This window comes from Geobacillus sp. LEMMY01, assembly GCF_002042905.1.
In the GTDB taxonomy this organism is placed as follows: domain Bacteria; phylum Bacillota; class Bacilli; order Bacillales; family Anoxybacillaceae; genus Geobacillus; species Geobacillus proteiniphilus.
This window is the reverse complement of sequence record NZ_MVKA01000021.1, coordinates 1-56798: the sequence shown is the minus strand read 5'-3', so window position 1 is coordinate 56798 and position 56798 is coordinate 1. Positions and strand designations below refer to the sequence as shown.

The window sequence follows — 56798 nt, the reverse complement described above, 5'->3', positions numbered from 1 at the left end:
TGGATAATCAACACGCCTGATAGTATAACATAAAATTAGTGAAAATTAAATTTTATGTGGAAAGGAGAGAAGGCGATTCCTCTCCAACTTTCGCTAACGCTTAGAAGTTGGAGTCTCCTCGCCAAGTTGTGATGAAAATATGTTCTGAAAAAAATCGAACTTAAGCCCTTCAAAGCATAAAATAAGGCCGACTCTTCAGCCACCTTTTTGACTGTCAGAGCCAGCCTTGATCAACTAAAGTCCGGCCAATGGGTTTGCTGCTTGTCGCCGTCGATTTTGCTCAGCGTCCGGTAGCGAAACGGAACGATTTCCTGCTCTGGCTTGCCAAGAAACTCTTTCGCCCATTCGAACGGAATCAAATCGAACTGTTCCTTGTTTTCAGCGATAAAATAGACGCCGACGACTCTTCCTTGTTGATTGAGGTCAATCGTTAAAAAAGCCGGGTAATACGTGCCGTCTTGCGCCCGCAGCACCGCTTTGGCCGTCACCCGGCCGTCTCCTTCGTCTTCCACATCCGGATTGGCGATTCGCTCCAACACTTTGATCGCCCATCCTTGTTTTTTATATCCTCCGACCAGCTTCGGCGGATTTTTCCGCAACTGCTCCAACAACGTTTGCTCGTCCATTGTCAAGCTTTTGCCTCCCTTGCGGTTTGCCTATCCACTCGTTTTATAATATATACAATACTTTTCAGAGAAATGCAAATGCCTAGAAGAGCAGCATGCAAGGACTTTCTCGATTTAGGAACCCCTATCGATGAGCAACATCCCTTGTTCATTCACCATCCTTCTAGGCAAGCAGGGGAGGCGAGCGCATCAGCGGAAGATGGCGCGAAGGCCGTCGATGTAAATCGCTCCGGCGTTTTTCCGCCCCGCTTCCGTTTCCATATAACGCACCGGCATCTCCAGCATGAGCGGAAGCGCGACATCGCTAGGCACAGCGGCCTGCACATATTTCCAACCGGTCCAATCGACATGGCGGGCAAAATCGATCCAGATGCGGCGCCCGCTTCCATCCCGCAGCTGGGCGCGCAGCCAATGGCCGCTTCCGTCTCCATACACCCACATGCCAATCGCTTGCGGCCGTTTCGAAATCCAAATCGCTTCCTCCCGACTAGCATAGACGCCGGATGTCCCTGGCATCCCGCGGAAATCGTATGAAATTTTCAGCGCCTGCTTTCCTTCTCTCACCTTCTCCATCGTCCGCTCGACCGCCGCCCCCACATAGTTGACGCCCGATGCATTCCACTTCGACTCCGTTTCAAAATCATCAAGCACTTCTTCGCTTTCCCCGTTCTCTTGCGTCTCTTTGTACACAACAAGAAGCGCATTCGCCACCGGCCGTGCGATTCCATCAGACGGTTTGTTTTCGACTTTGAGCTGCCCGTTTGGCTGGCGGACGACAAATGTCGAAGAACCGCCGCCATCGAGCGTCATCGCATCGACTGCGCCAAGCTCATGCATCAGCTTGGCCAGCTCGTTCAATGTCATTCCTTGGCTATGAGCTGGTTGACGGCCATCGACAACGACGAGCATGACGTTGCCGTTGCGGTCAATGCCGACGGCTGTACGCGGATGGACCCCTTCAATCGAAAACGACTGCACTTGGCCATCCGCCACCAACCGGTATCGGCCGCCGAGCGCTTCTTTCACCCCACTCCATTCGGGCTGGTCATACTGAAGGGAAATTTCCACCGCATCCCCTTCTTTCGCCTGCCGCAAATAGTCGCTAGCCCGGCCATGGCCCGATAGCACGAGCTCTCCAGGCTGGAGCGGTTCATCGCCTTGACCGACTACAACTTTCTTCACCGTTCCGGTGACCGTTCCATTCCCGTTCAACACCCCTTGTACATTCGTCAGCACGACTTCCGTACCAAGGGCATTCGTTTGGGTGGAAGCAGCGAAATATGGAGTGTACAAAATTAGCTGATGAGCGCGCCGCGGCTTGTTGATGCCATCGATGGGGTATGGGCTTCCTTGTCCAATTCGAACGCCAATTTGAACATCTGGGTTTCCAATCATCGGCTTCCCATCAGCGCTGATACCAAAAATCGTCCGTTCCGCCGCCGGCGTCGTATTCGTCATCACGATTTCCCCGCGGTGCACCATCAAATCGGTCGGCGAACCATCCTCTTTGAAATAATCGCCGTTCACCGCCGCCAACACCGTCCCGTCGCGGCCATCGTACCGTTTTGCCTGCTCAAGCACCGGTTCGATGCCAAGCACTTGATCATTGGACAGCGCCGTCTCAATAGCCAGCCTCTCATTCGACGTATCGATGTCAAGCTTGTACACGTGTTGCTTGCCGCGCGCGCCGACAATTTCCATTTCTTCTTTTTCTACCCCAGGCGCCACGCGCGCCGACGCCTCCTTCACCACCGTGCCGACCGCCAGCTGCCTTGCCCCATACTTCCCCGGATTGACAAGCTTCAGCTTCTCCCTCGACGGCGTTTTATACACAACATGCCCTTTGATATTGGTGACGTAATATCCACCGCCAACCCCGTATTGGCCGCCAAACGCCTCGTCATACGAATACACCCGGTACTGTTCTCCAGGCTGCAGCACGCGGACAAACGTCAGCGTCCCGTTTTCCCGTTTCCATAGATTAATAGGTTTCACGATCTGCAATTTTCCAATTTGCCCCTGCACAAGGCGCATGCCTTCCCAGTAGACGACGTTCGCCCCGGCATCCGCTTCTGTCGCTTGCAGCGCCGTCCATGCGGCCAACACCGCCCCGACCCCAATGCGGATGATGTTCTTCGCTTTTCCCACTGGTCCCCTTTTCCTCTCTTTCTATCATTTTGTTGCAATCGATTCTATTATACGACAAACTTCTACAAAAAGGGGGATCTTTTTCCATTTATCTTGTCAAAAAAATGTCCCAGCACTGCTGGGACGCTCTTGAGAAGCGAAAGGATCATCCGCGGTCACGGAGTATAAAACTCTTGAGAGTAGTAGGGTTGATTGAATGAATTGAACGCCACCCCAACGCCGAGGCGGGTAAAGTCCGGGTATAAAAGATTTTGCCGATGCCCGAGCGAGTGCATCCACGCTTCATGGACGAAAATCGCATCGTACTGGCCGTAGGCAATGTTTTCCCCTGCGACATGATAAGTGATGCCATGGCGCTTCAGGCGGTCAAACGGCGACAATCCTTGCAAGTTCGTATGAGAGAAGTAGTGATGGACCGCCATATCTTCGCTATGTTCACGGGCGGCCGCCGCCGCTTTCGCATCCCAGACAAGCGCCGGAAGCCCGTGCAAACGGCGCGCAGCATTCACCAGATCAAAAATTTGATATTCATAGGCAGCGCGCAACTCCTCCGTCGCCGTTCCGTAAAACCCGGGCTTTTCATCCTCGAGCGCCCGATTGACGACAAGCACGCCATCCACCCGGTTGTTGTTGTACCGGTCATAAAAGAAGGTGATGTAGCGGCCGTTGACAAGATAGATCCCGTATTCGTCATTTTGAATGTTGTAGACGGCATCCTTTTTTTGGATGAAGGCGAGCGGCCGGCCGTAGCGCGCTTCCACCACCGTTTTCGCCGTTCCGATGCCCGTTCCTTTTTTCGTTTGGACGATCGGTTGGTTCGTGTACATCGCCGCCACCCGATCACGGTCATAGCTCACCATCAAAAAGTTTTTGTAACCGCCCTGATCATACGCCTCCCAATATAGGCCGTAGGCGTTTTTTGTCTTCCGCTTCGCCTTGCCGTACATCGCTTCGACCTTGGCGCGCGAGTCGCCGATCGCCACCCCGTTCATCGTGACATCGGCCATGTTTGCCTTCGCCCGCTGCACGCATAAAGCAGCGGCCAACTTCTCTCTTGACGGCGTTTCATAGCGGACGCGGGCATCGTTCTTGATCCCATATCCTCGGCCGACATCAAAATAGCCGCCGCGCAACGCGTACACGCGATACACCGCACCGTTTGGCAGCGTCTTCACTGCTTTGTTCGACAACCATAGCTCTGTCCGCGCCACCACCGTCAACCGGCCGATTTGTCCGGGCTTCAGTTCAGCCCCGTCCCACCACACTTTCTCCGTTCCGACAAGCTCCCCGCAATCCTCCGCCTTGACCATTGATGAACTCGGCATCCAAAGCCATCCGGCCGCAGCCAACAGCATTCCGATTGCCACCGTCTGCACCCATTTCCTCACTTCCGCCCGCTCCTTCCTTTCTCTTTTTCTTTCATCATAGATATCTTTCCATCAAAAGAAAAGAGAAAAAAGAATGATTTCAAAGAAAAAGAGGACGCTTTGGTTGTGCAAATTTCGAAATTTCGTCAAACAAGCTTCGCGCCCACTTGGCTAAGGGCGAAATATAGGGTAAAATGGATCATATTATTCTTCCATTTTCGTGAGAGAGGAGCATACTTTATGAAGATCATGAAAAAATTTCTAACAGTCTCAGCGCTAAGCGCCGGAATCCTTCTGTCGCCATTTCACGTCCACGATGCGCAAGCAAAAGTTTGGTGGAACGGCATGGAATTGGTGCAGGGACAGATCGGCAAGTTGACCGTTTTAAAAGATACCGAGCTTTATAAGTTACAAGGAGAGAAGAAAGTTTACATAAAAACGTTAAAAGCCGGTGGAGTCTATCGCATTTACACGTTTAAACCTGGCATGTTAGGTTTAGGCGGCGGATATTATGTCGATCGCGATGCCCGGGTAAAATACGAAACGCCGTCCAAAGCAAAACTCAATCAAGTCAAAATGGAGCAACTGTTCCGTGGAGTAAAACTCGGCATGTCCACTTCCCAAGTCAAGAAGTTGGAAACCGCAAAATTTATCCTACAAGAAAATATAGACGGCGGCCAAGCCTGGGTCTATTCGACTTCTCTTTTCGGATATCATACGCTGCTCGTCTATGGATTTGAGAACGGAAAGCTTGCCTTCTACGGCTACTCGTTCGATGCCGGCCAGGAGTATACAAACGATCAGCTCACAGCGATTTACAACAATCTGAAACAACAGCTCATCACCCTATTTGGAAACCAGTATGAACAGTCCGATTCTGGCCAAGGCTACCCGCCTGCACTCGCATTTCACAAAGACGGCCTTGTGATTGCCCTTTCCTATGATGCGGACGGGTTGGCGGTTACGGTCACGAGTGAACAATAACGTGCAAAAAGCGAGGCTGTCCCATTCATTCGGACAGCCTCGCTTTCTTGCTTACTCCCCATTCACCAACTTCAACTTTTCCTTCGACGGCGTTTCGTAGCGGATGTGCGTGTCGATGTCTGTTACTTGACACTCCACACGCCTAAAGGGCGTGGGATTCTTGGGTCGTTCGCGTCCTCATCCATTTCTGGTTCGGACAACGCCCAAGTTCGGGGCTGTGTCATCAGCCCATCCCATCGGGTTAGGATGTACCCCGATGGGCGGCGCACCTGTGACCAGTGCGCTAGGTTAGGCGCTCAAACCCGAAATCGCTTTGGCGATGTTGATGGCGCCATTCAGATCGACATGAATCGTATATCCGCATTTTTGGCATTGGAAGTGGATGCCGTTTCTGTTTCCTTTATCTCGATAGCCACAACGACAAGTTTGGCTTGTGTAGGTCGGATTCACCCACTCGACCCGAATGCCCGACATTTCGGCTTTGTAAGCAATCATCGTTTGCAGCTGATGAAACGCCCATGAATGAAGATTCCGCCCCGCTTCTTTCATGGATGTTGCCCGTTTCCGAATCCCTGTCAACTCTTCCATCCGAATCACGCCAACACCGTTGGCGAGGGCAAAACGGACGATTTGACGGCTGATTTTATGGTTTCGATCCTTCATCCAGCGGGACTCTTTACGGCCGATTTTGCGAACCATATGGAGCTTCTTCGCTTGGCCCAACGTTCGCCGCAAAGCCGCATATCGTCGGCGAATGAAAGCGCATTGGCTGCCCTTGAAAAACAACGATTTCGTTCCCACGCTGGCAACGGCGATATAGCGAAGCCCAAGGTCAACCCCCATCACCTTTGTTTCGTGTCGCGGCTCCACTTCAAATGTGATCGCAACAGCCAAGTACCATTTCTTTCTCTTTTTGTAGAGCTTGGCTGCCCCTTGTTTGGCTGTTCCGTCCAACAATCGATTCAGCCATGCTTCTTGATAGGGACGCGTGACCACCGGCACACCGACTCGCTTCTCTAATGTTGGGAATGAAACGGTGTAGAACTCTCCTTTCTTTTCAACCTTTACGTTTTGATTGTTAAAGCAACACCATAATGTTCGAAACTTCTTTGTTTTCTGGTTTTTCTTTTGGGACTTCACTTCTCGAATCGTTTGATTCACGACAGCAGAAGGAAACCGTTGCGACGAAAACTCTTTAAATAGTTTGCTCGTCGCTTGATTCAGCTCGGGATGATTCAACAGCCAATTCGCAAACGCTGTATTCACTTCTGTCATCCGTTCGTACATGTCTTGTTTGACTTTCGTTGGTTTGTGCAGCTCCAGCTTTAGTGTGATGGTCGGCATGGATTCACCTCCTTATGGCGATGACAGGATACCATTTTTTTCAGAATCATTCAATATGAAGAAAACGGCTCGCTTTCATCCCACCCCTCAAGGAGAGGGCTTTCTCGCTCACGGGTCTGTAAACGAATCTCTGAATATCCATCCTGTTTAAGATGTTCGATGCCGGTTTCTATTAATTTCCTTGCAATTCCCTTTCCCCTAAATTCTTCTAACACAAACAATTCGTAGATAAATCCATATATTTTCTCAGTGAGCGGGTCTTGGCTTGCTCCGATTAAAATCCAACCCATGAGATGATTGCCTTCCGTTGCGATCAAATAATAGCTCCCTTTCTGCAATAATGGCTCAATCAGTTGTTTGACTTTTTCATCTGACGGTTTTGCCTCGCCTAATGTGCCATCGAATAATGCTTGTGGTGTGAGTGATAAAATCTTTTTGTATTCCAAATCGTTTGGTTTTCTAATTTCCATGGAGTTCTCCTCTCCCAACTATCGCACCAACATGCGCAAAAACTCTTTTTTCAACTCGACTTTCTCACTCTCAGTATACCTCATTTTGCTGAGGAGGGCAGCTGCCATCGGATTGTCATGCCGAATATAATCCCGCCAATGTTTCTTGCGCAGCTCTACGGGGAAAAAGCGAAACTGCATAGAGCCTAAGTTTTGAACGCTGTCCCGCCTACGCCTGCGGTTGGAGATAGGAAGCATCGATTCATCTCATGCTTACGCTTGCGTAGAAGCTTTCTTGATGCGGGATGATCTTTTTAGCCTATGAGAAAGGGGCAAACCATGTCTAAGACGGATAGGAAAAACAACGCTTGACAACCGCCCTGTCTTTCATATACGATGGAGATGTAATCGATTACATAACTGAGAGGACTATAACGAATGGCAAGCATAAAAGACGTGGCGAAACGGGCGAACGTATCGACGGCGACCGTATCGCGCGTGCTGCGCAACGCGGGCAACGTCACCGAAGAGACAAGGCAGCGCGTGCTCGAAGCCATTGAAGCGCTGAACTACCAGCCGAACGTGCTCGGCCGGTATTTGCGGCGGATGGAGACCGAGACGGTGCTCGTCGTCGTGCCCGATATTACGAATCCGTTTTTCTCGAAGGTGCTGCGCGGCATTGAAGCGGTCGCCCTCGAGCACGGCTATCAAGTGCTGCTTGGCGATACGCAAAACGATGTCCGGCTTGAGGAGCAGTATTTGAATTTGCTGCCGCAGCGGCAAGTCGACGGGATGATTTTTTTGACCGCCCGCATCCGCAAAGAGCTGGTGGAAGAGATGGCGCGGCAGTTTCCGATCGTCTTGGCGTGTGAGTATTTGGAAGGGGCGGACATCCCGACCGTTTCGATCGACAACATCAGCAGCGCCCGCAAGGCGACCGAACATTTGATCCGCCTCGGCCATCGCCGCATTGCCCACCTGTCCGGGCCAATGAACATCATTTTAAGCCGCGACCGGCTGCGCGGCTACCAACAGGCGCTGGCCCAGCATGAGCTTGAGGCGGACGCCGCGCTCGTGCAGGAAGGCGATTTTACCTATGAGTCCGGATATAATTTAACGTTGAAGCTGCTCGCTCTTGAGAAGCCGCCAACCGCGATTTTCGCCGCCAACGATGAGATGGCGATTGGGGCGATCAAGGCGGTTCGCCATCGAGGCGGACGCGTTCCCGACGATGTGGCTGTTGTCGGATTTGACGACATTCAAATGGCCTCGATTTTTGAACCGAGCCTCACGACGATCGCCCAGCCGATGTTTGAGATCGGGCAAAAAGCGATGGAGTTGTTGCTTGGGCTCATTGAAGGAATCGATGTCGAGCGACGTCAGCTCGTTCTTCCCGACCGGCTTGTCATCCGCGATTCGTGTGGAGGAGGGCGCTCTGCCTGAAGGGGCGGGCAGCGCTCTCCCGTCCAATGCGGGGAACGGGCGGATTTTTTTAGCATGGTGATGTAATCGATTACATCACTGCTTGGCCGTTGTTTTAGAAAACGGACGGCGAATCGGTGCAGCATATGGAACAGAGAAAACAAATGAGCGCAAGGGGGAAAAGGACATGGGAAACACGCTTCCAATCCGCCTCGGCTTGATCGGAGCCGGAGGGATTTCCAATGAACACATCAAGGCGGCGCTAAAACTTTCGGAGCGCGCTGTCTTGCAGGCGATTTGCGACGTCAATGAACAAGCGGCCGCGGAAAAAGCGAAAACGTACGGCATCCGCAACGTGTACCGCGACTACAAAGAACTGCTCGCTTCGCCTGATGTCGATGCCGTCATCATCACGGTGCCGAACTTTTTGCACGCCCAAGTGTCGGTCGACAGCTTGCGGGCCGGAAAACACGTTCTTTGCGAAAAACCGATGGTGACGAAAGCGGAAGAGGCAGACGCCATCATCCGCGCCCGCGATGAGTCGGGCAAGCAGTTTATGGTCGCGCTGAACAACCGCTTCCGCCAAGCGGCGCAGTGGCTGCATGAGCGAATCCAATCCGGTGCGTTCGGTGAGGTTTATTATGCGAAAACGGGCTGGGTGCGCCGCCGCGGCATTCCCGCATGGGGGGCATGGTTTTTTGACCGCGAGCGCTCCGGCGGCGGCCCGCTCATTGACCTGGGCGTCCATATGCTCGATGTGACGCTTTGGCTGCTCGGGAACCCGAACCCGGTCGCGGTGACCGGGAAAACGTACGCGAAGTTCGGCCCGCGCCATCAAGGGGAGTGGCCTGGGACATCGTTTGCGCCTGATGCCGCCTATACGGTCGAAGATTTCGCCTCGGCATTCATCCAGCTGGAAAACGATGCGACGGTGCTGCTTGAGACGAGCTGGGCGTCGCACATTGAAGAAGAGCGGGCATATGTCGAGTTCCTTGGCACGGAAGGCGGCGTGCGCTGGGAGTGGAATATCGCCGGCAACCGCCAAGAAGTGAAATGGTTCCGCAACGAACACGGCGTTCCGGCCGATGTCACGCTCCATTTTGATGATCAAAGCGAACGGGTGGCGCTCCTTGACCATTTCTTGACGAGCATCGCCGAGAACACGCCGCCGCTTTGCACCGCTGAACAAGGGCTTACGATCGCCAAAGTGTTAGAAGCGATTTACGCATCGTCCGACCAAGGGCGGCAAGTCCGCATCGAATGGTGAGAAACGCTCCATGAATCGCACTGGCGTCCCAACGAGTCGCGAACATGGGAAAACATTCCAAAAAACACTCCGCCTAGCCGCATACAGGCAGGCCGAAAGAACCAAGGGGGATCAACGAATGACCACACCGATCCGCGTTGTCGTCTGGAACGAATTTCGCCATGAAAAGAAAGACGAACAGGTAAGAGCGATTTATCCGGAAGGAATGCATACCGTCATCGCGAGCTACCTAGCCGAAGCTGGGTTTGACGCCGCGACCGCTGTCTTGGACGAACCGGAGCACGGCTTGACCGACGAGGTGCTCGACCGGTGCGACGTCCTCGTCTGGTGGGGGCATATCGCCCATGATGAAGTGAAAGATGAGGTTGTCGAACGCGTCCACCGCCGCGTGCTGGAAGGAATGGGGCTCATTGTCCTTCATTCCGGCCATTTCTCGAAAATTTTCAAAAAGCTGATGGGGACGACATGCAATTTGAAATGGCGCGAAGCCGATGAAAAAGAGCGTCTCTGGGTCGTCGCCCCGGGCCATCCGATCGTGGAAGGAATCGGACCGTACATCGAGCTTGAGCAGGAAGAAATGTACGGCGAGTTTTTCGACATCCCAGAGCCGGACGAAACGATTTTCATCAGCTGGTTTGAAGGCGGTGAAGTGTTCCGCAGCGGCTGCACGTTCACGCGCGGAAAAGGGAAAATTTTCTACTTCCGCCCCGGCCATGAAACGTATCCGACGTATCATCACCCGGATGTGCTGAAAGTGATCGCCAACGCCGTCCGCTGGGCCGCGCCGGTCAACCGTGGGGAAATCGTCTTTGGCAACGTCAAGCCGCTTGAGCCGATCAAAGCGAAACAAGGAGGAGTGACGCAGTGAAACCGATCAACGTCGGCATTATCGGCACGGGCTTTTCCGCTTCTTCCCATATTGAGGCGCTCCGCCGCCTGCCGTTTGTGAACATTGTCGCCATTGCCTCAAGCAGCCAAGAAAAAGCGGAGGAAGCCGCGCGCCGGTTCGGGATTCCGAAAGCATACGGCGACTACCGCGCCTTAATTGACGACCCGGACGTCGAAGCCGTTCACAACTGCACGCGCAACGTTTCGCATTTTCCCATCAACAAGGAGGTGCTTGAGGCGGGAAAACATTTATTGTCGGAAAAGCCGCTCGCCATGGACAGCGAACAGTCGGCGGAATTGAAGCGGCTCGCTGAACAAAGCGAAAGCCTTAGCGCGGTCTGCTTCAACTACCGCCACTACCCGCTCGTTGTCGAGGCGAAAGAGCGGCTTGCCCGTGAGGCGAAGCGCGTCCATTTCGTGTACGGCGGCTATGTGCAAGACTGGCTCTTGTATGACACCGACTACAACTGGCGGCTTGAGCCGGCGCAAAACGGCCCGTCGCGCGCCATCGCCGACATCGGTTCGCACTGGTGCGACACGGTTCAGTATGTGCTCGGCAAAAACATTGTGGAAGTGTTCGCCGACTTGCGCACCGTCCATCCGGTTCGCTACAAGCCGAAACAGGAAGGGAGCACGTTTACATCCGGCAGCAACCAAGACGCCGAGCCCGTCCACATTGACACGGAAGACGGCGGCAGCGTGCTCGTCCATTTTGACGACGGCACCCATGGGGCGTTTACGATTTCCCAAGTGAGCGCTGGCCGGAAAAACCGGCTCTATTTTGAAATCGCCGCCGATGAGATGACGCTCGCCTGGGACCAAGAGCACCCGAACCGCCTCTGGGTCGGGCGCCGCAACGGCCCGAACGAAGAAATCGTCCGCGACCCAGCGCTCTTGTCGCCGCAAGCCGCCGCTTACGCCCATTATCCGGGCGGCCATGAGGAAGGCTGGCCGGACGGGCTGAAAAACCTGTTCCGTGATTTTTACAGCGCCATCATCCGGAAACAACGCGGCGAGGCGCTCGGGGAACTGCCGTTTGCGACGATCGCCGACGGCCACCATACGATGAGGATCGTCGACGCCATTTTGGAAAGCCATCGCACCAAACGGTGGGTGCGGGTGGCGGAATAAGCGGCGGGATGCCGAACGTGCAGGCGTTCGTTCGATCAACTCGTCCGACGAGAAACAAAAACAGAGCGGCACGGCGGCCGTCTGGCCGTTGCGCGCCGCCAAAAGGGGGAGAATGACAAAATGAAAGTAGGCGTATTTACCGTTTTGTATCAACAGCTGCCGTTTGAGGAAATGCTTGACAAAGTCGCCGCCATGGGCATTGAGGCCGTTGAGCTTGGCACCGGCAATTACCCGGGCAACGCCCATTGCGATCCCGACGCGCTTTTGGACCAGCCGGAAAAAATCAAAGCTCTGAAAAAAGCCGTCGCCGACCGCGGCCTTGTGATCAGCGCCTTAAGCTGCCATGGCAACCCGCTTCATCCGGACAAAGCGTTCGCGAAACAGTCGCATGATACATGGCGGAAAACGGTCAGGCTCGCTGAGCAGCTTGAAGTCCCGGTCATCAACGCCTTCTCCGGCTGCCCGGGCGACCATCCCGGCGCCAAATACCCGAACTGGGTCACGTGCTCTTGGCCGCCGGATTACTTGGAAATTTTAAAATGGCAATGGGAAGAAGTCGTCATCCCGTACTGGCGCGAAGAAGCAGCGTTCGCCAAGGAGCACGGCATCACGCAAATCGCCTTTGAAATGCATCCGGGCTTCGTCGTCTACAACCCGGAAACGCTCCTCAAACTGCGCGAACACGTCGGTGAAGCGATCGGCGCCAACTTTGACCCGAGCCACCTGCTTTGGCAAGGCATCGACCCGGTTGAGGCGATCAAACTGCTCGGCCGCGAAAAAGCGATTTTCCACGTCCATGCGAAAGACACGTACTTAGACGAAGCGAACATCCGCAAAAACGGTGTGCTCGATACGAAACATTACAGCCAAATCCTTGACCGCTCGTGGGTGTTCCGCACCGTCGGCTACGGGCAAAGCGAAAAAATGTGGCGCGACATCGTCAGCGCCCTGCGCGCCGTCGGCTACGACTACGTGCTGTCAATCGAACACGAAGATATGCTCGCTTCGATCGATGAAGGGCTGTCAAAGGCCGTCGCCCTCTTGAAAAAGGTGTTGTTCAAAGAAGAACTGCCGGAGATGTGGTGGGCTTAAAAAAGAAGGCGGCAAGGAGACCGAGGCGCTCTTTGCCGCCTGTATGCTTGCTTTGACATCTGCCGCCAAGAGGATCTCACGTTTTCGCCATAGGGGCTTCATGCGGACATTCGTCCGACCGCAAACAGTTTCTTTTGGAAAGCCAACGTTGTCTCTTGTCCGTTCGGGCGCTTCCGTGACGAAGCGGTCATGAACGCCAGCGGACGGACTCTTCCCAGCGGTTGATCAGCTTCATCAGCATCCGAATGGAAAACGACAGAAGAAAGATCGTGACAAACGAATGCATCCATGTCCACGTATGGTACGTGATCAAATTTGTATACTTTTCATAAAGAACTTCTATGAACGTCAAAGCGGCTGTATACAAGGCGCATTGTCCGACAATGCCGAAAAAGCTCGAATGGTACGACGTTCGATAAAAATACACGCACATGATCGGATACAGAAAGTATTCAAACAAGATGCTCGTGTCGAAGTATTGCCCCAAAAACCTCACGGGATAGTCGAGCAAATGCTTTTCGACCACAATGACACCGAAAAAGGTGGAAAAATAAGCTTTCAATAAAAACACGAGAATCACGTCTTTAATGGGCGGTTTGCGCAAGCTGAAAACCAATAGGATGAGGCCCAGCACCAGCAACACCCATAAGTGGATTCGATCCATGTCTTCATCCTCTCCTGTCAGGGGTTCTGTTGTCCAGCCTGTGCTGTGCGGCCGATGAGAACGTCATAGATCCACCGGGTGTTTGATCAGGCATGGGTGCAAGCGCAGCTGTAGAACGATTCATGTAGGGCGGCCCAGGGCGCAACAGTCTTTTACATAGCGCGCGCCGTCTGGCTGCGGATGCGCCCCTTCAGCAACAGAAGTCGATGCCCGTCCACCGTCAAATCGATCATCGCCCCGTTCAATATGTCTTCGCCTGATTTCCGCCCGTTCGCCTGCAAATACTTCACCCGATACCATTTTCGTCCATATTCAAAATAGAGATACTGTCCGCGCTGGAAATCGATCCAAAACTTCACCGCCTCGCCGTTCACGGTCTTCCATACATACCCCCAAGCCCGGTCTTGGCGGATCGGCGCCATTTTCGGGCGCGCGGAATTGATGGCTTCTTGACACTCCGCACGGCTAAAGCCATGGGATTCTTGGGTCGTTCGCGTCCTCATCCATTTCTGGTTCGGACCACGCCCAAGTTCAGGGGTGTGTCATCACCCCGTCCCATCGGGTTAGAATGTACCCCGATGGGCGGCGCACCTGTGACCAGTGCGCTAGGCGCTCAAGCCCGAAATCGCTTTGGCGATGTTGATGGCGCCATTTAAGTCGGCGTGGATGGTGTATCCGCACTTTTGGCATCGGAAGCGGATGCCGTTTCGGTTCGCTTTCTCTCGATAACCACATTTACACGTTTGGCTCGTGTAGGTCGGCTTCACCCACTCGACCCGAATGCCCGCCATTTCCGCTTTATAGGCGATCATCGTTTGCAGTTGATGAAACGCCCAAGCATGAAGGCTTCGCCCCGCTTCTTTGGGCGATGCCGCCCGTTTCCGAATGCCCGTCAAATCTTCCATCCGAATCACGCCAACACCGTTGGCGAGCGCAAAGTTGACGATTTGACGGCTGATTTTGTGGTTGACATCCTTCATCCAACGGGATTCTTTACGCCCGATTTTGCGAATCATATGGAGCTTCTTCGCTTTGCCCAACGTTCGCCGCAAAGCCGCATATCGTCGGCGTACAAAGGCGCATTGGTTCCCTTTGAAAAACAGTGATTTCGTTCCCACGCTGGCCACAGCGATATAGCGAAGCCCAACGTCAACGCCCATCACCTTTGTTTCGTGCCGCGGCTTCACGTCAAAGGTGATCGCGATCGCCAAGTACCATTTCTTTCTCTTTTTGTAGAGCTTGGCGGCCCCTTGTTTGGCGGTTCCGTTAAGCAGCCGATTCAGCCATGCTTCTTGATAGGGGTGCGTGACGACCGGCACGCCAATTCGCTTCTCCAGTGTAGGGAAGGAAACCGTGTAGAACGCTCCTTTCTTTTCCACCTTCACGTTTTGATTGTTAAAGCAACACCAGAATGTTCGAAACTTCTTTGTTTTCTGGTTTTTCTTTTGGGACTTCACTTCTCGAATCGTTTGATTCACGACGGCGGAAGGAAACCGCTGCGACGAAAACTCTTTAAAAATTTTGCTCGTCGCTTGATTCAGTTCTGGATGATCCAACAGCCAATTCGCAAACTCTGTATTCACTTCTGTCATCCGTTCATACATTTCCTGTTTGACTTTCGTTGGGTTGTGCAGTTCCAGCCTTAGTGTGATCGTCGGCATGGGTTCACCCCCTTTTCTTTTGAGATTCCACATAATGTTTGATGGTTTCGCTTGATCCATTCCCTGCTGTACTCACGAAGAAAGAGCGTGTCCAAAGACTAGGCAAATGAGATAAGTGTTGAAATTCCTGCCTTAATCGTCTGGGAGTCACTCCTTTCACTCTTGCCATCATATCTGATGGAGAATCAGAAGGGAGGCCATTCAAGAACAAACGACAACGATCAGGCATCACTTCCATCGCAAGGATGACCCCATCATTCTCTTGGCAAATTTCTCTACTAACTGCTTGAATCGCTCTTCCACTCTGCCTACTAACACCTTTCTTCGATAACGCGGACAGAAAACAAAATGATAGTAAATCAACGATACAGTTGTTTTCGTTCTTCGATATTCTTGTTCCATATTATAGATCGTATCAGTTTTAATGATTATACTACAACATCTAAAGAGAAAGATGGTGGCTCTAAGCAATCCTCTTAAGGGATTACCGAGCAATGCCGTCTTTCATCCCTCGATTGAAACCGTGGGCTTTCAGACGGCATTTTCTGTAATACAGGCGGTGTTTGATGTCAAACAGCACCATCCTATTCGCCTCCTTTTGGACAACTATACTATATGTATAGCGCCAACTAGGAGAAATAGACATGCCAGCTCACCCGTTTTCTTTCAGCAGCCGTCCCGCCATCACCCGAACCGCGAGCGTCACGACAAACATCGAGACGAATGAATATCCCCACTTCCACGTATGGTATTCGATCAGGTCGGTGTGCCGCTCCAACAGGATCTCGACCGCCGTCATCCCCCCTGTATAAGCGGCGCACTGCATCCATATCCCCTTCCAGCCCGAGCGGCGCGATGTCCCGTAAACGTACACACTGACAACAGGGTAAAGCAAGTATTCAAAGATCACGCTGTCGTTCGTATAATCTGGAAACAGCCGCACCGGATAGGCAAGCATTCCCGCCCCGCTGACGATCAGGCCTGCCAAACTGGAAATATACGCATTCAGCAAAAACGAAAGCCATACTTCCCTTGGTGAAAGAAAGCGGAAGCTGAGCCCCAGCAAACCGATGCCCACCGCAGCAAGCAGCCAAAGGATCGAGTGTTCCATCATAGCCCCCAAGCGCGAATTATGTCGATTTTTCTTAGTATGGGATGAAAGAGGGGGGAGTATGTGAAATTTTTGGTGTTTTCATTTTGCAACAGGCAATAGGCCTTAGAAACGGCGGTCTTCTGTGTGTTCTTTCCTATGAAAAAAAGGCGAAATTTTGTAAAATGGTAGTATAGTTTTGTAAATGGAGGAATGGACATGCCGATGTACAACAAACTCGTTCGCGACCGCATTCCAACCATTATTGAACAAGCGGGAAAAACGTTTACAACCCGCATACTTGACGATGAAGAGTATAGGAAAGAACTGCAGAAAAAAGCGTTTGAGGAGCTTGAGGAATACGTCCAAGCGGAAACGGATGAGGCGGCTCTTGAAGAGCTCGCAGACGTGTTGGAAATTATCCATGCTTTGGCTGAATGCCATGGCGCTTCGATCGAGCAAGTGGAACAAATCCGCGCCAAAAAGGCAGAGAAGCGCGGTGGTTTTCGAGACAAAATTTTTTTGATCGAGGTTCACGATGAGTAAGGTGGAGTTGATTTCCAGACGTCTTCTCGACAAGTTGCAGGAACAGATGAGCCGCTCGTCGACGATATACATACTGACATCGTTTGCCATGAAGTCCGGGGTTCGCTTATTGAAGGACAGTTTGCGGGCAGCTGCAGAGCGGGGGGCGGATATCAAAATTTGCGTTGGTGATTACTTGTTTGTCACTCAGCCAGAGGCGCTGCGCGAGCTCATATCCATCCACCCGGACATCGAGGTCCGCTTGTATCGGAGTGAGGGAATTTCCTTTCATCCGAAAGCGTACCTATTTGAAGATACAGAAGGCGGCTACTTCATTGTCGGTTCTTCCAACTTGTCCCGTTCGGCGCTCACTGACGGTGTCGAATGGAACCTTGGGCTGGATAAGAGCGTTGATGAGGATGTATTTGCCGAAGCAATGGAGCAGTTTTTAAAGCTGTTTTACGCTCCGGAAACCGTGCCGGTCAATGCCGAAACGGCCGCTGACTATGAAAAGCAGCATCAAGACTATCATCAGCGGCACCCCAATTTAGCCCGCATATGGGCGGAGAATGAAGAAATCGAGTTGATGCTTCCGACGGAAACGGAGAAGAAGCAAGAGGGAGAGACGGCGGACAAGGTTGATGTTGTCCATGAAACGGCGGCGCCATATGGAACGATCCAGCCGCGCTTTGCCCAAGTTGAGGCGTTGGAGCGGTTGGAAGCTGCCTATGAAGAAGGGTACGACAAAGCGATGGTTGTCATGGCGACCGGGCTGGGAAAAACATACTTGGCCGCTTTTTTTGCCCGCCGTTTTTCGCGGGTGCTGTTTATCGCCCATCGCGAAGAAATTCTTCGCCAGGCGAAGCAGTCGTTTGAACGCGTGATTCCTGATCGAACAGCAGGACTGTACGATGGCAATCAAAAAGAAGGAAATGCCGACATGGTGTTTGCCTCGATCTTTACACTAAGCATGAAAAAACATTTGCATTCGTTTCGTCCCGACGCATTTGACTTGATCATTGTCGACGAGTTCCACCATGCGGCAGCCCGCTCGTACGAACGCGTCCTTTGTTATTTTCAGCCGAAATTTTTGCTTGGCATCACTGCTACTCCAGATCGGAGCGACAACAAAGACGTATACGCCCTTTGCGACGGAAATGTCGCGTATCGCATCGATTTTATCGAAGCGGTGCAGCGCGGTTGGTTGGCTCCCTTCCATTATTACGGGGTCTACGACGACACAGACTATTCGCAAATCAAGTGGCTTGGCAATCGCTATGATGAGGAAGAACTGCTTCAAGTGCAGCTTCGCGAGGAGATGGTGGAGAAGATTTTGCGAGCGTGGGAGAAGTATAAGAAAACAAGGACGCTTGTCTTTTGTTCATCGATCAGGCAAGCTGATTTTCTGTCCGAATATTTCCAGCGTCACGGCTACCGGACGGTCAGTCTCCATTCGAAGCAGACGGCTATTTCGCGCAAGCAGGCCATTGCCATGTTGGAACGCCGTGAACTGGACGCCATTTTCACCGTCGACTTGTTCAATGAAGGGGTCGATATTCCTTCTGTCGATACACTTTTGTTCGTGCGGCCGACGGAATCGCTGACCGTCTTCATCCAGCAAGTCGGGCGCGGGCTGCGGCTGTACAAAGGCAAGGATTATTGCGTGATTATTGATTTAATCGGAAACTACCGGAATGCGGATGTCAAACTGCGCCTGTTTGATACACAGCGGGGCGAAACGAAGAAAAAGGCGCGGGAATCCGTTGTGCCAACGGTTCCGGAAACGTGCGAACTGCATCTCGATGTTCAAGCCATCCATCTTCTCGAAGAGATGCAGAAAAAACGCCAACCGCGCAAAGAACGGCTGCTTGCTGATTATCGGGAGCTGAAACAGGAGCTTGGCAGACGGCCGACGTATTTGGAACTGCATCTCCAAGGCCGAAGTGAAGCGGCGGAGTACAAACAAGAGTTCGGATCTTATGTCGCCTTTTTATATTGGGCGGGGGAGTTGTCGGAGCTGGAAAAGGAAGTGTTTCTAAAACACGAGCCGTGGCTTGTTGAAATGGAACGTACGGTGATGTCAAAAAGCTACAAAATGGTTGTTCTAAAAGCCATGCTTGAACGTGGACCGTCCGGATGGCACCAACCAATTACACCGCAGGAGGCTGCCCCGTTTTTCCATCGGTATTTAACGGAAAAAGAATACCGAAAGCGCATCGATTTTTCCGACGGAGAAACGAAGCGCCTCTGGGAATATGACCAGGAAAAGGTGAGCCGGTTGATCGCCCGCATGCCGATGACGAAATGGAGCGGCAGTTCGAATGGGCTGATTTCCTTTGCAAATAACGTTTTTGCGCTCCAATTTGCCATTGAGAACGAGCATGAAGAAATATTGCACAACTGGACAAAAGAGATTTGCGAGTATCGGTTGCATGTGTATTTTGAAAGGAAGGGGGGATGAGAAAACTCCTCTCTTTTTTATGGTAGTTTACGGTGATTGCAAGAAAATACTGTCGGGCATCAGATTCGGGCAAGTTAGGCGGCCAGGCATGGATATGATTTATGATTTAGTATAGAAACGATGAGAAAAGAGCGGCTTAGGTTACTCGATAGAGGGACTGTTATCGTTTATTACTGATCCATTTTTGGTGGTTGATGCGAAGGAAAATATTATTCACGTAAACTCTGCAGCAGAACGATGGATAAAGAAATTAGACTTAGAAATGCTAATGAGGTATTCTTTGGCGCACGTGTATCGGGGAACGTGATTTTGGGATAGAAACTAATACCCTTAATCGGAGATCGTGATATTGAATAACCAAGGAGGGAGATTGCGATGACTTTCGCCGCACCAATGAGCTCCAAAGAAGCACGGCAAATGATTCGGAACAATGAATGGGTGAAACCGACAGCGGGTGTCGCAAACGGCTATACACAGGCTAATTTAGTTGTGCTGCCGAAGGAGTTGGCGTTTGAATTTCTTCTGTTTTGCCAGCGCAATCCGAAACCTTGTCCGGTATTAGATGTGACCGAGCCGGGATCATGGGAGCCAAGCATGGTGGCGCCAGGAGCAGATTTGCGTGTAGACTTGCCGAAATATAGGGTTTATCGAAATGGCGAACTGACAGAGGAGCGGACGGATATCATCGATCTTTGGGATAAGGACATGGTCGGCTTTCTGCTCGGGTGCAGCTTTACGTTTGAACATGCCCTGGTGAACAATGGCATCCCGGTTCGCCACATTCAAGAAAATTGCAATGTCCCGATGTATAAAACGAATATCCCGTGTGTAAAAGCGGGAAGATTTGAAGGGCCGATGGTTGTAAGCATGCGCCCGATTCCCCATAAGGATGTTGTCAGGGCGGTTCAAGTCACGAGCCGCTTCCCGTCTGTTCATGGTGCCCCTATTCATATTGGCGACCCGAAACTTATAGGGATTCATGATATTTATAAGCCTGATTTTGGGGATCCGGTCACCATCCGTGAGGGGGAAACCCCGGTATTTTGGGCCTGTGGGGTCACCCCTCAAGCGGTTGCTATGGAAGTAAAGCCGGATATCATGATTACGCATGCCCCAGGACATATGTTTATTACCGATCTGCGCGATGAGCAGCTTGGGGTTTTATAAGCCGAACTGCCTGCTCTGGTTGGTGAATATCCGAAGTAGGAAGCTGTGAGGGTGCGGCTGCACGATGGCTTTGCAGCAGCACCTGCTCACCCCACTAGCGGTGAATGCTTCGCGTATGGTTATGCGGTGGACCATTCCTTTTTTAATGTTTTGAAAAATAAAAATTATTGATTGACTTGCTTGCCAAAACGGTTTATGCTAATTTTATGACTTTCAGAAAGCAGAGGAGAGATGAGCCATGAGTGTAGTCCAGGAAACGAAAGGCTATTTCGGCGAATTCGGCGGCAGCTTCGTTCCGGATGAATTGCAGGAAGTGCTTGATTATTTGGAGGAGCAGTTTCTGAAATATAAAGATGACCCGGAATTCAATGAGGAGTTTCGAACCTATTTGCGGGAGTATGTCGGCCGTGAGAGTCCGCTGACGTTTGCGGCGCGGTTGACGGAGCGGCTCGGCGGGGCGAAGATTTATTTGAAACGTGAGGATTTAAACCATACCGGTTCGCATAAAATCAACAACGTGATTGGGCAAATTTTATTGGCGAAGCGGATGGGCGCGAAGCGGGTCATTGCGGAGACAGGCGCAGGCCAGCACGGGGTGGCGACCGCTACCGCATGCGCCATGTTTGGCATCGATTGTACCATTTATATGGGAGAAGAAGATACGAAGCGCCAGGCGCTCAATGTGTTCCGCATGGAGCTGTTAGGGGCGAAAGTCGTGTCGGTCTCGAAAGGTCAAGGACGATTGAAGGATGCCGTGGACGAGGCGCTGAACGATCTTGTGCAAAACTATAAGACTACATTTTACTTGCTTGGTTCGGCGGTTGGTCCGCATCCGTACCCGTCGATGGTGAAACATTTTCAGTCGGTTATTAGCGAAGAGAGCAAGCGGCAGATTGTAGAGAAGGAAGGACGTCTTCCGGATGCGGTAGTGGCCTGCGTCGGCGGGGGAAGCAACGCCATCGGGGCGTTCGCCCACTACTTGGATGAACCGAGCGTGCGGCTCATCGGTGTCGAGCCGGAGAAGGCAGCGACGCTAACGAAGGGCGTTCCGGCCGTGTTGCATGGATTCAAGTGTTTGGTGCTCCTTGATGAAAATGGAAACCCGCAGCCGACATACTCGATTGCCGCCGGGCTTGATTACCCGGGCATTGGTCCGGAACATAGCTACTTGAAAGTGTCCGGGCGGGCTGAGTATTATACGGTCACGAACGAAGAAGTGCTTGAGGCGTTTCAACTGCTGTCTAAAACAGAAGGAATCATCCCAGCTCTCGAGAGCGCCCATGCGGTGGCGTACGCTATCAAGCTTGCGCCGACGTTAAGCAAAGACCAAATCATCATTGTGAATTTGTCGGGGCGCGGGGATAAGGATGTTGAGCAAGTGTTTTCCATGTTGCAATCGTGAAGAAAGCAGGCGGTTGTTCACGACGGTGTTCGCGTGAAGCCGCCTGCTTATTTGTAATCATCTTCCGCCGAGAAAATCTCGCTTTTACCCGTAAATGTAAGTCGGGATGAATCCGGGCTTCCTTTGCGAATCTCCCTATTGCCCCCAATGGGCAAAAAGTATACAATGGATGTAAATAGAACAAACGTTCTTTTTGAGGAGGGAGGGCTATGCACAAAGCCTATCGCTTTCGGCTGTATCCCACCCGAACACAGGCAAAACTCCTCAACGAGACGATTGGGTGCTGCCGATTTGTGTACAATCACTTTTTGGCCGAGTGGAAGGAGACGTATGAAACCACGGGAAAAGGACTCGGCTACAACGAGTGTTCCAAACGATTGACAGCTTTGAAGAAAACCCTTCCATGGCTGAAAACCCCTGATTCAACCGCCTTGCAAAACGCACTGCAGCAGTTGGCCGAGGCGTTTGACCGGTTCTTCGAGGGAACGGCGAACGCTCCCCGCTTCAAAAGCAAAAAACACCCGAACCAATCGTACACCGCCCAGTGCAACTACCCAAAGAACGGACGCCCTACGATCGAAGTGGACGGCCATCGGTTGAAACTTCCCAAGCTCGGATGGGTGAAGTTCGCCAAAAGCCGCGAGGTGGAAGGCCGCATTCTCTCCGCCACGATTCGTCGAAATCGAGCGGGGAAGTATTTCGTCTCCATTCTCGTGGAAACGGATATTCCCCCATTGCCCCAAACCGACAAGAAAGTGGGCGTCGATTTGGGGTTGAAACAGATCGTAGTGCTTTCCACAGGCGAAACGATCGAACACCCCCGGTATTGGCGCCGGTATGAAGAAAAGCTCGCCTACTGGCAGCGGGTGATGGCTCGTCGAAAGCCAGGCGGTTCGAACTGGGAGAAAGCCCGTTTGAAAGTGGCCAAGCTTCATGAAAAAATCTCCAACTGCCGGAACGATTTCCTGCACAAACTGTCCACCCGCCTCATCCGCGAAAACCAAGTGGTGTGCGTGGAGGACTTGCGTGTTAGGAACATGCAAAAGAATCGCAAGCTGGCTAAATCCATTTCCGATTCCGCGTGGGGGAGTTTTCTTCGCATGCTCGAGTATAAAGCGACATGGTACGGGCGGACGGTGGTTCGTGTTGCGAGCACGTTTCCCTCGAGTCAATTGTGCTCGTGCTGCGGGCATCGGCACGTCGAGGTGAAATCGCTTGGCATTCGCGAGTGGGTGTGCCCCGCCTGCGGAGCCGAACATGACCGGGACCATAACGCTGCCCGGAATATTCTAAATGAAGGGCTTCGACTGCTGTCGTTGTAGGGCGGCTGAACCGTGGGACGCACGGGGATGGCTTGGCGGACATCCTGCCGCGGGGCGGGTGTTCCCAAGAATCTCCCACCTCGAAATGCGGGCGGGAGAGCGTTCAACTGAACGGAGAGGGATTATAAGGCCGCTTGTTTGCAGCGGCCTTAGTTGAGCGCTTCAATGAGCCGCAGCCTTGGTATCACAGTGAGGCGCTAACTAATCGCCACTCCTGCGCTCGCATATCCCGTGACGGAAGCGGCGATTGAAAGGCCGGAAGTGGTGATGAAAAACGCCATGAGCAGCCGGTCGCCAGTATTGACAGGCACGTTTAATCCTGTGATGATGCCGCTGGCGTTTTGGGCTAGGGAGATGGGAAAGGTGATTGATGGCGTTAATGTAATGAGCGTGCCTGGAATAGGCGAAAATACGTTGCTGGATGGAGAAGTGGCGATATACAATTGAGCGCGGATCGTAGCTGTTCCTAAAAGCGCTGTGCCTGTTGTAGCGGAAAAATTGGCTGCGACAGCAGTAATGATTCCTGAACGCGGGATGGTAAAGGAAAAATTCGATGTGCCGCCAAGGTTTATCGTTCCTCCCACTAAACTGATGCTTGAAGCAGCGTTTCCAAATCCGATCAAACTTGTGGTGTCGGCCAACCCGGCTATAGTGGCGGTCAAGACAACCGTTGTTCCTGAAGCGAATGGAATGATGGCTCCTGCTCCAGCCGGTCCCGTCGGCCCTGTGGGTCCTTGAGGTCCTGTGGGTCCAGTCGGCCCTGTAGGTCCTTGAGGTCCTGTGGGTCCGGTCGGCCCTGTAGGTCCTTGAGGTCCTGTGGGTCCTTGAGGTCCGATGGGTCCCGTGGGTCCTTGAGGTCCAGTCGGTCCTGTAGGCCCTGTGGGTCCTTGAGGTCCTGTGGGTCCGGTCGGTCCTGTAGGTCCTTGAGGTCCGATGGGTCCCGTGGGTCCTTGAGGTCCGATGGGTCCCGTGGGTCCTTGAGGTCCAGTCGGTCCTGTAGGCCCTGTGGGTCCCGTGGGTCCTGTTGGTCCGGTATAGATTTTTACAATCGGCGGCCATGTTCCGCATAAAGGGGAAAGACATTTTACTCGAATAGGACGTCGGTCAGACAAGCGGCATAACCTCCCTTCATCACGATTCATCGGTTTGGTGGAACGTGCTTTCGGCGGCGAGAATGGATTGCAGCAAACATTCGTTGTGCAAAACCGCGGGATGATGAGGAACGTATTGTTTGGCTTTTTCGTTATGTTGGTATGCTAACTCGTACTCGCCCATGTAAAAGTAACATACACAAAGCTGCAAGTGGGGAAGCCAAGTCCAGCAAGCATGATGAACAAATCCCCAGCTGTCGGAAGGCATTGTGAGTTGAGTGGCTAAATGGTACCAAAAGGCGGCAAGACGATATTGCTTGCGCTGAAGGAAGTAATAGCCCAGCCGGCAGCAGCATTCAGCCCGAGGGGTATCGTATTCGAACGATCGGAGCGCATATCGCAATGCCTGTTCTTCATCACCAAGCGCATCAAAACAATCCGCTACCTTTCCGCAGGCGGCGATGCAATCTTCCACCCACCCTTTTTTTGTCTGCAAAAACTGTTCATAATACTGAATGGCCCGCTCGTATTGTTGATGGTCGAACAGTTCGTTGGCAAAGTAAAACAGATCTCTTGGGGAAAATTCTTTTCCTTGTGCCAACTGTTTCTCATAGATTTGCAAATTTCGATCTGAAGCGCAGCGATTGGGTTGATGAATAATGGTAATATCGCTGTTGAGAATCGTTCCCCATACTTCTAGATATTCATGAACCATCCCATGCCATCGGAAGCCGTTGGATCGTTTGACGAGACGATTTCGGCGGACGCTCGAGATCGTCTTTCCATATTCATCTTGGGCAAGGCTGTAAATCATGGTGACGGAGTCGATGTCAGAAGAAAGGGTGCGCTTCAATGTGAGAAATTTGGTCTGCTCTTCTGCCGGCAAGATGTCGTCTGCGTCCAGCCAAAAAATATAGTCCATGGTGGCGTGGGAAAAGGAGAAGTTTCGCGCCGCCGAGAAATCATCGCTCCAAGGAAAGTCGATGACTCGTGCGGTGTAGGAGCGGGCGATTTCTTTCGTGCGATCCGTTGATCCTGTATCCACAATCACGATTTCGTCTACGAGATGTTGGACGCTGTCCAAACAGCGGGCAAGGACGTCTTCTTCATTTTTGACGATCATGCAAAGACTGATGGTGATCAATTTCCTTGCACCTTCCTTTCGGCCATGTTGCTGTTTCACTATATGCATCATGCGGGAACGTGCTTATGCCAATGCCGCATGGCGCTGTGAAAATCGAGGAAAAAGGGCGGAGTGAAGAAAATCCCTTCATCCCCGCAATCAATGGGGGATGAAGGGACTGATTTGCTTCGCGGTTGACCTTAGTTGTGAATGAGCGCCCTGCTGTAAGGCGGTGCTCCCGTAATCCTCTTGCTTTGAAACGCCAGCCTCAATCGGGAGGGGTTACACCGCTTCAACAGGAATAAATTCCCATTTATTTACATCAAATAATCCTTGGTCGGTCAGCTTGAGCTCTGGGATGACCGGCAAGGCGAGGAAGGACAATGTGATGAATGGGTTGAACGAGCCATTGGCGCCGATGGCTTTAAGGGCTTTGTCAATCTGCTTCAATCCGCTTAGCACCTCGGTATAGTCTTTTCTTGTCATTAGACCGCCGATCTCAAGCGGCAGGCTGGCAAGCACCGCTCCGTCTTTGATGACCGCCAAGCCGCCGTGCTGCTCGCGGAGCTGTTCGATGGCGGCGGCGAGGTCGCGATCGTTTGTTCCGGCGGCGATGATATGGTGTGAGTCGTGCGCGATCGAAGAAGCGATGGCGCCTGCCTTGAATCCGAAGCCGCGGACGATGCCAAGGCCGATGCCGAGGCCGCGATGGCGTTCGACGACAACAAGCTTCAGCAAATCCCGCTCGATCGACGGGCAGAAAGCCCCTTCCTGGACATCAACGTCCGTGATGAGGTGGTTCGTATGCAAATGGTTCGGGATGATCTCGATGACATGGGCTTTCGTTCCTCTTTTCATCGGGATGCGAAGATCGGTTTCGTCCACTGCTTGGCAACGGATGGAGTGAAGCAATGGCTGTTCAAGGCTTTCTGCCGATCGTTCGGCCGGAAACACCGTCTGTCCATGTTGGGCCACTAGTCTTCCCGCTTTGAAGACGTGGGTGATGTTCAATATTTCCAAATCGTCAACGAACAAAAAGTCGGCGTCATATCCTGGAGCGACAGCGCCTTTTGTCGGCAAACGGTAGCACTCGGCGGCGTTTAATGTGGCCATTTGGATCGAAAGAAGCGGGTCGAGCCCAGCGCGAATGGCAAGGCGCACGTTATGGTCGACGCTGCCTTCGAACCATAAGTCGTCGAGATGTTTATCGTCCGTGCAAAACAGAAAGCGGCGCGCGTTGTGCTCATGGACGGCAGGAAGAAGTTTTTCGAGGTCTTTGGCGACCGAGCCTTGGCGAATGAGCACGTACATGCCGCGGCGAATGCGTTCAAGCGCTTCGTCGGCGGTGACGCATTCATGGTCCGTATGGATGCGGGCGCTTCGGTAGACGTTGACGGCGTCGGCGTCAAGGCCCGCCAAATGGCCGTCGATCAGGCGGTTGGCGTTTGCCGCGAGCGCCAGTTTGTCGAGCATCGACGGGTGTTGTTCCCTTAATGACGGATAGTCCATCACTTCCGCCAATCCGAGAACGCGTTCATCGTTGAAAAACGGCGCTAGGTCCGCTGCGGTTAAGACGGCGCCGGCATGTTCAAACGAGGCGGCCGGCACGCACGATGGCAACATGATATACACATCGAGCGGCGTCTGTTTCGCATCATCGAGCATAAACTGGATGCCGCGGATGCCGGCGACGTTCGCGATTTCGTGTGGATCGGCGATCACCGTGGTGACCCCATGCGGGAGAACGACGCGGGCGAATTCGCTCGGGGGCACCATCGATGATTCAATATGCACATGTCCGTCAATCAGTCCAGGACAAATATAGCGGCCTTCGGCGTCAATCGTTTCTTTGCCTTCATAGCGGCCAATGCCGACGATCATCCCCTCAGCAATGGCGAGATCCCCTTCGATGACTTCGTGCGTAAACACGTTGACGATTTTCCCGTTTTTGATGACGAGATCGGCTTTCGTTTGTTTTGCGGCGGCGGCGATTTTCTTCTGTAATGTCGAATGCATGCGGCTCATTCTCCTCTCTTCATGATGTGAATCGCGATGCCAGTGGAAATTGGCTTCATTGTACTGAGCTAGACGGCAAGTTGTCAACCGCTTTGGTTCGTTTTTTGACATATGTATGGCACTGCTGTTTTCACACTCTTTATAACGTAACAATGTTATGTTACATTGGTGGTGGTGAAGGAGGTGAGCGGCTCATGGAACAAGAATTGATTTCGAAAAAAGAACTGCTCGAGCTGACTGGCATTTCGTACGGCCAGCTGTATCGATGGAAGCGGAAAAAGCTCATTCCGGAAGAATGGTTTATTCGCAAATCGACATTCACAGGGCAAGAGACGTTTTTCCCGAAAGAAAAAATCTTGGCGCGCATTGAGAAAATCAAAGAGCTGAAAGATGAGCTGTCGCTTGATGAGTTGGCGGGCATGCTTTCTCCCAATCCAGCGGCTGTGATGTTGACGAAAGAGGAAGTGTTGGAACGTCACATTGTTTCGGAGATGGTGGTGCAACGTTATAGCGAGTGGAAAGAAAACAAACAGGTCTTTTCGTTCACCGATCTTCTTCCTCTGTACGTGCTCGATCAGCTTCTGCGCTCGGGCGATCTGAGTTGGGAAGAAGGAAAAAGCGTCCTGAACGTTTTCGAAACGCATTACCCGAAACTTCAAGGGAAAAGCTGCGAGCTGGCGATCATTCGCAAGATGGGAGTGACTGTGTGTTTGCTTGTGGCGGGCGGAGGCGACATGTATGTGGAGCCGGAGGCGAAGCTCGTTGCGCGGCTGCACGTGCCGGCGTGCATCGAGGAGTTAAAACTGAAAATTTTGGAGGGATGACAAATGGAGGGCCGAGATTTGGTCATTGCTGGAACGGGGCATGCGTCCGGAGGGCTGTACAACTTGGTGAAACTTTCTGGGAATGGAATGACGGGACCTTTTAGTCATCAACGGCGACGCGGCATCGTGGATCACGGCATGCCGGGAACACTTTAGAAAGCGGGCCTGCTTCCAGCTGGATCGGTTTCATGTCGCGCGGGAGCTGCGCCAGTGTCTGGCGGGCCATCCGCGTTGGCGGGAGGTGCGGAAGAAGTTGGCGAAACAAGACGAACAAGGGCTTTTGATGGAGCTGAACAGCGCCGCGCCGTCGGCACGTTGGAGGACGAAGCGAAGGAGCAGCAGCTTTTCGCTCTGATCCGCCGGATCGAGTCGATGCCGGGATGCATTCGGGACTACCGGAAGTGGCTGGCGGAGCAAGGAGTGGACACGGCGGGAATGCGTCCGATGGGCCACGCGGAGAGCGTGATGAGCCGGTTCGCGCACCGGGTGAAATCCCGCCGCAGCTGGAAAGACCAAGGACTTCGAGCGTTTTGGAAAGCGATGGCGGCTCGGATCGATGGGATTTCGTTGAGGAAACGGCGTCCGGAGGAAGAGACGGCGTCGACCGCCGCGTCGACATCAACGAAGGCAGAGCGGATCGAACAGGCCAAACGGAAGGTGGGGCGGTTGTATCCGGACGTGGTGCGTCAGAACATGCCGTATCTTCAGCAGTCGTCGGGGACGCCGATCCATCAAGCGTTGTCGGCGCTTCGGGATTTTGGTTTATGTAAAAAAATGGAATGTTGATTCACCACCTCAAGATGAGGGATGAGCGTCCGAAAGCACTTACGATATAAATTCATGAAAATGGTTCAATGCCCTATGATTAACAATGATCCTAGTGAACCGAAAAAAAGTTCTCCACAAAGTCTTGACTGACTCATGCGGCATTTTCGAGTTGACAAAAGTTTTTATTGGTCTTATAGTTAATAACGTAATGATTATTTTTTGGGTTTTTTGGGTGATGGGGGGATGTTGTTAACTGAACGTCGAAAGCAATTTCTTTAGAAGTTGATCGGATCGACTTATACCAAAAAACAAATGTGCCTGTTCATTATGAAACATTTGCGAAAAGCACTAGTGTCAGCAAATGGACGGAATACGACAGGCTGAAAGAACTTGAAAAACTTGGCTATCTCACCCGCGATTACGCTGTGAATCCTAGCGAGACAGGACGTTCCCAAATCGTTTTTCTGCCAACAGCAAAAGCTGCGAGCTTGTTTGAACAAAAACGTTCTGAAGTGTTCAATCTGGAAGAGCGGCATAAAACAAAAGAGAAAATACATGAATTTCTAAACAGTTTAAAGAATTGCAGCCTCAGCGACACCATTCAAAAAGTCTAAGAGATTACGAAAGTGCAAATTCGGATGATGTTATTAGGTTTCTGCTTGTTTATCTCCGCAAGTTGGACATCGGCCGGTATCTGAATGAAATCAGTGGCTGACCTTTCGGAACATGTGGAGGATATGCTTTCCGGTTGTTGGGAAGAGGAGTACAATTATTGTCCAAGGTTATTCTTTGGTTATTTTTTTGGTTTTTTGTGTATTGTTTCATGGGATTATTAAAACGCGATTCCGTTATGTTGTGCAACATCTAACAAAATCTTCTGTGATCATGGAAGTTGGCGGCTTTTTTGTCTTTGGTTTTTTGGTCTTTTTGGTAAAGGATGTCGTTATGGGGGAGTGAGCTTTAAAATGATGCGGTATTACCGGGAGTTTCTTTCCAACTCAATGATTCAGTTCGTGCTTTTTGTGGGAACGGTCAGTTCCATCCTAACTATTGTGGAATTTGATGGGGTAAAGACGATCCTTGCTTTACTGGCTGGTGCAGTTTTTTATGCTGTCGTCGAATATTTGGTGCACCGTTACCTTCTGCACCAGTTTCCCAACGCTATTCCCGTTTTGTACCAGAAACATGTCGAACACCATCAGTACCCTACGGCACTCAGATATTTATTCAGTCCGATGTGGTATGACCTGATCGTTTACGTCGTTTATTTTGTTGTATTATGGGCAGTGTTCCGGAATCTTTCCTTGGTTATGGCCTTCATAGCTGGCACTTCGCTCTATCAATTGTATTATCAATGGATGCATTACATTGCACACCGTCCGATTACCCCTGTAACACCATGGGGGAAGTGGATGAAGAAAAAACACCTTTTGCATCATTATATGGATGAACAGTCCTGGTACGGTGTATCCCATCCCGTCATGGATTACCTGATGGGAACTCACAATCCTAAATCTTCCAAAACCAACGGATACATGGATGGTGGAAAGTGAAAAAACAACTCAATGATCAAGAAACCTATTTGTAACAGAGTAGAAAACGTGGTGTCAGCATGAATAAATCCTTAGTGAAAAAACAGAGAAAGAAGGGTTTCGCATGAAGCATCAAGCTCATGTTGCTATTGCGGGAGCGGGTTTTTATGTACCTCCACGCGTGGTTACCAATAACGATTTGAGCCAGCGGTTGGAGACGGACGATGAGTGGATTGTTCAACGAACAGGAATCCGCCAGCGCTATCGCGTGGAGGAGTCAGTGACAACCACAGAGATGATTGAAAGCGCGGCGAAAAAGGGAGGATATCCTTTCGAAAAGTTTTTTCTGAACGTGGATCGTTACGGAAACACCTCTGCCGCTTCCATTCCAATTGCTCTGACGGAATCGCTCCAACAAAAAGCTGTCCGGGAGTGGGATCTGGTAGCGATGATTGGTTTCGGAGGTGGCTTGACGTGGGGAATTCACGTGCTGTCCGTGTATGCGCGGTAATTCCCCTAGTCTTTTCCACAGACAAATAGGCGGAGTGTACACCTTACGCGAACGGAACTTTGAAGTTCTGAGAGAGTCATTCTCGGGCGCATGAAAAAAGTAGAGTAGTGCAATGTTAGGTAATTCCACAATGCCGTGGTCTTTATTTTTATCAGACAAAAAATACGATAAAATTTTGATAAAATTCAGATGAATGAAGCGTAATTTATCTTACCTCTGTGTCGTGCTTTGCGGCATGGGGTGATGGAGATGGGTGGAATTTAATCCGGTCGCTTTTACAAAGGAGCTGGTTCGCACGTGCTCTTGATAGGTGTATTCGAAAACAATTTTTACAATACAAGAGGGCACATGGAAATGGTTATGTATAATTGGTTACAGCCAGGAGTGACCGTTGTGCCTATCGGGTTGTGGTGTACCAATCGAAATTACCTAATTTTTGGTAAATTTTATTAACATACACTTTCAAGTTGACAAAAGTTTTCATTGGTCTTATAGTTGATAACGTAGTGTTTATTTTTGGGTTTTTTGGGTGGTGAAAACGATGTTGTTAACTGAACGTCGGAAGCAATTTCTCCAGAAGTTGATCGACTTATATCAAAAAGCAAACGTTCCTGTCCATTATGAAACATTAGCGAAAGCGCTTGGTGTCAGCAAATGGACGGCATATGACATGCTGAAAGAACTTGAAAAACTTGGCTATCTCACCCGCGATTACGCGGTGAATCCCGGCGAAACAGGACGTTCCCAAATCGTTTTTCTGCCGACGGCAAAAGCGATGAGTTTGTTTGAACAGAAACGCTCTGAAGCAATCAATCTGGAAGAGTGGCATAAAACAAAGGCGAAAATACTTGAGTTTCTAAACAGCTTAAAAAATTGCAGTCTCAGCGCCGCCGTCCGAAAGGTTTTAGAGGAGATTCCGAAAGTGCAGATTCGTGTTGCCTTCTGTGCGTACATCATCGGTCTTTTTCTTGTTTATCTTCGCAAGCTGGGCGGGAAAACTGAGGTATTGATTAAGAACCTCGTTCAGAACGCCCCAACTAATGAAATGCAGATGACCGTGTTTGTTGGAACCGTCCTTGGCGGCATTATTCAAACGGTGAATCACGAAATTGGCGTGGAAGTGACTGAATTGGTTGGACGGTATCTGAAATCGATCGCCGACCTTTCCCATTTTGAAAAGGAAATGCTTTCCGATTTTCTCCATGAAGCATTAGCATGATTGTGGTCAACGGTTAAAACCTTGGCCATTTATTTGTTTGAGTTTTTGTGTTTTTTGTGTTATTTGTGTTTTTTTGGGAATAGGTTGAGTAAAGAGAAGAACGCAACCTCATAAACAAAATGAGGGGAGGTGGTAACATGATGAACGATTTTCTTGAATTCTTAAAGAAAATCCTTGAAGCATTTCAAAATATTTAATGGCTGGTTGATCATTGACGTTACTTAAGTAACGGCCCATAAATTGCTTTGGCAGGTGATTGATGTGCTTGAATTATTTGGTAGATTTGTGGTGAAAAACAGAATTGCTATCATTGTTTTATCATTGATACTTGTGATTCCTGCATTGTCCGGAATAGTCAAAACGCAAATCAATTATGATATTTTTGCTTACTTGCCGGAAAAGCTTCCTTCGGTGCAAGGGCAAAATATTATGAACAAAGTGTTTGGGTTCGGTGGAACAGGCATCCTGATGGTAAAAAATCAAACAGATGTTGAAGTAGAAAATTTAAAACAAAAACTGGAGCAAGTGGATGGTGTTGAAACAGTCAATTGGATCACCGACATTGCTGATTTTGCAGTGCCTCGCGAGTTTCTTCCAGAGGAATTGGTGGATCAGTTTTATTCTGGAAACAGCACTATCATGCAAATTCAATTTGAAGAGGAGGCGGCATCAGAAAAAACTCATTATGCTGTACAAGAAATCAAAAACATTCTTGGGCCGAATACTTATTTTGCGGGAACTCCTCCAATGTTGTCGGAGCTGCGTCAGTTGCTTGAAAGTGAGAAGTTTGTCTATGCAGTGTCCGCAATTGGGTTTATTCTGTTGCTTGTGGGATTAACGCTCCCATCGCTTTTCATTCCGTTCCTTATCCTGTTCTCAATTGGGGTCTCTATTATTTACAACTTGGGATTGGCTTACTATTTAAATGGTTCAATGTCGTATGTTACCGCTGCGATTGCGGGAGCTTTGCAGCTCGGAGTTACGATGGATTTTTCTATTTTCTTAGTGCATCGTTATGAAGAAGAACGAAAGATGAAAGAAAAGAACGAGGCCATGATCGCGGCCATCAAGCACACAGCGATGGCCATTTTAACCAGCTCGGCAACGGCAGTAGCCGGTTTTCTTGCGATGGTCACCATGTCGCTTGGACTTGGGGAAGACTTAGGGATGACGATGGCGCGAGGGATCATTCTTAGTGTGTTGATGATTTTGACATTGTTGCCGTCGTTCATTCTGGTGTTTGACAAGTGGATTCGCGAATATCAGCACCGCGTGATAATCCCTAATTTTCATCTGTTAGCCAAATTTGTGACCAATCGCCACAAACTTGTTTTTGTAGTGTTCCTGCTTTTGTTTATCCCTGCTTTCATCGGTTTTAAAAATGTGCATATCGTGTATGATTTGGAGCAACTTATGCCGAAGACGCTGCCTTCGATCCAAAATCTTGACGAAATCAAAAAAGAATTTACGTCGACTGATTCGGCTTTTTTAGTCATGGATAGCAAGATTTCTGATCAGGAACGTCTCAAAATCAAGCAGCAGATTGAAGAAATAGAAGGAATCAAGAAAGTAATTGGGTATGACACCTTTGCAGATCCTGCGATTCCTTCAGAATTTGTTCCCGAAAACTTAAAAAACATGTTTATCAAGGATCAATACAATTACATGTTGGTACAGATGGAATATGGATCGTATGATGAACGCACGACACAGGCCATTCAACAAATCAACAAATTAACCGAGCCATATGAAGGGCATATGTACCTGACTGGTCAAGCTGTTTTGCAAAACGATCTGACTACCACGGTGCGGGACGACATGAAAAAAGTAGATTTGATTTCGGTTGTCGCTGTATTTTTGATTATTGCGCTTGCCTTCCGATCCGTGGCGTTGCCGGTTGTATTAGTTGGCGGAATTGAATTGGCGATTTTGTTCAACCAAGGACTCGATTTCTATCTTGGCCGTTCCATGCCATTTATCGGCACATTCGCCATTGGCGCTATCCAGCTCGGCAGCACGATCAACTATGCGATTTTGCTTGTCACACGCTATAAGGAAGAGTTGATGAATTATCCGAAAGAGGAAGCGATGTATCGAGCCATCACAGCAAGTGGAGAAGCGATCTTGAGCAGTGCGCTTGCCTTGTTTGCCGCTGTCATCGGGATTTGGCTGTTTTCCGACATCACGTTGCTCAGAGATTTAACCTTTATGATTGCGCGAGGAGCGATTATTTCTCTTGCCGTCATCTTATTCCTGCTTCCGGCAGTGTTGCTCACATTAGAAAGTTTTATATCCAAAACGACATTTGGCTGGCCTAAAAGCCAAATCCATGAAAGAAGATGAGACGCTTTCAGAATTATCTTAATAAAAGGAGAGGAGAAGCATAATGAATGCGGTAAAAGCCACAATCCCCGTTTTGACTGCTGCCACCCTTTTATTATCATCGGCAACCGGTACTTATGCAGCGGCTCCCGATCAAGTCGTTGATCGAGAAACGGTTTATACCCTTCTTAATTCCGATGGGACTGTGAAAAAATCGATCGTTGTGGATTGGCTGTATTTTAAAGGAAATGGAAATGTCACCGTGACAGATTACGGACAATTACAGCATATTCGCAATATAAGCGGATTGGAAAAACCAGTGGTGCAAAACGGACAAATCATTTGGGATGCGGAAGTGAAAGGAGAACGGTCGATTTATTATTCCGGTGAAACCAGCCAGCCTCTTCCGGTGGACGTCTCGATCAACTATTATCTGAATGGGAAAAAAGTGGATGCTCCCTCATTGGCCGGAAAAAATGGCACAGTAAAAATCGAGATAACGTTGAAGAATCGGCTGAAACAAAAGAAAAACATTTCCTATTCCGGCTATAAGGGAGCCCGTCATTCAGTAGAAAAAGAGCTGTACACCCCGATTTTATCGCTTGTTTCGCTTAACATTTCGACTGAACATTTCACGGATATGAAACTCGGTGATGCAATGACGGTTATGTCTGGGAAAACGATGAGCGCGACTTGGATGGTTGTGCCCAATCCAGAAGAGACCATCACCCTTGAAATGAAAGGAACAGACATTGAGCTTGAACCAATCACAATTACTTTGATTCCGAAGCTTCCTCCAGTATCAGAAGTACCGGTCAAAGAACAATTGGAAAAACTGACAGATGGCATTCAGCAAATCTCTTCTGCACTAGATCAACTAGGAGATGGCGCAAATCAACTTGCCGCTGGCAATCGTCAAGTAAAAAACGGTTTAAACCAACTTTCTGAAGGACTGGGGCAGTTGAACCAAGTGAATCAAGCCCATGAGGGACTTGTGAAACAGTCGCTGGAAACAAACCGGCAGCTTCTGGCACTGGCTCAAAATCTGGCTGCTGAGAAACCGCAGGATGCGAATTTGCAGGCTCTCGTGCAGGGACTAAAAGGCCAGCAACAAATGCTGAAGATGCTAGCCGAAGGGGGGAATTTGCAGGGAAAGCCATTTCCAGGCCTCGATAAGATGGAGGAAGGTTTAAAAGGCTCCAAAGCTGGAGCTGACAAGTTAGCGGCTGCGGCGGGCCAACTGGAAAAAGGTTCGTTGCAATTAAAAACTGGTATAGAAAAGTTATCCGGCGGAACGGCGGAAATGAAAAATGGGCTGATTGCCGGATTAAATAAATTGTATGAAGGAGAAGCTATTTTACATCAATCAAAAACAGCGGCGGAACAATACGATACATTTCTTGGCAAACCAAAAGGTGCGAAAGGGGAAGTCCGTTTTATTTTAAAAACAGATCCGATCGAGCCGGTGAAGGTGAAAGACTCAGCCGGACAAAAGCCAGACACGGGCAGCGAGGAAGAGAACATTTCTTTCTTCGAAAAAGTAAAAAAATGGTTGAGTGATTTATTCCTGAATCCGTGACAAAACATCTTTACAATCCTCGCGAACCGTTGATACGCTAAGGATGAACAAGGTTGATGAGTCTTCACTAAGCAGGTGAAATCATGAAAGACTTCCCGATTCGTTTGGTATTGACGGATGAACCCATCATTCCCAGTGCCGGTTTGGTCCTGGTCGGCTATTTGCTTCATCAAACGAAACTATTTTGAGCGATCCGCGCCATCCCTTACATCATCACGTGAAACGCTACTGGATCAAAACGATCATCCAGACAGTGATCACCATGGCGGGACGGCTCATCCGAAGCGCCCGCCGGTTCTGGATGAAGCTCACCCGAAGGAATGGATACAGCGAGCCGGTCTGGTATGTCTACAACCTCACACAGATCACTGTAGGACTCGATTCAGGCAAAAGCACAGGCGCGTGTTGGTAAAACCATCGTTCCACGGTGGTATAAGCTATGCATAACCATTGTGTCACTTCTTGAATGCTTTTCCCAATGCACAACCACGCCACCCATTGCTGAAAGGATTCGGTGGCAATGCTATTGAACACTGTTTTTTTTCGCGCGACCAACAAATAAAATCCGGCGTTTTCGGAGGGTGTCCCAAAAGTAACGGGACACCCTTTCTGATCACCATATATACGCGCGAAACACCCTTACAAAACTATATATTGTATCTTGCATGAAGAAAGACAATCTTTTGGGTCAGCCCCCTTTTTACATATGGTTTGACAAAGAAACAGTTCTTCAGTTAATGCCACAAGCAATGGATAGCATATTGCTTTTCTTATTTTTGGGCCATTTCAAAATAAAATTTGTCTGGAAATGGAGAGCCCCTCTTTCCAGGTTGCATTCAAAAGTAAAAGAGTATAAATAATAACCAATAGTATATTTTTTAATACTATGTAAAAATAAAGTGCGTACTTTTAAAGATAAAACATACATAGTATACTCATCAGTGTGTAAGAGATAAACACATAAAAATACTACTGCTTATGCAACCTACAATAAAATTTTTATGAGAGGTGAAGGATTCATGGAATTACAATTAGCATTGGATCTCGTAAACATTCCAGAAGCGAAACAATTAGTAAAAGAAGTCGAGGAGTATGTGGATATTGTAGAAATCGGCACTCCAGTTATCATTAATGAAGGTCTTAGAGCCGTAAAAGAAATCAAACAAGAATTTCCTCACTTAAAAGTATTGGCAGACTTAAAAATCATGGATGCAGCCGCATATGAAGTCATGAAAGCGTCCGAAGCTGGAGCCGACATTATCACGATACTTGGAGTTGCTGAAGATTTGTCCATCAAAGGTGCTGTGGAAGAAGCTAAAAAACAAGGCAAAAAAATATTGGTGGACATGATCGGGGTTAAAAATTTAGAAGAACGGGCGAAAGAAGTAGATGGGTTTGGAGTCGACTATATTTGCGTACACACAGGTTATGATCTTCAAGCAGTCGGCAAAAACTCTCTTGAAGACCTTGCTACAATCAAACGTGTCGTGAAAAACGCAAAAACTGCGATCGCAGGCGGCATTAAATTAAACACATTGCCTGAAGTCATTAAAGCAAAACCTGATCTTATCATCGTAGGCGGCGGTATTACTGGTCAAGAAGATAAACGAGCTGTAGCCGCTGAAATGAAAAAAATGATCCAACAAGGTGAATGAATGATGCAGGCTACGCAATATTTAGGCAAAATCATCAAAGAGTTAAATGGGACAGCCGATTTAATCGCCGCGGAAGAAGCGGAAAAATTGGTAAATGGGATTCTCGAAGCAAAGAAAATTTTTGTAGCTGGCGCAGGCAGATCTGGATTTATGTCCAAATCTTTTGCGATGCGAATGATGCACATGGGGTTAGACGCCTATGTAGTAGGCGAAACCATCACCCCTAACCTAGAACAAGACGACATTTTGATCATTGGATCGGGTTCAGGGGAAACGAGAAGTTTAGTTTCCATGGCTGAAAAAGCGAAAAGTTTAGGGGCTACCGTAGCGTTAGTGACCATTTTCCCTGAATCGACCATTGGACAATTGGCTGATATTACGGTCAAATTGCCTGGCTCGCCTAAAGACCAGTCAGATAATGGATACAAAACGATACAGCCAATGGGATCGCTTTTTGAGCAAACCCTTTTACTATTCTATGATGCCATCATATTAAGATGCATGGAGAAAAAGGGATTGGACTCCAATACCATGTTTAAAAGACATGCCAATCTGGAATAGAGTAAAGGGATTCTTGCGCAGACATCTTTAACCATTCAAAATTTTAAACTATTTAAACGAAATTTTCAACTTGATCACGGGGGAAAGGAGAAAAGACCGCAAAGCTTTCTTTAAGAAACGCTTTGCGGTCTTTTTTTGATCGGGAGATTGGATTCTTGTGATCGATCCATGATAGTCCTCCAACAGTTTGAACATTATCATTCTCTTCGTACACATCAGTCGCTCTCCCACTATCAGCATTCCCTCGATTATCATTACAAATCAAATCGGTTATAGTTGGAACGTGGCGTTTGCCAAGACTTGTTTCAAAATCGGATGACCACTCCTTTAATGGTTGCAAACGGCGTCAAAAACTTTAAAAAGTCTGTTGCCTGCCATAATCCATCGGTAAAATCCTGCTGTGGTAATAAATGTGATTCAGCAAACTTTGAAGAACGCAACTCCGCATGCGGGTGTCAGGAAACGGCGTACAAACGTCCGCCCTCGGCGGCGGGAATACCCGTTACCGAGGGCGAGCAGTCTTTATCGCTATTCTTTGACGCAGAACTCTTCGTCGTAGTAGAAGTCCTGCCCAAACTCCACCCGCCCGAAAAAGAGGGGCCGAGGCTCCTCGACCATCTCTAAGCGATAGACGGTGCTGACGTAGAAGGGGATATCGGGTTCTTTGACCGGCACCGGTGCCATGCGCGCCCAGTCTAGGAACACAATATCCTCTAACTGATAGTCTTGGAAGGCGCTCAGCATGTCAGTGATGGCAAAGCCTATGTCAAGGATGCCCTGCTGGATCTGCCGCCATTTCCGCCAAGAGGCCTCCAAGTAAGAGAGTCCAAAATAGCCCGCGGCACCGGGCCCACGCACCCCCTCTGTGCAGCGGCTTAAAAAAAGCAGGAGGCCCTTGACGGTGTCGACCGGGTCCGTGAAGAACACATCAAACTGGCCACGGAGATGGGACGGCAATTCATCCCGCACGTCGTAGACCTCGGCGTGGACGTGGTCCCAACCTTGGTCCTGAGCCACATCGCGGATAAAGCGGACAATGCGCTCATCCACATCCAGGACACAGATGCGCCGCGGCAGCCCCGAGAGCGCGGCCGCAATGCTTGTAAGGTCATCATCGCCCAGTAGCAAAATGTCTCGTCCCATCAGATCTCCCTGTTGGGCCATCAGGGCCAGCCGCCGCACGGTTGTCTCGGGCGTCACATACCCTTGGTCAAAGTCGGGTGTCGCCTTGGGTCGCATGGCTACAATATCTTGAAAAGCAGCAAGGACGCTGTCAAAAGGCGGTCTCAGAACAATGCCGCGCCCCGCGCAAGCCTCACAGCGCTGTTCGGTCACCCGTTCTAGGCCCATAGTTTCTGCCTGACGACGCCCTTTCTCAGTGATCACAAAGCGGTCGCCGTTGTAGGCCGCCAGCTCGCCCTCCAAGAGCGACTGCAGCGCCTTCAGCACTTGGTGCGTCTGGGCTTTCCCTGCCCGCATCAGTTCCCAGTAGGATTTGGGACCAAAGTAAAGCGCACGAAGCAGAAGCGTGTCGATCCGACGACTTTCCGCAGCAATGCCGACTTTCGACATGGGTATCACTCCTTTCGCCCTAAAAGAGTAAAGACCATTCCACTCCGGCACCCCTTCGTTTTCATCGAAAGGAGCGACATGAAACATAGATAGCAGCGGTTCAAACGTTTTTTTGGAACGCCTGTCTTCCTAGTGTGAGGCCTAACAATCATCCGAAAAATAAAGCATCCTTCACCTTTCAGGTATCGAAATAGCATTTTTGCTGCTTTCGATAGGGAAACGATAAAGGACGCGCTGAAGTTGGAAGAATTTTTTAGAGTTCATAAGCATTGTGTTTTTATTAAGGTTTAAATCGGTAATAGCGGTATGGTATTTTTCGCCTCTAGTTTTTCCATCATTTCATACCAATCCCTTGGTTTGTTCGATAAGACAGAATAATAACGTTTCAAAAACTTCACAACAAGATCCGCTGGAAGTTCATTCACGCTATCGTCCATCGGAAGGAAACAAAGATCAAGCCCGGTTACGGCTTCTCCATCATTGTTCCATGATGGATGGACATAAGGGAAGTCAAGCCGCTTATATCCCAAATGAGATAATACCTCACGACGAACATATGGATCCATCGGCTTAATCCCACCAAATTCATAATGCTCCATCCGGTAAGGATCATAAATCTCGGCGAACATGCCATACAACTGCTTTCCATTTGCAGCGGCCCAATTTTGCAAATCCTCCAGTCGCTTTTTAGCTAAAAATCGACCGATCCCCAGACCTGCTTGGCCGATAATGGTAAAATCTGTCATAGCGACATTTAAATCTTCATAATAGCGGTACTCAGTCGCGCCTACTACCTCTCCTTCGTGAACAGCAACGCACACACGAATTCCCGGATCTTCCAGAGGCTCTTTCCACAAATCAAATGCTAATACTTCTTCCGGAGGAAATACATTTTGCATCAATTGATGCATTTTCTTAAACAAAGGGTCTTCAATGCTCGTAATTCTGCGATACTCCATCTTCATCATTCTCCTTTAAGATTTTGAGCGATAAAAAGGATTTTTCCATTCCATCAGTGCAGCATAATTGCACGATTCTTCATCTTCTAAATAGTTCGCCACCACTTTGACCGGTGTGCGGCCGCAGCGAAGCAGGAAGGTAATAACAGGATCCTTCAATTCGCCTTTTACTACCGCTTCGAGATATTGCTCCGCTGTCATCTCATGCGCTTTTTTATGATAGCCAGGCATCCTCCCTCCGCCTAACAGCCGCTCTAGTCCCAAATGAACAACCACTTCATACATGGATAGCATCAGCCATTTTCCCAGCCCCAATTTGCGGTAGGCAGGGCGCACGCCAATATCAACGACATAAAGCGTATTCCCGTTTGGGTTATGGTTACGGATATATCCATTATCCGTGATCTCTTCCCATGTATGGTCTGGATGGCTGGGATCAAAGTCGACAATAAGCCCTGTCATTGACCCCGCAATTTCACCATTCACCTCAACACATAAGGCTCCCTCTGGAAAGAGCGTAACATGATTTTTCAATTGTTCCGTGTTCCACCATAACTCAGAGGGGAATGGTGGCGGGAAACTTTCCTGTTGGATGAGGATTAAGCCAGGAAAGTCTTTTTCTTCATAATTTCGGATCACTGCTGGAACAGGATGGTCTTGGTCAAAGACATAAAACTCCTTTCGATACATTCTTACCCCTCCTCTCTCGTTATCCATCTAGCAATGTATCGCCCATTCATGTGGCGATACTGATATTATTAGGCACATCATTCCATTTAACAAGTAGATACTTTCGTGTTACATAGTGTGAAAAATTATACCTAAAAAAGAAATTCGGAATATTTTTTCCAGACCATCCTCGCATTCGAACAGCCATGTCAAGTCCTCATTATTGTCAGTGAACTTGGATCACTGGAAAACAAAAGCACTTTTTTGCCGTTTTTCTTTTTACGCCATTTTCGGGACTCAATCAACAGTCATCAACGTATATACAGAAAAACCAACGGACAGCGGATCTTTCATAAAGATGGTTGTCCGTTGGTTTTTCGCGTCTAATATAAAACTTATTGCTTTCCTCATCATCTTCATGTGTGTATTTCTTTGTTTACCAGCAAAAAAAGAAAAGTACATATACATACACGCAGAGTGTTTTCGAAGCTTTCATAACGGAGAAAGCTTTCTACTTAGTGGCTTCATTGATTTTTACTTGCCCCTTTACGACCGTCTCCATATAGTTTTTGCCCCATTCATACATCGCATCAAGAATTGGCATCAAACTTTTCCCATGTTCGGTCAATGAATATTCTACTTTTGGCGGAACAACAGGATAGACTTCACGATGAACAATTCGATCTTGCTCCAGCTCCCGCAGCTGGTTAACAAGCATTCTTTGGGTGATCCCAGGCATGAGGGCTTTTAATTCGCTAAACCGCTTCTTTCCCCCTTTTCCTAGATGCCATAAAATAAGCATTTTCCATTTACCGCCAATAACAGCGAGTGTTAATTCTTTTTCACAATTATACGTCTTGCCACAAACGTGCCCCATCGTTTCACCTCCCATGTTGATTATAACCTATGGTATACTTTTTGTCACTTTATAATCATAAAGCACATACTGACAAATAAATGTTATATATCTTTTATTTTCACTCATTGCAAATGGTATTCATTCCTTCTGGATAATATAATCCATTCATTGCATCTGGATGCCTTTTATATCATTAAGTATTTTTTTTTACACTATATTATATTTTTGTCACTACATGATAATAAAGTGCGTACTTCTCAATAAGTTTTATACACATTATACTAGCATCTGTAAACAATCACGAGTACTGGAGGGAGCAGCATGAATCGTTTTACTATTCCTCGCGATATTTATTTTGGAGAGAATGCTCTCTTCATAAAAATACCAATTCGAGCAATGTAGTAAACGTCGTTATATCTGCTCTATCAACTTTATTCTTTTTGAAAAATGTTTCGAAAAGTCAGGGGGGGATCACATTGGATTCAATGACCTTTATCTTGTTTGGAGCAACAGGTGATTTAGCGAAACGAAAAATTTTCCCTGCATTATATAATTTATTTCTTGATCAAAAAATGCCGCAGTCATTTTCCATTATTGGTGTAAGCAAAAGAGAATTATCCGATGAGGCATTTCAAATATATGTGGAAAATTCGGTAAAAACCTTTTCCAGACGTTTGACAAATGACCGTTCCAAAATGAAGGAGTTTCTTCGCGCGTTTCGCTATATTTCTTTAAATGTAACAAATGCACAAGGGTATAAAAAGTTGCTCGAAATGGTTCAACAACGGGAAAAAGAATTGAATATTCCTGAAAACCGCGTGTTTTATTTATCTGTTGCGCCGGAATTTTTCGATGTGATCGCGTCGAACATCAAGGAAAGCGGATTAGGATCCACAAAAGGTTGGAAACGTCTGATTATCGAAAAACCGTTTGGCCACGATATCAAATCGGCCCAAGATTTAAACGAAAAATTAAGCCAAACTTTCGAAGAAGAAGAAATTTATCGGGTAGATCATTACCTTGGAAAGCCGATGGTGCAAAACCTTGAAGCTTTAAAATTTGCCAACCCTGTGTTTCAAGCAATATGGAATAATCAATTTATAGCCAATGTGCAAATTACAGCTAGCGAGACCGTTGGGGTAGAACAAAGAGCAAGCTACTATGATCAGGCAGGCGCCATTCGCGACATGTTTCAAAACCATATGTTGCAACTGTTGATGATGACAGCCATGCACTTGCCAAAACAAATTAGCGCAAAAGACATCCGTAACGAGAAAAGAAAAATTATGGAATCTCTTCGACCAATACAGAAGGAAGAAGTAGGTTTGCACGTCGTTCGCGGCCAATACGGTCCTGGAGAAATCGATGGCAAACCAGTGGTTGGATATAAAGAAGAACCTGGCATCGATGCTTCTTCGACAACGGAGACATTTGTTGCGGCCCGTCTGTGGATTGATGATGAAAACTGGAGCGGGGTGCCATTCTACATCCGTACAGGTAAAAGAATGAAGGAAAAGTCCACACGTATCGTGATTGAGTTTAAAAATCCATTAAAGGAATGGTACTTGCCAAAAAATGAAGAAACAGCTCCTAATCTTTTGGTGATTCAAATCAATCCGAACGAAGGTGTTTCGCTGCAATTCAATAGTAAAAATGTATTCAACAACGGAAAGATGGAGCCTGTCCATATGGACTTCGCGACGAATCAGAAAGAGGTGCCTGAAGCGTATGAACTCTTAATTTTTGACGCTTTACACGGCGATTCGACTTTCTTTGCCCATTGGAAAGAGGTCGAACTATCTTGGAAATGGCTGCAACCTATTTTAGAGGCATTTGCGGAAAACCTCCTTCCTCTTTACTCCTATCGTTCAGGATCGATGGGGCCAGAGGCTTCTTACAATTATTGAAAGAAGACGGATTTTATTGGCGGTAAATAAGCTCTTCCGGAGCAAACCCGAAAACATAATTTCTGGATAAACTAACTATGAAATAGGAATAGCTAATCTTCTTTGACCAAGATATTTTTAGGAGGTAGTCAGCATGAGAGTCGGGCTAGTCGGTTTAGGAAAAATGGGATTAAACTTAGGCAAAAATCTCATGGACCATAAGCACGAAGTAGTGGCGTTCGATATAAATGCAAATGCGGTTGAAGAAATAAAAAAATACGGTGCTAAAGGCGTATCCACTTTAAAGGAACTCGTCCTATCATTAGAAAAACCGAGAATTGTCTGGATAATGGTTCCCCACACCGTTGTTGATTCGGTGATTAGTGAAATTGCGCCATTTTTAAGCAAAGGAGACATTGTGATTGATGGTGGCAATTCTCACTACAAAGAATCAATTCGTCGCTACAACGAGCTAAAGGAGATTGGAGTTCACTTTATGGATGCGGGAACTTCTGGCGGAGTCGAAGGTGCTCGAAACGGAGCATGTTACATGGTTGGAGGCGATCCCGAAGCTTGGAACATGGTCGAGCCTCTTTTCCGCGACACTGCTGTAAAAAATGGGTATTTATATACTGGAAAAGCAGGTAGCGGCCACTTCTTAAAAATGGTCCACAATGGGATTGAATATGGAATGATGGCTGCCATTGGCGAAGGATTCGAAATATTAGAAAAAAGCGAATTCGATTACGACTATGAAAAAGTGGCGAGAGTGTGGAACAATGGTTCGGTTATTCGTTCATGGCTCATGGAATTAACAGAACGCGCGTTTTCAAAAGATGCAAAATTAGAGGAAATCAAAGGAATTATGCATTCTTCCGGTGAAGGAAAATGGACGGTCGAGACAGCATTAGATCTGCAAACGGCCACTCCTGTCATCGCCATGGCCTTATTGATGCGGTATCGTTCATTAGAAAGCGATACATTTACAGGAAAAGTGGTAGCCGCTCTACGCAATGAATTTGGCGGACATGCTGTAGAAAAAAATGAGAAGAAATAACATAAAATCCCCTTGCAGTAAGACTTACAATGGACATGCGCTGCAAAATAGAATGAGAAAGGAGAAGTGTATATGGCTATCTCTTTTGATTACTCCCATGCCTTGCCATTTATCATCCTGAATCGAGAAGACCCCCACTTCCACGCGTGAGCGGAAGTGGGGGATGAATCGGTATTCGCCATCGATTTCCCTCTTGCCTCCAACGAATCAAAGGTGTAAAATAGACAGAAACAGAACAAATGTTCCGTTCTAAAAGAGGGAAGGTCATGCACAAAGCCTACCGCTTCCTGCTGTATCCCACCCGCACACAAGCGGAACGGATCCATCAAACCATCGGGTGTTGCCGGTTTGTGTACAACCACTTTTTGTCCGAATGGAATCAGGCGTATGAAACCACCGGAAGAGGACTCGGCTACAACGAGTGCTCCAAGCGGCTGACCGCCTTAAAGCAGACCCTTCCGTGGCTGAAGACTCCCGATTCGACCGCCTTGCAAAACGCGCTGCAACAGTTGGACGAGGCGTTTGACCGATTCTTCGATGGAATCGCGAACGCTCCCCGCTTCAAAAGCAAAAAACATCCGAACCAATCGTACACCGCCCAGTGCAACTATTCAAAGAAAGGGCGCCCATCGATCGAAGTGGACGGCCATCGATTGAAACTTCCCAAGCTCGGATGGGTGAAGTTTGCCAAAAGCCGTGAGGTTCAAGGCCGCATTCTCTCGGCCACCATTCGTCGAAACCGAACAGGGAAGTATTTCGTCTCCATCTTGGTGGAAACGGAGATTCCTCCATTGTCCACCACCGACAAGCAAGTGGGGGTGGATGTGGGGTTGAAGCATATGGTGGTTCTTTCCACGGGTGAGAAGATCGAACACCCCCGGTATTGGCGCCGATATGAAGAAAAGCTCGCCTACTGGCAGCGGGTGATGTCCCGCCGGAAGCCGGGCGGTTCGAACTGGCATAAAGCCCGCTTGAAAGCGGCCAAGCTTCATGAGAAAATCGCCAACTGCCGGAACGATTTCCTGCACAAACTGTCCACCCGCCTCATCCGCGAAAACCAAGTGGTGTGCGTGGAGGACTTGCGCGTGCGGAACATGCAAAAGAACCGCAAGCTGGCCAAACGCATTTCCGATTCCGCGTGGGGGCGTTTTCTCAAGATGCTTGAGTATAAAGCGAAATGGTACGGGCGGACGTTGGTCCGTGTCGCGAGCACCTCCATCGAGCCAATTGTGCTCGTGCTGCGGGCATCGGCAGATTGAGGTGAAATCGCTCGACATCCGCGAGTGGGTGTGCCCAAACTGCGGAGCCGAACATGACCGGGACCATAACGCCGCCCGGAATATCCTGAATGAAGGGCTTCGTTTGCTGTCGTTGTAAGGCAGTCGAACCGTGGGACGCACGGGGATGGCTTGGTTAACAGCCTGCCGTAGGGCGGGTGTTCCCAAGAATCTCCCACCTCTAAGCGTGAGCGTAGGTGGGAGAGCGTTCAATGTTGTGAAGAGAACGCCCATTGGCGGAAAAATATACGAAAACGGTGTCGCATTTGTTTTTTGAACGCAAAGCAATCAACGCAACGATTCAAAAATAATAAACGTGAATGTTGAACAATTGACAAACGGTTTTCACAAAGTTCACATCATTGTTTGGTATTGTATCACAAGAAGGTGGTGAGCCGATGAGGAGATATGCAGATCATTGGCTGCTTGTCCTATTGCTGCTCCTTGTCTTTCCGTTGCCGGCGCGTGCGGAAGAAACCGTTCAAGCCCGCATCGACGAAGCGCCGGAGTATGGGGTGGTGAGGCTAGCGAGCGGCGTCTATGATGAAGCGATCGTATTATCGAAACCACTTACGTTGGAAGGGATTGGGGAGGTGACGATTCGTTCGTGCCGCAAGTCTCCTGTCATTGCGATATACGGCCGGCATGTTGTGCTCAAAAATATTCGTGTGGTGCAATGTGGTGATGCGCCCGATATGCCGGCGATTTACGTAACCGGACATGATCATACGATCGACGGTGTGCGCGTGTTGACGAATCAGCAAGGCGTCAAGCTTGATCACGCGCATCATACAACCATTGTCCACTGCGCTGTTCAAGGCGAGAAAAACGGCAATGGCATTGATCTATGGGAATCGACGCAAAACGTGATTCATTATACGGCGATTGAGCGGGTAAAAGACGGAATTTACATGGAAAACAGCCATAACAACGTACTAAGCGGCAATCACATTGACAATGCCCGCTATGGCATTCATGTCATGTTTTCGAATCGCATCGTGTTGCGAAAAAACATTTCCGAAAAAAATATCGCTGGAGCGATGGTGATGGGGACAGAGCAAACAACGATTGAACAAAATTCGTTCGTGCAAAACAAAAGAAATGTCCACTCTCAAGGCCTTTTGTTATACGATGCGGCGAAAACGATTGTACGAAAGAACCGAATCGCGGCCAATCGAGTCGGAATTTATGTGGAACAAGCGCGCCATAACGAATTGACTGAGAACGATGTTTCCCACAATTTTATCGGCATGCAGTGGAATGAATCGTCGAACAATCGTGTTTCGGACAATTCATTCATTGGCAATGTCTATGACGCACAAGCCATTCGCAGTCCTGACAATACCATTGTTCGTAACTATTGGGACGCAGCGACTAAATTAGATGTCACGGGCAAGGGAGTCAGCGCCATCCCGTATCGAGCTGATCCGTTTTTCCTAGCGCTTACCGTCGACGTGCCGGAATACCAATTGTTTTTTCAGTCACCAGGTATGATTGTCTTGCAAAAGTTGTTGCGCAGTCCTGACGAACAAGTGCTGACGGATGACGCTCCGCTCATGGAGCAACCGACGGCAAGGAAGGATCGGCCTTCCCGGTCGGCAAGCCTGTTGTATGTGATGAGTGCTGTGATGATCGCTGGAAGCATTAGTGGATTTATAATAGGGAGGAAACGACCATGAAAGCAAAAGGAATATGGTTGGCCATTTTTATCTTCATTATTGGCGTCATAACTGGTTGCAACCAAAAGGCTGAGCCGGTAGCCATTGATGAAAAAAACGATAAATGTGATTTTTGCCATATGGCGGTAGGAAATAATCAATTTGCGACCGAACTCGTATTGAAAAATGGCAAAGTGTTGAAGTTTGATGACATCGGTTGTATGTATCAATGGATGAAGGAACATAAAAACGAAACGGTCGAAGCCATGTTTGTTCGCGATTATGAAACGAACGATTGGCTGGAGGCGGATCAAGCAACATATGTATATGATCAAACAATTCGCACTCCTATGGCATACAATGTGATCTCTTTTAAAGATGAAGATAAAGCAAAGAAATTTGTCGAACAACATGGTGGAGCGGTTTTGACGTATAATGAACTGGGTCGCCATACATGGGAACGAAATAAAGAGATGATGATGGAAATGAAAAAAGAACATATGAAAATGGACAAACAGAAGGATAACCATATGGGCAACTGAGCGCCAGTTGCCTTTTTGTTTATCTGTCCGTTGCCTGCACGGGCTGTTCTGTAGAGAGATCTAATGTTTCGAAACTCTTAGGTGTTTCTCGAGTGGCTGTTGAAACTGAAACATCGATGGAGAGGACAGAGAAGGATGTGGAATATCGGACGGATGGAATGGCGGCTGCTGATGCGCCAATATTCCTCTTATTCGTTTGTTTTGTTATGGGTTGTCATATTGTCGCTATTATTTTTCATCGCCAAAAACGATGCAGATTTTGCTGGATATACGAATGTCACAGGAACGATCGCGAACATTATCTTATATCTTTTGCCTCTGTTTATGCTCATTGCCGGTTCGTTCGCGATTGCGGGTGAGATGGAAAATGGACAATGGCGCCTGTTATGTACGTATCCGCTGTCACAGGCCATGTATGTGGCCGGGAAATGGCTTGGGCAATGGTTAGGGCAGGCGACATTGTTTACGTTTAGTTTTGGCGTGAGCGTAGCGATCAGTTCCTTTGCTGGAATCGCATTGCCGGTGAAATGGGTGATTGCGCTCTATAGTTTTTCATTATTCCTCATCGCTTTGTTTCTCATGTTGGGTCTATCCGTCGGCGCGTTTACGTCGACTCGATGGCAAGCGTTGACGGTATCGGTCGGAGTATGGTTTTTGTTCATTATGATTTGGCCGACGTTGTTAATTGCTGTGCTTAACATCGTTCCATATCCGCTCATTGCCCCTTTGTTGCAAGCGGCGACGCTTTTCAATCCGGCCGAGGTGTTGCGTGTGGCGTTTGTGGTCGAATTGGGGGGGAGCGCCATTTTCGGACAAGCTTATGATCATTTGATCCATTTATGGAAAAAAAAGTTCAGGCTGATATTGACCGTATATGCCATTGGCTATCTATGTTTGTTATGGTCCATGGCAACGTGGAAGTTAACAAGGAGGAAACAACGATGACCGGACTCGATGTGCGGGAAGTGTCAAAAATGTATAAGAAGAAAACCGCGTTGTCTTCGCTGTCCTTTCAGGCGAATCGAGGGGAGTGTATCGTTTTATGCGGAGGAAACGGCGCGGGGAAAAGCACGCTTCTTTCAATTTTAGCGGGCATTTTGCCGCCGACAGATGGAACGGTCACCCTTCACGGTGTTTCCTTGCGGATGAATCGAAAGCAATACATTTCGCACATCGGATACATGCCGGATGAGTTCCATGCGCCGCCCATGATGACCGTTTGGGAATTTCTTTCGTTTTATGCATCATTGCGAAAAGTCACGCGAGAACAGGTGGAAGAAACGCTTCGTGACATAGGATTGGAAGCGCAAAAAAAGGAATGGATCAAGCATTTATCAAAAGGAATGCGGCAGCGGTTGTTGTTCGGTCAGGCGTTATTAGGAAATCCGGCGTTATTGCTTCTTGATGAGCCGACAAACGGTCTCGATCCGTTTTGGATTGATCGGTTTATCGATATATTGAAACAGAGAAAAAACGAGGGGACGATCATTATTTTTTCGACACATATGATGGATGTGGCCGCAGATATCGGGGATATCATTGTATTTATGAAAAATGGGGCTATCGTTCATCGAATCGAGACCGCAGCCTGTGGATCGAAAGAACAAACGGTGTTGCAGCTGTTGGCTTTGCACCGACAATGAATGATCGAATCGATTGGATCGGCGCGGCGATTTGTTTAGCAGGTGTTTCAGTGATGTTATGGGCGCCGAGCCAATGACGTTCAAATTGATTTTCGATCGCAAGACCGGGCGCATTTACGGCGCGCAGGCGGTCGGAAAAGAGGGAGTCGACAAACGGATCGATGTCATTGCCACCGCGATCAAAGGGGGATTGACCGTTCGGGATTTACCGGATTTGGAATTAGCTTATGCGCCGCCGTTCTCTTCGGCGAAAGACCCGGTCAATATGGCTGGGTATGTCGCCTCCAATATCATGGACGGGCTTGTCGAGACGGTGCAGTGGCATGAAATCGAACGGATTGTGGAGGCAGGGGGCGTGTTGATCGATGTCCGCACGGCGGAGGAAACGGCGCGCGGCATGATCCGCGGTTCGATTCACATTCCATTGGACGAATTGCGTGACCGTTTGCATGAGCTCCCGAAAGGAAAGACCATCTATGTGACATGCCAAGCTGGGCTGCGAGGATACATTGCCGTAAGGATTTTGCAGGGGCATGGGTTTCAGGCGAAAAACGTAGATGGCGGATACCGGCTGTACGCCGCTGTCAAGCGATAACGAATGGGGTGCCTTGCCGATAGCGGCAAGGCGTTTTTTTCGTTCTAATGAACTGTTTTTTGTTAGGTAGATTGACAATAGTGAAAAGGCTAGTTAACATACCCGTAGGGGTAGTTTTGTGAATAAAACTTTTTTTCCTCATTCGAAGGCATAGGAATGATGAAAGGATGTCGATCTATATGTCAGTGATATTCGCTTTCGTTGCAGGGGCGCTTTCTTTCTTTTCCCCTTGCATTTTTCCGATTGTTCCTGCTTATGTTGCCCATTTAACAGGCACTCCAATAGCGGAAAACAGAATCCAAGTTGGAAAACGGGAGATCCTCATGCGCTCCCTTGCGTTTATCGGCGGATTCAGTGTCATTTTCGTGCTGATGGGAGCGACGGCAAGTGCGATTGGACAGATGTTGGTTCAATATCGTGGGTTCATTGAGAGTGATGGTGAACATATGGGCGACTTGGTGTCCGCCTTGTCGTGCGGAAATGCCGGATATGCAAAAGTTTTATGAGCAGTATAAAGATGAGGGAGTGGAGATTGTCGCGGTCAATTTAACTCAATCGGAAAGGCAGCCGGAACATGTTGCGCGCTTCATTCAGGAGTATGGAATTACGTTTACTGTCGTTCTTGATGAAAAAGGAGAGGTATCCCGGCAATACCAAGCTCAAGCGATTCCGACGAGCTACTTGATCGATTCGAAAGGAATCATACAGAAAAGGAATCATACAGAAAAAATGATCGGACCGATGAGTTATGACTGGATCGTCGATCATATGCAATCGATCCAGTAAGTTTGGCAAAAGGGGAAATGGTGAATGAGAGAAGAAAGACCAAAGCCGACAGAGGATTCAAAATATATTCAGCAACACTTAGCCAATGAACGGACGTTTCTCGCTTGGATTCGCACTTCGATCGCTGTGATCGGAATTGCTTTCTTGATGATCAACTTGCATGAAAAATCAACGGCGAGCGCCCTGTCGACATTTCTTGTCCAGCTCATCGGGGCATTGGCGGTGGTGATTTCCGTCTGCACGATTGTGTTTTCCACCATTAGTTATGTCATGAAGACAAAACAAATTAATGAACAAACGTTCCGGCCGTCACGCCCGTTAATTTGGTTTTTGGCGTCCTTGTTGTTGCTGATCACTGGATTGTTTGGCTATTATTTCTTCACTTTGCTTTGACAGCGGCACTTTCTCGCCATTTTTTCTTTTTTGTTGACAAAAGGAAAGCGATTCGATAACATAGGGATTGTAATACACATACACGTATGTGTATACAACGCATGTACGTGTATAAAACCGGGATAGGTATCAAACATAATAACAAAAAACATAAGGAGGTTATCTCGATGAAAGTAGCGATCATTGCGGCAAACGGCGGGTTGTTTGATGCGTACAAGGTGTTCAACATCGCGACAGCCGCTGCGGCGGCAGACGCAGAAGTCGGCGTGTTTTTCACGTTTGAAGGGTTGAATCTCATCCACAAAGAAGCGCACAAACAATTGCCGATTCCTGAAGGGAAAGAACATTTTCAACAAGGGTTCCAAAAAGCGAACGTYCCATCGATTGCAGAATTGCTTCAAATGGCGCAAGGGATGGGTGTGAAGCTGATCGCTTGCCAAATGACCATGGACGTCATGGGGTTGGACAAAGACCAATTCGTTGATGGCATTGAAGTGGCGGGGGCGGCGACGTTCCTGCAGTTCGCGAAAGACGCGGACATTACATTGGCCTTCTAATGAGGGAGAGGAGGAAGGAGAATATGGCGCAAGTCACCGTTTATACAACCACTACATGCCCATATTGTGTAATGGCGAAAAACTTTTTGCGCGCCCAAGGGATTCCATTCAAGGAAGTGAATGTCGAGCTCAATCCGGAAGCGGCGCGGAGACTGGTGGAAACGACTGGGCAAATGGGCGTGCCGCAAATCGAAATTAACGGCCGCTGGGTGCTCGGGTATGATCCGGATGCCATTATGGCATTGTGGAATCAAGCGAATCATCGTTGAGAATAACGTGAATCATGACATCAGGAGGGGATATCGTTGGCAAAAACGATTTCGGTCAAAGAAATCGCCAATCAAATCATGCGCGGTGAAGAGTTGTTTATTGTAGACGCCCGCAACCCTGAAGATTTTGCCGATTGGCGGATCGAAGGCAAAGGCGTTGAGGTCGTCAATATTCCGTATTTTGACGTGTTGGACGGTATCGAACCGTATTTGGACCGTTTGCCGAAAGACAAAAGCAAAACGATTTATGCCGTTTGTGCGAAGGGCGGCTCGTCGGAGTTTGTGGCAGAGCAGTTGGAAGCGGCGGGCTATACGGACGTTTATTCGATTGAAGGCGGCATGAAAACTTGCTCCGCAGCCGAATGCTTATAAGGAAATCCGGCAGACGAATATGGGGAAACTGCATCCGACAGAAGACGAACAACGGGAGATGGAAATCGGCCCAAACCGTTGCGCCGTTCGGTAGGGAAAAGAAGCCGGCGTTTTCCGATGCCGGCCCTTTTCATGTTTCAGACTCATAATGGGCGTGTCGACTGGTTGATGTGAGTCGTTTGGAAACCGATAAAAAGAATACAATAACGAATACAAGTTGTCGAATAGGAGGGGACAGGATGACAGGGCATCGTTTTCATTATGAACACGCTGATCGACTGCTCGACCCGAAGCGCAAAGAGTGGATCGACCCGCAACAGGCGATTTCGATGTTGTCCGTGAAACCGGATGACACGGTCGTTGATCTTGGCGCCGGGAATGGCTATTTTACGATTCCTCTCGCGCAGGCGACAAATGGAAAAGTATACGCGGTCGATGTGCAGCCGGAAATGATCCAGTTATTAAAAAAACGGGCGCAGCAGTTTTCGATAACCAACATTGAATATCAGGTGGCGGATGTCGCTTCAACCGCCTTGCTTTCTCATTCGATGGATAAAGGAATCATGGCGTTTGTCTTTCATGAAGTGGAACAAAAAGACGCTGTCGTCGACGAGATTCGCCGCGTGATGAAGCCGAATGGACGATTTCTTTTCATTGAATGGGAAGCGGTTGAAAGCGAAATGGGGCCGCCGCTTCATGAGCGGATTCCGTCGGATGAACTGCTTTCCTATGTGAAACAAAAGGCGAGTGATGTGGAATTGGTCCGTTTTCACCCGGCTGTCTATGGTCTGTTGATTCGCTGGAAATAGCCGATTGTTCAGGGAAATGATTCTTGTTGTCATTATACTGCACAGGGTATATAATGATCGTGCATAGGAGAAGCAGAGGGGGTGAACCGTTGACAGGCAGTAGTTTGTTATTCTTTCTTTTTCTTTTGAGCGTTGCGTTGTACCGACGCTACTATCCTGTGAAAAATATTCCGTGCCTTCCGGTAGGAGAGGTGCCGGACGGCTTGCTTCTTGTCGACTTGCGCGATTATAATGAAAGCAATGGCCCCATATTTGGCCAAGCGTTGCATATTCCGGTGGCGTATTTGAAACGGCATGTTCGGCATATCCCGCGAAAGCCGCTTCATATCATTGCCCAAGATGCCATCGAAAAAAACGTCGGCATCCGGCTGTTGCGCCGCTATGGCTATGAGGTGAAAAGCTATTCGATCGCCGCTTGCGACTGCCGAGAAAGGGGGCGAATGGACCAATGGAATACAATAAAGAAATCAAAAACCGCTTAAAACGGATTGAAGGACAAATTAAAGGCGTTCTTGGCATGATGGAACAAGGGAAGGACTGCAAGAGCGTCGTTTCTCAGCTTTCAGCGGCGCGCAATGCCATTGACCGCGCCATTGCCGTGATCGTCAGCACGAATTTAGAGCACTGTCTGCGTGAAAGCATGCAAAAAGGAGAGAACACAGACGACCTTGTCAAAGAAGCAGTTGAACTATTGGTAAAAAGCCGATAACCCGTTGGTCAACAGCAAGAGAAAAACGTGTTGACAACGTTCTTTTTCTTGTAGTAATATACCCATAGGGGTAATGGTAATAAAACATATGATGTCAAGGAGGTTATCACAATGAACGTAGCGAAAGTATTGGATGCCAAAGGACTTGCCTGCCCGATGCCAGTGGTGAGAGCCAAAAAGGCGATGGACGAATTGGAATCGGGGCAAGTGCTGGAGGTGCAAACGACCGATAAAGGGGCGAAAAACGATTTGCCGGCATGGGCGAAAACAAGCGGGCATACGGTTATTGATATGAAAGAGGAAAACGGTGTGTTGACGTTCTGGATTCAAAAAGGATAATTTCCGGTCTTTCTTATACCTGTGTAAGGTATATAGAAAGGAGGCGGCCAGATGACACAGCCGAAGAAAAAGACGACGATCATTTTGTTCAGCGGCGACTATGACAAGGCGATGGCGGCCTACATCATCGCCAACGGCGCCGCGGCATACGACCATGACGTGACGATTTTTCATACGTTCTGGGGGCTGAACGCCTTGCGGAAAGAGGCGCCGGTTCCGGTGCAAAAAGGATTTCTCGAAAAGATGTTTGCGAAGATGATGCCGCGCGGCGCGGACCGCATGGGGCTGTCGCGCATGAATTTTGCCGGCATCGGCCCAAAGTTGATCAAAAAGGTGATCAAGAAACATAACGCCATGCCGCTTCCGCAGTTGATCGAGATGGCGAAAGAGCAAGGTATAAAACTCGTCGCCTGCCAAATGACGGTCGATTTGCTTGGACTGAAGCCGGAAGAATTGATCGACGGCATTGAGTTTGCCGGCGTCGCCGCGTATTTGGCGGATGCGTCGGAAGGAAATGTGAACTTATTCATTTAAAATGAGGGAACGATATGTCGCAAACGATCATCAACATCATCCTGTTTGTTTTGCTTGTTTGGTTTTTCGCCAGCCGCTTCATCCCGCCGAAAGGGGTGCGGATGATCACGACAGCGGAGTTGAAACGCCGGTTGAAAGAACCTGGGGTGCAATATATTGATGTGCGAACCCCAACGGAGTTTCGTTCTTACCATCTGCCAGGGTTTCGGAATATCCCGCTGCACGAATTGGCAACGCGCGTTCACGAACTATCCAAAGAAAAAGAAGTGATTGTCATTTGCCAAAGCGGGATGCGAAGCCAAAAAGCAAGCAAGATCTTAAAAAAACTTGGCTTCCGTTCCGTTACGAACGTCAAAGGAGGCCTGAACGCTTGGCAGTAGAGGAGGATGACGATGAAAACGATCACGCCAAAAGAGGTGGAAGAGCGCCTTCGCACGGGAGAGGCGCTTCACATCATCGACGTGCGCGAGCCGGATGAAGTCGCCGCAGGCAAAATTCCGGGAGCGGTCAACATTCCGCTCGGTTTGATCGAGTTCCGCATGCATGAATTGGACAAAAATGAAGAATATATTCTTGTCTGCCGTTCCGGCGGTCGGAGCGGCCGGGCGGCGGAATTTCTTGAAAGTCAAGGGTATCGGGTCATCAACATGACAGGCGGCATGCTGGCCTGGGAAGGGCCTGTCGAATAAACGTTCAAAGGGGGATTTGCTGATGATCAAAGTCGATATGACGGTAGACGCGAAAGGATTGTCCTGCCCGATGCCGATCGTCCGCACGAAAAAGGCGATCAACGAATTGGAGCCGGGCCAAGTGTTGGAAGTGCAGGCGACGGATAAGGGGTCCAAAGCCGATATCAAAGCATGGGCGGAAAGCACAGGGCATCAATATTTAGGAACAATTGAAGAAAATGGGATTTTGAAACATTATATCCGCAAGGCAACGGAAAATGAAGCACGCAAAGAAACGGCATTTCCTCATGTCGTATCGAATGAAGAATTGCAAGAAAAACTGGACGATCCTAATTCGTTTGTCTTGGATGTCCGCGAACCGGCGGAGTATGCGTTTGGCCATATTCCGGGCGCCGTTTCGATTCCGCTTGGAG

General features: G+C 48.9%; 56 protein-coding genes and 9 pseudogenes. 46 read left to right on the top strand and 19 right to left on the bottom strand.

Features of this window, described 5'->3' with window-relative positions; all coding sequences use genetic code 11:
* Positions 1 to 230: 230 nt before the first annotated feature.
* The 3 genes from B1A75_RS11430 to B1A75_RS11420 form a co-directional block, all read right to left on the bottom strand.
* On the bottom strand, positions 231 to 632 hold the full coding sequence (locus B1A75_RS11430) for a hypothetical protein (RefSeq protein WP_021321954.1): 402 nt from the start codon (positions 630 to 632) through the stop codon (positions 231 to 233).
* A gap of 183 nt (positions 633 to 815) precedes the next feature.
* Positions 816 to 2774: a phosphodiester glycosidase family protein gene (locus tag B1A75_RS11425; RefSeq protein ID WP_079936215.1), complete on the bottom strand. Its 1959-nt coding sequence runs from the start codon at positions 2772 to 2774 to the stop codon at positions 816 to 818.
* Between the two features lie 155 nt (positions 2775 to 2929).
* Entirely contained in the window at positions 2930 to 4162 is a 1233-nt protein-coding gene (locus tag B1A75_RS11420) for a CAP domain-containing protein (RefSeq protein ID WP_079936214.1), read from the bottom strand.
* Positions 4163 to 4381: 219 nt separating this feature from the next.
* On the opposite strand from B1A75_RS11420, the gene B1A75_RS11415 reads away from it, so the two are divergent.
* Positions 4382 to 5125, top strand: a complete 744-nt coding sequence (locus tag B1A75_RS11415) for a hypothetical protein (protein WP_079936213.1) — start codon at positions 4382 to 4384, stop codon at positions 5123 to 5125.
* Positions 5126 to 5413: 288 nt separating this feature from the next.
* On the opposite strand, the gene B1A75_RS11410 is transcribed toward B1A75_RS11415, so the two are convergent.
* From B1A75_RS11410 to B1A75_RS20285, 3 genes and pseudogenes are all read right to left on the bottom strand, one after another.
* Entirely contained in the window at positions 5414 to 6469 is a 1056-nt protein-coding gene (locus B1A75_RS11410; RefSeq protein ID WP_079936212.1) for an RNA-guided endonuclease TnpB family protein, read from the bottom strand.
* Positions 6470 to 6519: 50 nt separating this feature from the next.
* On the bottom strand, positions 6520 to 6939 hold the full coding sequence (locus B1A75_RS11405) for a GNAT family N-acetyltransferase (protein ID WP_079936211.1): 420 nt from the start codon (positions 6937 to 6939) through the stop codon (positions 6520 to 6522).
* A 21-nt stretch (positions 6940 to 6960) separates the two neighbouring features.
* Positions 6961 to 7119, bottom strand: a pseudogene (locus tag B1A75_RS20285) (DUF4351 domain-containing protein); the annotation flags it as partial.
* 237 nt (positions 7120 to 7356) lie between these two features.
* Here B1A75_RS20285 and B1A75_RS11395 point away from each other — a divergent pair.
* The 5 genes from B1A75_RS11395 (at position 7357) to B1A75_RS11375 (ending at position 12718) form a co-directional block, all read left to right on the top strand.
* On the top strand, positions 7357 to 8361 hold the full coding sequence (locus B1A75_RS11395) for a LacI family DNA-binding transcriptional regulator (RefSeq protein ID WP_079936210.1): 1005 nt from the start codon (positions 7357 to 7359) through the stop codon (positions 8359 to 8361).
* A gap of 166 nt (positions 8362 to 8527) precedes the next feature.
* Entirely contained in the window at positions 8528 to 9607 is a 1080-nt protein-coding gene (locus tag B1A75_RS11390) for a Gfo/Idh/MocA family protein (protein ID WP_079936209.1), read from the top strand.
* 118 nt (positions 9608 to 9725) lie between these two features.
* A complete protein-coding gene (locus tag B1A75_RS11385) occupies positions 9726 to 10475 on the top strand; it encodes a ThuA domain-containing protein (protein ID WP_013524061.1) in 750 nt (249 codons plus the stop codon).
* Positions 10472 to 11626 carry a Gfo/Idh/MocA family protein gene (locus B1A75_RS11380; protein WP_079936208.1) on the top strand — a complete coding sequence of 385 codons (1155 nt, stop codon included), beginning with the start codon at positions 10472 to 10474 and terminating at the stop codon, positions 11624 to 11626. The genes B1A75_RS11385 and B1A75_RS11380 overlap by 4 nt, the downstream gene beginning before the upstream one ends.
* 120 nt (positions 11627 to 11746) lie before the next feature.
* Positions 11747 to 12718, top strand: a complete 972-nt coding sequence (locus B1A75_RS11375; RefSeq protein WP_079936207.1) for a sugar phosphate isomerase/epimerase family protein — start codon at positions 11747 to 11749, stop codon at positions 12716 to 12718.
* Positions 12719 to 12905: 187 nt separating this feature from the next.
* Here the strand turns inward: B1A75_RS11375 and B1A75_RS11370 are convergent, their stop codons facing one another.
* The 5 genes and pseudogenes from B1A75_RS11370 to B1A75_RS11350 form a co-directional block, all read right to left on the bottom strand.
* The gene (locus tag B1A75_RS11370; protein WP_013144984.1) at positions 12906 to 13382 is read right to left on the bottom strand and encodes a CBO0543 family protein; all 477 of its coding nucleotides are present in this window, start codon (positions 13380 to 13382) and stop codon (positions 12906 to 12908) included.
* A 152-nt stretch (positions 13383 to 13534) separates the two neighbouring features.
* On the bottom strand, positions 13535 to 13885 hold the full coding sequence (locus B1A75_RS11365; protein WP_079936206.1) for a hypothetical protein: 351 nt from the start codon (positions 13883 to 13885) through the stop codon (positions 13535 to 13537).
* 102 nt (positions 13886 to 13987) lie between these two features.
* A complete protein-coding gene (locus B1A75_RS11360; protein ID WP_014196139.1) occupies positions 13988 to 15043 on the bottom strand; it encodes an RNA-guided endonuclease TnpB family protein in 1056 nt (351 codons plus the stop codon).
* A gap of 4 nt (positions 15044 to 15047) precedes the next feature.
* Positions 15048 to 15445: pseudogene (tnpA, locus tag B1A75_RS11355) on the bottom strand (IS200/IS605 family transposase).
* Positions 15446 to 15695: 250 nt separating this feature from the next.
* The gene (locus B1A75_RS11350; protein WP_025039170.1) at positions 15696 to 16154 is read right to left on the bottom strand and encodes a CBO0543 family protein; all 459 of its coding nucleotides are present in this window, start codon (positions 16152 to 16154) and stop codon (positions 15696 to 15698) included.
* Positions 16155 to 16352: 198 nt separating this feature from the next.
* Here B1A75_RS11350 and B1A75_RS11345 point away from each other — a divergent pair, with 198 nt between their 5' ends.
* The 5 genes from B1A75_RS11345 to tnpB (B1A75_RS11325) all read left to right on the top strand — a co-directional run bounded on the left by B1A75_RS11345 (position 16353) and on the right by tnpB (B1A75_RS11325) (position 23010).
* Entirely contained in the window at positions 16353 to 16679 is a 327-nt protein-coding gene (locus B1A75_RS11345; protein WP_011231590.1) for a nucleoside triphosphate pyrophosphohydrolase, read from the top strand.
* Positions 16672 to 19119 (top strand): DEAD/DEAH box helicase family protein, encoded by a 2448-nt coding sequence (locus B1A75_RS11340; RefSeq protein ID WP_025039172.1) that lies wholly within the window; start codon positions 16672 to 16674, stop codon positions 19117 to 19119. The genes B1A75_RS11345 and B1A75_RS11340 overlap by 8 nt, the downstream gene beginning before the upstream one ends.
* 375 nt (positions 19120 to 19494) lie before the next feature.
* A complete protein-coding gene (locus tag B1A75_RS11335; protein ID WP_011231588.1) occupies positions 19495 to 20286 on the top strand; it encodes a putative hydro-lyase in 792 nt (263 codons plus the stop codon).
* Between the two features lie 238 nt (positions 20287 to 20524).
* Entirely contained in the window at positions 20525 to 21688 is a 1164-nt protein-coding gene (gene trpB / locus B1A75_RS11330) for a tryptophan synthase subunit beta (protein ID WP_014196133.1), read from the top strand.
* 209 nt (positions 21689 to 21897) lie between these two features.
* The gene (gene tnpB, locus B1A75_RS11325) at positions 21898 to 23010 is read left to right on the top strand and encodes an IS200/IS605 family element RNA-guided endonuclease TnpB (protein ID WP_011231586.1); all 1113 of its coding nucleotides are present in this window, start codon (positions 21898 to 21900) and stop codon (positions 23008 to 23010) included.
* A gap of 197 nt (positions 23011 to 23207) precedes the next feature.
* On the opposite strand, the gene B1A75_RS20780 is transcribed toward tnpB (B1A75_RS11325), so the two are convergent.
* The 3 genes from B1A75_RS20780 to ade form a co-directional block, all read right to left on the bottom strand.
* Positions 23208 to 24152 (bottom strand): exosporium glycoprotein BclB-related protein, encoded by a 945-nt coding sequence (locus tag B1A75_RS20780; protein ID WP_025039173.1) that lies wholly within the window; start codon positions 24150 to 24152, stop codon positions 23208 to 23210.
* A complete protein-coding gene (locus B1A75_RS11315; RefSeq protein ID WP_014196131.1) occupies positions 24142 to 25296 on the bottom strand; it encodes a tetratricopeptide repeat-containing glycosyltransferase family 2 protein in 1155 nt (384 codons plus the stop codon). The genes B1A75_RS20780 and B1A75_RS11315 overlap by 11 nt, the downstream gene beginning before the upstream one ends.
* A 210-nt stretch (positions 25297 to 25506) precedes the next feature.
* On the bottom strand, positions 25507 to 27240 hold the full coding sequence (gene ade, locus B1A75_RS11310) for an adenine deaminase (protein WP_079936205.1): 1734 nt from the start codon (positions 27238 to 27240) through the stop codon (positions 25507 to 25509).
* 194 nt (positions 27241 to 27434) lie between these two features.
* Between ade and B1A75_RS11305 the strand changes: the two genes are divergently transcribed.
* From B1A75_RS11305 to B1A75_RS20275, 10 genes and pseudogenes are all read left to right on the top strand, one after another.
* Positions 27435 to 28064 (top strand): YhbD family protein, encoded by a 630-nt coding sequence (locus B1A75_RS11305; RefSeq protein WP_062898717.1) that lies wholly within the window; start codon positions 27435 to 27437, stop codon positions 28062 to 28064.
* A gap of 3 nt (positions 28065 to 28067) precedes the next feature.
* Positions 28068 to 28151 (top strand): annotated as a pseudogene (locus B1A75_RS20645) (bactofilin); the annotation flags it as partial.
* A gap of 4 nt (positions 28152 to 28155) precedes the next feature.
* Positions 28156 to 28850: pseudogene (locus tag B1A75_RS11300) on the top strand (UPF0236 family transposase-like protein); the annotation flags it as partial.
* Between the two features lie 296 nt (positions 28851 to 29146).
* On the top strand, positions 29147 to 29446 hold the full coding sequence (locus B1A75_RS11295) for a hypothetical protein (RefSeq protein ID WP_239691201.1): 300 nt from the start codon (positions 29147 to 29149) through the stop codon (positions 29444 to 29446).
* 351 nt (positions 29447 to 29797) lie between these two features.
* Positions 29798 to 30385 (top strand): sterol desaturase family protein, encoded by a 588-nt coding sequence (locus B1A75_RS11290; protein ID WP_062898716.1) that lies wholly within the window; start codon positions 29798 to 29800, stop codon positions 30383 to 30385.
* Positions 30386 to 30488: 103 nt separating this feature from the next.
* The gene (locus B1A75_RS11285) at positions 30489 to 30875 is read left to right on the top strand and encodes a 3-oxoacyl-[acyl-carrier-protein] synthase III C-terminal domain-containing protein (protein ID WP_062898715.1); all 387 of its coding nucleotides are present in this window, start codon (positions 30489 to 30491) and stop codon (positions 30873 to 30875) included.
* 541 nt (positions 30876 to 31416) lie between these two features.
* On the top strand, positions 31417 to 32094 hold the full coding sequence (locus B1A75_RS11280) for a LexA family protein (protein WP_062898714.1): 678 nt from the start codon (positions 31417 to 31419) through the stop codon (positions 32092 to 32094).
* 261 nt (positions 32095 to 32355) lie between these two features.
* The gene (locus B1A75_RS11275) at positions 32356 to 34437 is read left to right on the top strand and encodes an efflux RND transporter permease subunit (protein ID WP_139761727.1); all 2082 of its coding nucleotides are present in this window, start codon (positions 32356 to 32358) and stop codon (positions 34435 to 34437) included.
* Positions 34438 to 34480: 43 nt separating this feature from the next.
* On the top strand, positions 34481 to 35995 hold the full coding sequence (locus B1A75_RS11270) for a hypothetical protein (protein WP_062898713.1): 1515 nt from the start codon (positions 34481 to 34483) through the stop codon (positions 35993 to 35995).
* A 175-nt stretch (positions 35996 to 36170) separates the two neighbouring features.
* Positions 36171 to 36407 (top strand): annotated as a pseudogene (locus B1A75_RS20275) (hypothetical protein); the annotation flags it as partial.
* Here the strand turns inward: B1A75_RS20275 and B1A75_RS11260 are convergent.
* Entirely contained in the window at positions 36344 to 36529 is a 186-nt protein-coding gene (locus tag B1A75_RS11260; RefSeq protein ID WP_275651040.1) for a transposase family protein, read from the bottom strand. The pseudogene B1A75_RS20275 and the gene B1A75_RS11260 overlap by 64 nt on opposite strands.
* Before the next feature lie 485 nt (positions 36530 to 37014).
* On the opposite strand from B1A75_RS11260, the gene hxlA reads away from it, so the two are divergent.
* Positions 37015 to 37650, top strand: a complete 636-nt coding sequence (gene hxlA / locus B1A75_RS11255) for a 3-hexulose-6-phosphate synthase (RefSeq protein WP_015375155.1) — start codon at positions 37015 to 37017, stop codon at positions 37648 to 37650.
* Between the two features lie 3 nt (positions 37651 to 37653).
* A complete protein-coding gene (gene hxlB / locus B1A75_RS11250) occupies positions 37654 to 38211 on the top strand; it encodes a 6-phospho-3-hexuloisomerase (RefSeq protein WP_062899103.1) in 558 nt (185 codons plus the stop codon).
* Between the two features lie 528 nt (positions 38212 to 38739).
* Here hxlB and B1A75_RS11245 read toward each other — a convergent pair.
* The 4 genes from B1A75_RS11245 to hxlR form a co-directional block, all read right to left on the bottom strand.
* A complete protein-coding gene (locus B1A75_RS11245; RefSeq protein ID WP_074043210.1) occupies positions 38740 to 39783 on the bottom strand; it encodes a bis-aminopropyl spermidine synthase family protein in 1044 nt (347 codons plus the stop codon).
* Positions 39784 to 40070: 287 nt separating this feature from the next.
* Entirely contained in the window at positions 40071 to 40742 is a 672-nt protein-coding gene (locus B1A75_RS11240) for a GNAT family N-acetyltransferase (RefSeq protein WP_066234247.1), read from the bottom strand.
* A gap of 15 nt (positions 40743 to 40757) precedes the next feature.
* Positions 40758 to 41432 carry a GNAT family N-acetyltransferase gene (locus B1A75_RS11235; RefSeq protein WP_066234250.1) on the bottom strand — a complete coding sequence of 225 codons (675 nt, stop codon included), beginning with the start codon at positions 41430 to 41432 and terminating at the stop codon, positions 40758 to 40760.
* 490 nt (positions 41433 to 41922) lie between these two features.
* Positions 41923 to 42288, bottom strand: a complete 366-nt coding sequence (hxlR, locus tag B1A75_RS11230) for a transcriptional activator HxlR (protein WP_062898709.1) — start codon at positions 42286 to 42288, stop codon at positions 41923 to 41925.
* 458 nt (positions 42289 to 42746) lie between these two features.
* Between hxlR and zwf the strand changes: the two are divergent.
* The 23 genes and pseudogenes from zwf to B1A75_RS11120 form a co-directional block, all read left to right on the top strand.
* Positions 42747 to 44203: pseudogene (gene zwf, locus B1A75_RS11225) on the top strand (glucose-6-phosphate dehydrogenase).
* Positions 44204 to 44310: 107 nt separating this feature from the next.
* Positions 44311 to 45213 (top strand): phosphogluconate dehydrogenase (NAD(+)-dependent, decarboxylating), encoded by a 903-nt coding sequence (gene gnd, locus B1A75_RS11220; RefSeq protein ID WP_062898707.1) that lies wholly within the window; start codon positions 44311 to 44313, stop codon positions 45211 to 45213.
* Positions 45214 to 45479: 266 nt separating this feature from the next.
* Positions 45480 to 46590 (top strand): annotated as a pseudogene (tnpB, locus tag B1A75_RS11215) (IS200/IS605 family element RNA-guided endonuclease TnpB).
* Between the two features lie 298 nt (positions 46591 to 46888).
* Positions 46889 to 48169, top strand: coding sequence for a right-handed parallel beta-helix repeat-containing protein (locus B1A75_RS11210; protein WP_033025658.1), 1281 nt, complete (start codon positions 46889 to 46891; stop codon positions 48167 to 48169).
* Positions 48166 to 48690: a nitrous oxide reductase accessory protein NosL gene (locus tag B1A75_RS11205; RefSeq protein WP_033025657.1), complete on the top strand. Its 525-nt coding sequence runs from the start codon at positions 48166 to 48168 to the stop codon at positions 48688 to 48690. The genes B1A75_RS11210 and B1A75_RS11205 overlap by 4 nt, the downstream gene beginning before the upstream one ends.
* Positions 48691 to 48825: 135 nt before the next feature.
* The gene (locus B1A75_RS11200; RefSeq protein ID WP_074043209.1) at positions 48826 to 49635 is read left to right on the top strand and encodes an ABC transporter permease; all 810 of its coding nucleotides are present in this window, start codon (positions 48826 to 48828) and stop codon (positions 49633 to 49635) included.
* Complete coding sequence (locus tag B1A75_RS11195; RefSeq protein ID WP_062898704.1) at positions 49632 to 50333, top strand: ABC transporter ATP-binding protein; 702 nt, start codon at positions 49632 to 49634, stop codon at positions 50331 to 50333. The genes B1A75_RS11200 and B1A75_RS11195 overlap by 4 nt, the downstream gene beginning before the upstream one ends.
* A gap of 64 nt (positions 50334 to 50397) precedes the next feature.
* Positions 50398 to 50928, top strand: a pseudogene (locus B1A75_RS11190) (rhodanese-like domain-containing protein); the annotation flags it as partial.
* Positions 50929 to 51095: 167 nt separating this feature from the next.
* Positions 51096 to 51434: a cytochrome c biogenesis CcdA family protein gene (locus B1A75_RS11185; RefSeq protein WP_239691200.1), complete on the top strand. Its 339-nt coding sequence runs from the start codon at positions 51096 to 51098 to the stop codon at positions 51432 to 51434.
* Complete coding sequence (locus B1A75_RS11180) at positions 51418 to 51714, top strand: TlpA disulfide reductase family protein (RefSeq protein WP_239691199.1); 297 nt, start codon at positions 51418 to 51420, stop codon at positions 51712 to 51714. Before B1A75_RS11185 ends, B1A75_RS11180 begins: the two co-directional genes overlap by 17 nt.
* Positions 51715 to 51738: 24 nt before the next feature.
* Complete coding sequence (locus B1A75_RS11175; protein ID WP_033025648.1) at positions 51739 to 52107, top strand: YidH family protein; 369 nt, start codon at positions 51739 to 51741, stop codon at positions 52105 to 52107.
* Positions 52108 to 52274: 167 nt separating this feature from the next.
* On the top strand, positions 52275 to 52664 hold the full coding sequence (locus B1A75_RS11170) for a DsrE/DsrF/DrsH-like family protein (protein ID WP_033025646.1): 390 nt from the start codon (positions 52275 to 52277) through the stop codon (positions 52662 to 52664).
* Positions 52665 to 52687: 23 nt separating this feature from the next.
* A complete protein-coding gene (locus B1A75_RS11165; RefSeq protein ID WP_042379787.1) occupies positions 52688 to 52933 on the top strand; it encodes a glutaredoxin family protein in 246 nt (81 codons plus the stop codon).
* Between the two features lie 78 nt (positions 52934 to 53011).
* The gene (locus B1A75_RS19360) at positions 53012 to 53305 is read left to right on the top strand and encodes a rhodanese-like domain-containing protein (protein WP_371878466.1); all 294 of its coding nucleotides are present in this window, start codon (positions 53012 to 53014) and stop codon (positions 53303 to 53305) included.
* A pseudogene (locus B1A75_RS20775) lies at positions 53280 to 53399 on the top strand (MBL fold metallo-hydrolase); the annotation flags it as partial. The gene B1A75_RS19360 and the pseudogene B1A75_RS20775, both read left to right, overlap by 26 nt.
* 145 nt (positions 53400 to 53544) lie before the next feature.
* Positions 53545 to 54114, top strand: coding sequence for a class I SAM-dependent methyltransferase (locus tag B1A75_RS11155; RefSeq protein WP_042379791.1), 570 nt, complete (start codon positions 53545 to 53547; stop codon positions 54112 to 54114).
* Positions 54115 to 54203: 89 nt separating this feature from the next.
* Positions 54204 to 54596: a rhodanese-like domain-containing protein gene (locus B1A75_RS11150; RefSeq protein ID WP_094238828.1), complete on the top strand. Its 393-nt coding sequence runs from the start codon at positions 54204 to 54206 to the stop codon at positions 54594 to 54596.
* Positions 54563 to 54823: a metal-sensitive transcriptional regulator gene (locus B1A75_RS11145; protein WP_033025642.1), complete on the top strand. Its 261-nt coding sequence runs from the start codon at positions 54563 to 54565 to the stop codon at positions 54821 to 54823. Before B1A75_RS11150 ends, B1A75_RS11145 begins: the two co-directional genes overlap by 34 nt.
* 111 nt (positions 54824 to 54934) lie before the next feature.
* Positions 54935 to 55162, top strand: coding sequence for a sulfurtransferase TusA family protein (locus B1A75_RS11140; protein WP_033025641.1), 228 nt, complete (start codon positions 54935 to 54937; stop codon positions 55160 to 55162).
* A 51-nt stretch (positions 55163 to 55213) separates the two neighbouring features.
* Complete coding sequence (locus B1A75_RS11135) at positions 55214 to 55696, top strand: DsrE/DsrF/DrsH-like family protein (RefSeq protein WP_033025640.1); 483 nt, start codon at positions 55214 to 55216, stop codon at positions 55694 to 55696.
* A gap of 14 nt (positions 55697 to 55710) precedes the next feature.
* Positions 55711 to 56076 (top strand): rhodanese-like domain-containing protein, encoded by a 366-nt coding sequence (locus tag B1A75_RS11130; RefSeq protein WP_042379795.1) that lies wholly within the window; start codon positions 55711 to 55713, stop codon positions 56074 to 56076.
* A 12-nt stretch (positions 56077 to 56088) separates the two neighbouring features.
* A complete protein-coding gene (locus tag B1A75_RS11125; RefSeq protein WP_042379798.1) occupies positions 56089 to 56385 on the top strand; it encodes a rhodanese-like domain-containing protein in 297 nt (98 codons plus the stop codon).
* Between the two features lie 22 nt (positions 56386 to 56407).
* The coding region (locus B1A75_RS11120) for a sulfurtransferase TusA family protein (protein WP_079936203.1) at positions 56408 to 56798 on the top strand (391 nt) is incomplete at its 3' end.

Excerpts from the sequence above, each read along its gene's own strand:
- B1A75_RS11415 (WP_079936213.1), top strand. The coding sequence starts at position 4,382 with ATGAAGATCATGAAAAAATTTCTAACAGTCTCAGCGCTAAGCGCCGGA.
- B1A75_RS11410 (WP_079936212.1), bottom strand. The coding sequence starts at position 6,469 with ATGCCGACCATCACACTAAAGCTGGAGCTGCACAAACCAACGAAAGTC.
- B1A75_RS11405 (WP_079936211.1), bottom strand. The coding sequence starts at position 6,939 with ATGGAAATTAGAAAACCAAACGATTTGGAATACAAAAAGATTTTATCA.
- B1A75_RS11395 (WP_079936210.1), top strand. The coding sequence starts at position 7,357 with ATGGCAAGCATAAAAGACGTGGCGAAACGGGCGAACGTATCGACGGCG.
- B1A75_RS11390 (WP_079936209.1), top strand. The coding sequence starts at position 8,528 with ATGGGAAACACGCTTCCAATCCGCCTCGGCTTGATCGGAGCCGGAGGG.
- B1A75_RS11385 (WP_013524061.1), top strand. The coding sequence starts at position 9,726 with ATGACCACACCGATCCGCGTTGTCGTCTGGAACGAATTTCGCCATGAA.
- B1A75_RS11375 (WP_079936207.1), top strand. The coding sequence starts at position 11,747 with ATGAAAGTAGGCGTATTTACCGTTTTGTATCAACAGCTGCCGTTTGAG.
- B1A75_RS11370 (WP_013144984.1), bottom strand. The coding sequence starts at position 13,382 with ATGGATCGAATCCACTTATGGGTGTTGCTGGTGCTGGGCCTCATCCTA.
- B1A75_RS11365 (WP_079936206.1), bottom strand. The coding sequence starts at position 13,885 with ATGAGGACGCGAACGACCCAAGAATCCCATGGCTTTAGCCGTGCGGAG.
- B1A75_RS11360 (WP_014196139.1), bottom strand. The coding sequence starts at position 15,043 with ATGCCGACGATCACACTAAGGCTGGAACTGCACAACCCAACGAAAGTC.
- B1A75_RS11350 (WP_025039170.1), bottom strand. The coding sequence starts at position 16,154 with ATGGAACACTCGATCCTTTGGCTGCTTGCTGCGGTGGGCATCGGTTTG.
- B1A75_RS11345 (WP_011231590.1), top strand. The coding sequence starts at position 16,353 with ATGCCGATGTACAACAAACTCGTTCGCGACCGCATTCCAACCATTATT.
- B1A75_RS11340 (WP_025039172.1), top strand. The coding sequence starts at position 16,672 with ATGAGTAAGGTGGAGTTGATTTCCAGACGTCTTCTCGACAAGTTGCAG.
- B1A75_RS11335 (WP_011231588.1), top strand. The coding sequence starts at position 19,495 with ATGACTTTCGCCGCACCAATGAGCTCCAAAGAAGCACGGCAAATGATT.
- trpB (WP_014196133.1), top strand. The coding sequence starts at position 20,525 with ATGAGTGTAGTCCAGGAAACGAAAGGCTATTTCGGCGAATTCGGCGGC.
- tnpB (WP_011231586.1), top strand. The coding sequence starts at position 21,898 with ATGCACAAAGCCTATCGCTTTCGGCTGTATCCCACCCGAACACAGGCA.
- B1A75_RS20780 (WP_025039173.1), bottom strand. The coding sequence starts at position 24,152 with ATGAATCGTGATGAAGGGAGGTTATGCCGCTTGTCTGACCGACGTCCT.
- B1A75_RS11315 (WP_014196131.1), bottom strand. The coding sequence starts at position 25,296 with ATGATGCATATAGTGAAACAGCAACATGGCCGAAAGGAAGGTGCAAGG.
- ade (WP_079936205.1), bottom strand. The coding sequence starts at position 27,240 with ATGCATTCGACATTACAGAAGAAAATCGCCGCCGCCGCAAAACAAACG.
- B1A75_RS11305 (WP_062898717.1), top strand. The coding sequence starts at position 27,435 with ATGGAACAAGAATTGATTTCGAAAAAAGAACTGCTCGAGCTGACTGGC.
- B1A75_RS11290 (WP_062898716.1), top strand. The coding sequence starts at position 29,798 with ATGATGCGGTATTACCGGGAGTTTCTTTCCAACTCAATGATTCAGTTC.
- B1A75_RS11285 (WP_062898715.1), top strand. The coding sequence starts at position 30,489 with ATGAAGCATCAAGCTCATGTTGCTATTGCGGGAGCGGGTTTTTATGTA.
- B1A75_RS11280 (WP_062898714.1), top strand. The coding sequence starts at position 31,417 with ATGTTGTTAACTGAACGTCGGAAGCAATTTCTCCAGAAGTTGATCGAC.
- B1A75_RS11270 (WP_062898713.1), top strand. The coding sequence starts at position 34,481 with ATGAATGCGGTAAAAGCCACAATCCCCGTTTTGACTGCTGCCACCCTT.
- hxlA (WP_015375155.1), top strand. The coding sequence starts at position 37,015 with ATGGAATTACAATTAGCATTGGATCTCGTAAACATTCCAGAAGCGAAA.
- hxlB (WP_062899103.1), top strand. The coding sequence starts at position 37,654 with ATGCAGGCTACGCAATATTTAGGCAAAATCATCAAAGAGTTAAATGGG.
- B1A75_RS11245 (WP_074043210.1), bottom strand. The coding sequence starts at position 39,783 with ATGTCGAAAGTCGGCATTGCTGCGGAAAGTCGTCGGATCGACACGCTT.
- B1A75_RS11240 (WP_066234247.1), bottom strand. The coding sequence starts at position 40,742 with ATGGAGTATCGCAGAATTACGAGCATTGAAGACCCTTTGTTTAAGAAA.
- B1A75_RS11235 (WP_066234250.1), bottom strand. The coding sequence starts at position 41,432 with ATGTATCGAAAGGAGTTTTATGTCTTTGACCAAGACCATCCTGTTCCA.
- hxlR (WP_062898709.1), bottom strand. The coding sequence starts at position 42,288 with ATGGGGCACGTTTGTGGCAAGACGTATAATTGTGAAAAAGAATTAACA.
- gnd (WP_062898707.1), top strand. The coding sequence starts at position 44,311 with ATGAGAGTCGGGCTAGTCGGTTTAGGAAAAATGGGATTAAACTTAGGC.
- B1A75_RS11210 (WP_033025658.1), top strand. The coding sequence starts at position 46,889 with ATGAGGAGATATGCAGATCATTGGCTGCTTGTCCTATTGCTGCTCCTT.
- B1A75_RS11205 (WP_033025657.1), top strand. The coding sequence starts at position 48,166 with ATGAAAGCAAAAGGAATATGGTTGGCCATTTTTATCTTCATTATTGGC.
- B1A75_RS11200 (WP_074043209.1), top strand. The coding sequence starts at position 48,826 with ATGTGGAATATCGGACGGATGGAATGGCGGCTGCTGATGCGCCAATAT.
- B1A75_RS11195 (WP_062898704.1), top strand. The coding sequence starts at position 49,632 with ATGACCGGACTCGATGTGCGGGAAGTGTCAAAAATGTATAAGAAGAAA.
- B1A75_RS11185 (WP_239691200.1), top strand. The coding sequence starts at position 51,096 with ATGTCGATCTATATGTCAGTGATATTCGCTTTCGTTGCAGGGGCGCTT.
- B1A75_RS11180 (WP_239691199.1), top strand. The coding sequence starts at position 51,418 with ATGCAAAAGTTTTATGAGCAGTATAAAGATGAGGGAGTGGAGATTGTC.
- B1A75_RS11175 (WP_033025648.1), top strand. The coding sequence starts at position 51,739 with ATGAGAGAAGAAAGACCAAAGCCGACAGAGGATTCAAAATATATTCAG.
- B1A75_RS11165 (WP_042379787.1), top strand. The coding sequence starts at position 52,688 with ATGGCGCAAGTCACCGTTTATACAACCACTACATGCCCATATTGTGTA.
- B1A75_RS19360 (WP_371878466.1), top strand. The coding sequence starts at position 53,012 with ATGCGCGGTGAAGAGTTGTTTATTGTAGACGCCCGCAACCCTGAAGAT.
- B1A75_RS11155 (WP_042379791.1), top strand. The coding sequence starts at position 53,545 with ATGACAGGGCATCGTTTTCATTATGAACACGCTGATCGACTGCTCGAC.
- B1A75_RS11145 (WP_033025642.1), top strand. The coding sequence starts at position 54,563 with ATGGAATACAATAAAGAAATCAAAAACCGCTTAAAACGGATTGAAGGA.
- B1A75_RS11140 (WP_033025641.1), top strand. The coding sequence starts at position 54,935 with ATGAACGTAGCGAAAGTATTGGATGCCAAAGGACTTGCCTGCCCGATG.
- B1A75_RS11135 (WP_033025640.1), top strand. The coding sequence starts at position 55,214 with ATGACACAGCCGAAGAAAAAGACGACGATCATTTTGTTCAGCGGCGAC.
- B1A75_RS11130 (WP_042379795.1), top strand. The coding sequence starts at position 55,711 with ATGTCGCAAACGATCATCAACATCATCCTGTTTGTTTTGCTTGTTTGG.
- B1A75_RS11125 (WP_042379798.1), top strand. The coding sequence starts at position 56,089 with ATGAAAACGATCACGCCAAAAGAGGTGGAAGAGCGCCTTCGCACGGGA.